At 23.2% G+C, this 57671-nt stretch carries 52 protein-coding genes, 2 tRNA genes, 1 other RNA gene, 1 pseudogene and 1 riboswitch (1 of these 57 running past the window's edge); of the genes and pseudogenes, 38 read left to right on the top strand and 18 right to left on the bottom strand.

Annotation, left to right across the window (positions count from 1 at the left end; all coding sequences use genetic code 4):
• Positions 1–209, bottom strand: the start of a protein-coding gene (dnaX, locus tag ACXX87_RS01175) for a DNA polymerase III subunit gamma/tau (RefSeq protein ID WP_436359016.1). The gene continues 2128 nt to the left of window position 1, outside the view; only the first 209 of its 2337 coding nucleotides appear in the window; its start codon is at positions 207–209; the stop codon falls past the left edge of the window.
• Positions 210–340: 131 nt separating this feature from the next.
• Between dnaX and trpS the strand changes: the two genes are divergently transcribed.
• From trpS to ACXX87_RS01160, 3 genes are read left to right on the top strand one after another with little or no spacing between them, the layout of a single operon-like run.
• Entirely contained in the window at positions 341–1327 is a 987-nt protein-coding gene (gene trpS / locus ACXX87_RS01170) for a tryptophan--tRNA ligase (RefSeq protein ID WP_436359017.1), read from the top strand.
• A 1-nt stretch (position 1328) separates the two neighbouring features.
• Positions 1329–3071: a threonine--tRNA ligase gene (gene thrS, locus ACXX87_RS01165; protein WP_458559555.1), complete on the top strand. Its 1743-nt coding sequence runs from the start codon at positions 1329–1331 to the stop codon at positions 3069–3071.
• The gene (locus tag ACXX87_RS01160; protein WP_458557312.1) at positions 3071–3469 is read left to right on the top strand and encodes an MAG3450 family membrane protein; all 399 of its coding nucleotides are present in this window, start codon (positions 3071–3073) and stop codon (positions 3467–3469) included. Before thrS ends, ACXX87_RS01160 begins: the two co-directional genes overlap by 1 nt.
• A 13-nt stretch (positions 3470–3482) precedes the next feature.
• On the opposite strand, the gene ACXX87_RS01155 is transcribed toward ACXX87_RS01160, so the two are convergent.
• From ACXX87_RS01155 to asnS, 10 genes are read right to left on the bottom strand one after another with little or no spacing between them, the layout of a single operon-like run.
• On the bottom strand, positions 3483–4349 hold the full coding sequence (locus ACXX87_RS01155) for a DegV family protein (RefSeq protein WP_436359021.1): 867 nt from the start codon (positions 4347–4349) through the stop codon (positions 3483–3485).
• 53 nt (positions 4350–4402) lie between these two features.
• Complete coding sequence (locus tag ACXX87_RS01150; RefSeq protein ID WP_458573118.1) at positions 4403–5158, bottom strand: sugar phosphate nucleotidyltransferase; 756 nt, start codon at positions 5156–5158, stop codon at positions 4403–4405.
• Complete coding sequence (locus ACXX87_RS01145) at positions 5142–5504, bottom strand: HAD hydrolase family protein (RefSeq protein WP_458573117.1); 363 nt, start codon at positions 5502–5504, stop codon at positions 5142–5144. The genes ACXX87_RS01150 and ACXX87_RS01145 overlap by 17 nt, the downstream gene beginning before the upstream one ends.
• Positions 5495–6487: a hypothetical protein gene (locus ACXX87_RS01140; RefSeq protein ID WP_458573116.1), complete on the bottom strand. Its 993-nt coding sequence runs from the start codon at positions 6485–6487 to the stop codon at positions 5495–5497. The genes ACXX87_RS01145 and ACXX87_RS01140 overlap by 10 nt, the downstream gene beginning before the upstream one ends.
• Positions 6468–7601: a WavE lipopolysaccharide synthesis family protein gene (locus tag ACXX87_RS01135; protein ID WP_458573115.1), complete on the bottom strand. Its 1134-nt coding sequence runs from the start codon at positions 7599–7601 to the stop codon at positions 6468–6470. The genes ACXX87_RS01140 and ACXX87_RS01135 overlap by 20 nt, the downstream gene beginning before the upstream one ends.
• A 1-nt stretch (position 7602) precedes the next feature.
• On the bottom strand, positions 7603–9168 hold the full coding sequence (locus ACXX87_RS01130; RefSeq protein WP_458573114.1) for an MHO_4530 family protein: 1566 nt from the start codon (positions 9166–9168) through the stop codon (positions 7603–7605).
• A 4-nt stretch (positions 9169–9172) separates the two neighbouring features.
• Positions 9173–11365, bottom strand: coding sequence for an ATP-dependent helicase (locus ACXX87_RS01125; protein ID WP_436359028.1), 2193 nt, complete (start codon positions 11363–11365; stop codon positions 9173–9175).
• Positions 11352–12053, bottom strand: coding sequence for a hypothetical protein (locus tag ACXX87_RS01120; RefSeq protein WP_436359029.1), 702 nt, complete (start codon positions 12051–12053; stop codon positions 11352–11354). Before ACXX87_RS01120 ends, ACXX87_RS01125 begins: the two co-directional genes overlap by 14 nt.
• Complete coding sequence (locus ACXX87_RS01115; RefSeq protein WP_436359030.1) at positions 12026–13021, bottom strand: glycosyltransferase family 2 protein; 996 nt, start codon at positions 13019–13021, stop codon at positions 12026–12028. Before ACXX87_RS01115 ends, ACXX87_RS01120 begins: the two co-directional genes overlap by 28 nt.
• Before the next feature lie 14 nt (positions 13022–13035).
• Positions 13036–14382 (bottom strand): asparagine--tRNA ligase, encoded by a 1347-nt coding sequence (gene asnS / locus ACXX87_RS01110; protein WP_458573113.1) that lies wholly within the window; start codon positions 14380–14382, stop codon positions 13036–13038.
• A 160-nt stretch (positions 14383–14542) separates the two neighbouring features.
• Between asnS and tpiA the strand changes: the two genes are divergently transcribed.
• The 13 genes from tpiA (at position 14543) to tsaD (ending at position 27001) form a co-directional block, all read left to right on the top strand.
• Positions 14543–15271 (top strand): triose-phosphate isomerase, encoded by a 729-nt coding sequence (gene tpiA / locus ACXX87_RS01105; protein WP_436359032.1) that lies wholly within the window; start codon positions 14543–14545, stop codon positions 15269–15271.
• 100 nt (positions 15272–15371) lie between these two features.
• Positions 15372–15638, top strand: coding sequence for a 30S ribosomal protein S15 (gene rpsO / locus ACXX87_RS01100; protein ID WP_436359033.1), 267 nt, complete (start codon positions 15372–15374; stop codon positions 15636–15638).
• A gap of 79 nt (positions 15639–15717) precedes the next feature.
• Positions 15718–16944, top strand: a complete 1227-nt coding sequence (locus ACXX87_RS01095; RefSeq protein ID WP_436359034.1) for a YbhB/YbcL family Raf kinase inhibitor-like protein — start codon at positions 15718–15720, stop codon at positions 16942–16944.
• Positions 16944–17315 carry an IMPACT family protein gene (locus ACXX87_RS01090; RefSeq protein WP_436359036.1) on the top strand — a complete coding sequence of 124 codons (372 nt, stop codon included), beginning with the start codon at positions 16944–16946 and terminating at the stop codon, positions 17313–17315. The genes ACXX87_RS01095 and ACXX87_RS01090 overlap by 1 nt, the downstream gene beginning before the upstream one ends.
• A gap of 14 nt (positions 17316–17329) precedes the next feature.
• The gene (locus ACXX87_RS01085) at positions 17330–18139 is read left to right on the top strand and encodes an energy-coupling factor transporter ATPase (protein ID WP_458573112.1); all 810 of its coding nucleotides are present in this window, start codon (positions 17330–17332) and stop codon (positions 18137–18139) included.
• Positions 18124–19029 (top strand): energy-coupling factor transporter ATPase, encoded by a 906-nt coding sequence (locus ACXX87_RS01080; RefSeq protein WP_458573111.1) that lies wholly within the window; start codon positions 18124–18126, stop codon positions 19027–19029. Before ACXX87_RS01085 ends, ACXX87_RS01080 begins: the two co-directional genes overlap by 16 nt.
• Before the next feature lies 1 nt (position 19030).
• Positions 19031–19954: an energy-coupling factor transporter transmembrane component T family protein gene (locus tag ACXX87_RS01075; RefSeq protein ID WP_436359041.1), complete on the top strand. Its 924-nt coding sequence runs from the start codon at positions 19031–19033 to the stop codon at positions 19952–19954.
• A gap of 12 nt (positions 19955–19966) precedes the next feature.
• On the top strand, positions 19967–22084 hold the full coding sequence (gene ligA / locus ACXX87_RS01070; RefSeq protein ID WP_458573110.1) for an NAD-dependent DNA ligase LigA: 2118 nt from the start codon (positions 19967–19969) through the stop codon (positions 22082–22084).
• Between the two features lie 56 nt (positions 22085–22140).
• A tRNA-Ser gene (locus ACXX87_RS01065) sits at positions 22141–22231 on the top strand.
• Between the two features lie 177 nt (positions 22232–22408).
• Positions 22409–23407 carry a hypothetical protein gene (locus tag ACXX87_RS01060; protein ID WP_458573109.1) on the top strand — a complete coding sequence of 333 codons (999 nt, stop codon included), beginning with the start codon at positions 22409–22411 and terminating at the stop codon, positions 23405–23407.
• Positions 23408–23487: 80 nt separating this feature from the next.
• Positions 23488–24861 (top strand): DUF2130 domain-containing protein, encoded by a 1374-nt coding sequence (locus ACXX87_RS01055; protein WP_436359047.1) that lies wholly within the window; start codon positions 23488–23490, stop codon positions 24859–24861.
• Positions 24854–26047 (top strand): replication-associated recombination protein A, encoded by a 1194-nt coding sequence (locus tag ACXX87_RS01050; protein WP_436359049.1) that lies wholly within the window; start codon positions 24854–24856, stop codon positions 26045–26047. The genes ACXX87_RS01055 and ACXX87_RS01050 overlap by 8 nt, the downstream gene beginning before the upstream one ends.
• A gap of 6 nt (positions 26048–26053) precedes the next feature.
• Entirely contained in the window at positions 26054–27001 is a 948-nt protein-coding gene (gene tsaD / locus ACXX87_RS01045) for a tRNA (adenosine(37)-N6)-threonylcarbamoyltransferase complex transferase subunit TsaD (RefSeq protein ID WP_436359051.1), read from the top strand.
• Positions 27002–27009: 8 nt separating this feature from the next.
• Here the strand turns inward: tsaD and ACXX87_RS01040 are convergent, their stop codons facing one another.
• The 5 genes from ACXX87_RS01040 to ACXX87_RS01020 form a co-directional block, all read right to left on the bottom strand.
• Positions 27010–27852 (bottom strand): deoxyribonuclease IV, encoded by an 843-nt coding sequence (locus tag ACXX87_RS01040; RefSeq protein ID WP_458559492.1) that lies wholly within the window; start codon positions 27850–27852, stop codon positions 27010–27012.
• Positions 27853–27877: 25 nt separating this feature from the next.
• The gene (locus ACXX87_RS01035; protein WP_436359054.1) at positions 27878–28654 is read right to left on the bottom strand and encodes a Nif3-like dinuclear metal center hexameric protein; all 777 of its coding nucleotides are present in this window, start codon (positions 28652–28654) and stop codon (positions 27878–27880) included.
• Positions 28647–29978 carry an RNA polymerase sigma factor gene (locus tag ACXX87_RS01030; protein WP_436359056.1) on the bottom strand — a complete coding sequence of 444 codons (1332 nt, stop codon included), beginning with the start codon at positions 29976–29978 and terminating at the stop codon, positions 28647–28649. The genes ACXX87_RS01035 and ACXX87_RS01030 overlap by 8 nt, the downstream gene beginning before the upstream one ends.
• A 77-nt stretch (positions 29979–30055) precedes the next feature.
• Positions 30056–31783 carry a DNA primase gene (dnaG, locus tag ACXX87_RS01025; protein ID WP_436359057.1) on the bottom strand — a complete coding sequence of 576 codons (1728 nt, stop codon included), beginning with the start codon at positions 31781–31783 and terminating at the stop codon, positions 30056–30058.
• 13 nt (positions 31784–31796) lie between these two features.
• Positions 31797–33161 carry a glycine--tRNA ligase gene (locus ACXX87_RS01020; protein ID WP_458573108.1) on the bottom strand — a complete coding sequence of 455 codons (1365 nt, stop codon included), beginning with the start codon at positions 33159–33161 and terminating at the stop codon, positions 31797–31799.
• A 57-nt stretch (positions 33162–33218) separates the two neighbouring features.
• Here ACXX87_RS01020 and ACXX87_RS01015 point away from each other — a divergent pair, with 57 nt between their 5' ends.
• Positions 33219–33872: a uracil-DNA glycosylase gene (locus ACXX87_RS01015; protein ID WP_436359061.1), complete on the top strand. Its 654-nt coding sequence runs from the start codon at positions 33219–33221 to the stop codon at positions 33870–33872.
• Positions 33873–33881: 9 nt separating this feature from the next.
• Positions 33882–34637 (top strand): hypothetical protein, encoded by a 756-nt coding sequence (locus ACXX87_RS01010; RefSeq protein ID WP_436359063.1) that lies wholly within the window; start codon positions 33882–33884, stop codon positions 34635–34637.
• A gap of 16 nt (positions 34638–34653) precedes the next feature.
• Here ACXX87_RS01010 and rnpB read toward each other — a convergent pair.
• Positions 34654–34935: RNase P RNA component class B (rnpB, locus tag ACXX87_RS01005), an RNA gene on the bottom strand.
• Between the two features lie 81 nt (positions 34936–35016).
• Between rnpB and ACXX87_RS01000 the strand changes: the two genes are divergently transcribed.
• The 10 genes from ACXX87_RS01000 to greA are packed head-to-tail and all read left to right on the top strand — an operon-like array spanning position 35017 to position 45022.
• Positions 35017–35517 carry an MAG0490 family ComEA-like DNA-binding protein gene (locus ACXX87_RS01000; protein WP_458557657.1) on the top strand — a complete coding sequence of 167 codons (501 nt, stop codon included), beginning with the start codon at positions 35017–35019 and terminating at the stop codon, positions 35515–35517.
• Positions 35442–36797, top strand: a complete 1356-nt coding sequence (locus ACXX87_RS00995) for an MAG0480 family ComEC-like protein (RefSeq protein WP_458559558.1) — start codon at positions 35442–35444, stop codon at positions 36795–36797. The genes ACXX87_RS01000 and ACXX87_RS00995 overlap by 76 nt, the downstream gene beginning before the upstream one ends.
• Before the next feature lie 2 nt (positions 36798–36799).
• Complete coding sequence (gene holA, locus ACXX87_RS00990; RefSeq protein ID WP_436359067.1) at positions 36800–37729, top strand: DNA polymerase III subunit delta; 930 nt, start codon at positions 36800–36802, stop codon at positions 37727–37729.
• Positions 37730–37763: 34 nt separating this feature from the next.
• The gene (locus ACXX87_RS00985; protein WP_436359068.1) at positions 37764–39302 is read left to right on the top strand and encodes an alpha-amylase family glycosyl hydrolase; all 1539 of its coding nucleotides are present in this window, start codon (positions 37764–37766) and stop codon (positions 39300–39302) included.
• Between the two features lie 60 nt (positions 39303–39362).
• Positions 39363–40478 carry a tRNA 2-thiouridine(34) synthase MnmA gene (gene mnmA / locus ACXX87_RS00980; RefSeq protein ID WP_436359215.1) on the top strand — a complete coding sequence of 372 codons (1116 nt, stop codon included), beginning with the start codon at positions 39363–39365 and terminating at the stop codon, positions 40476–40478.
• Positions 40479–40491: 13 nt separating this feature from the next.
• Positions 40492–43119: an alanine--tRNA ligase gene (gene alaS / locus ACXX87_RS00975; RefSeq protein ID WP_458573107.1), complete on the top strand. Its 2628-nt coding sequence runs from the start codon at positions 40492–40494 to the stop codon at positions 43117–43119.
• A complete protein-coding gene (ruvX, locus tag ACXX87_RS00970; protein WP_436359070.1) occupies positions 43120–43539 on the top strand; it encodes a Holliday junction resolvase RuvX in 420 nt (139 codons plus the stop codon). It abuts the gene before it with no gap.
• 1 nt (position 43540) lies between these two features.
• The gene (locus ACXX87_RS00965) at positions 43541–43870 is read left to right on the top strand and encodes a hypothetical protein (protein ID WP_436359071.1); all 330 of its coding nucleotides are present in this window, start codon (positions 43541–43543) and stop codon (positions 43868–43870) included.
• Position 43871: 1 nt separating this feature from the next.
• Positions 43872–44492, top strand: a complete 621-nt coding sequence (locus tag ACXX87_RS00960; RefSeq protein ID WP_436359072.1) for a BC85_0335 family putative methyltransferase — start codon at positions 43872–43874, stop codon at positions 44490–44492.
• A 32-nt stretch (positions 44493–44524) separates the two neighbouring features.
• Positions 44525–45022, top strand: coding sequence for a transcription elongation factor GreA (greA, locus tag ACXX87_RS00955; RefSeq protein ID WP_436359073.1), 498 nt, complete (start codon positions 44525–44527; stop codon positions 45020–45022).
• Positions 45023–45095: 73 nt separating this feature from the next.
• Here the strand turns inward: greA and ACXX87_RS00950 are convergent.
• Positions 45096–45181, bottom strand: a tRNA-Leu gene (locus tag ACXX87_RS00950).
• Between the two features lie 33 nt (positions 45182–45214).
• On the opposite strand from ACXX87_RS00950, the gene ACXX87_RS00945 reads away from it, so the two are divergent.
• The 10 genes and pseudogenes from ACXX87_RS00945 to ACXX87_RS00900 form a co-directional block, all read left to right on the top strand.
• Entirely contained in the window at positions 45215–47728 is a 2514-nt protein-coding gene (locus ACXX87_RS00945) for a DUF31 family putative serine protease (protein WP_436359074.1), read from the top strand.
• Positions 47729–47731: 3 nt separating this feature from the next.
• Positions 47732–48625 (top strand): RluA family pseudouridine synthase, encoded by an 894-nt coding sequence (locus ACXX87_RS00940; RefSeq protein WP_458573106.1) that lies wholly within the window; start codon positions 47732–47734, stop codon positions 48623–48625.
• Positions 48626–48682: 57 nt separating this feature from the next.
• Positions 48683–49495: a hypothetical protein gene (locus tag ACXX87_RS00935; protein ID WP_458573105.1), complete on the top strand. Its 813-nt coding sequence runs from the start codon at positions 48683–48685 to the stop codon at positions 49493–49495.
• 74 nt (positions 49496–49569) lie between these two features.
• Positions 49570–49660, top strand: a riboswitch (TPP riboswitch).
• Positions 49661–49672: 12 nt separating this feature from the next.
• Positions 49673–50248 carry a hypothetical protein gene (locus ACXX87_RS00930; protein ID WP_458560484.1) on the top strand — a complete coding sequence of 192 codons (576 nt, stop codon included), beginning with the start codon at positions 49673–49675 and terminating at the stop codon, positions 50246–50248.
• A 120-nt stretch (positions 50249–50368) separates the two neighbouring features.
• Positions 50369–51739 (top strand): YbhB/YbcL family Raf kinase inhibitor-like protein, encoded by a 1371-nt coding sequence (locus ACXX87_RS00925; protein ID WP_458560485.1) that lies wholly within the window; start codon positions 50369–50371, stop codon positions 51737–51739.
• A gap of 291 nt (positions 51740–52030) precedes the next feature.
• Positions 52031–53377 (top strand): ABC transporter ATP-binding protein, encoded by a 1347-nt coding sequence (locus tag ACXX87_RS00920; RefSeq protein ID WP_458573104.1) that lies wholly within the window; start codon positions 52031–52033, stop codon positions 53375–53377.
• A gap of 4 nt (positions 53378–53381) precedes the next feature.
• A complete protein-coding gene (locus ACXX87_RS00915) occupies positions 53382–54215 on the top strand; it encodes an ABC transporter permease (RefSeq protein ID WP_436359081.1) in 834 nt (277 codons plus the stop codon).
• Complete coding sequence (locus ACXX87_RS00910; RefSeq protein ID WP_436359082.1) at positions 54208–55044, top strand: ABC transporter permease; 837 nt, start codon at positions 54208–54210, stop codon at positions 55042–55044. The genes ACXX87_RS00915 and ACXX87_RS00910 overlap by 8 nt, the downstream gene beginning before the upstream one ends.
• The gene (locus tag ACXX87_RS00905) at positions 55028–56746 is read left to right on the top strand and encodes a hypothetical protein (protein WP_458573103.1); all 1719 of its coding nucleotides are present in this window, start codon (positions 55028–55030) and stop codon (positions 56744–56746) included. Before ACXX87_RS00910 ends, ACXX87_RS00905 begins: the two co-directional genes overlap by 17 nt.
• Before the next feature lie 294 nt (positions 56747–57040).
• Positions 57041–57671, top strand: a pseudogene (locus ACXX87_RS00900) (hypothetical protein); the annotation flags it as partial.

Genomic DNA, 57671 nt, shown 5'->3' with positions numbered 1-57671 from the left:
CTATGAGCACAATTAACAACAGTTGCAAAAATTTTTGCAACTGTGGTTTTTCCAGTTCCTCTTGGACCTGAAAAAAGATAAGCATGAGAGATTTTATTACTTATGATAATGTTTTCTAATGTTTTAATTATAAAATCTTGACCTTTTACATCACTGAATTTAGTTGGTCTATAAGTTCTATAAAGTGCTTGATAATCTTGTTTTTCCATATAACTATTATTTTAATATAAAATGGTTTAAAACCATAAAATATTATTACTCCTTTTTATTTTTTTATAATCATTCTTTAATTATAAATTTTAATAGAATATTTTAAATAGATTATTATATAATTTAATATATGAAAAAAAGATTAGTAACAGGCGTTCAAGCAACTGGTAAAATAACACTGGGTAATTATATTGGAGCAATTAAAAATACAGTAAAACTTCAAGAAGAATATGAATCTTTTATTTTTATCGCTGATTTACATAGTTTAACGTTGCCGATAGAAAGAAAAGATTTAAAACAATTTAGAGAAGATGTTTTTGCTTTATATTTAGCTTGTGGTTTAGATCCAGAAAAAAGCACAATTTTTTATCAATCTGATGTTGATGCTCATTCAGTTTTGAATTGATTTATTTTAGTAAACACCACTATGGGTGAACTATCAAGAATGACGCAATTTAAAGATAAAAGTAGTAAAATAAAAAATCAAAATGGAACATATTTAATTCCAACAGGGCTTTTTATTTATCCTACTTTAATGGCTTCAGACATCCTTCTTTATAATGCTGATATTGTGCCAGTAGGAATTGATCAAATTCAGCATTTAGAATTAACTAGAAACATTGCTGAAAGATTAAATAAAAGTTATAAAATGAATTTTAAATTACCAGAAGCTTATGTGCAAAAAACGGGTTCAAAAATTATGGGTTTACAGGATCCAACTAAGAAAATGTCCAAGTCTAATACTAATCAAAATGACTCCATTTTTTTATTGGATGATCCAGAAATTGCTTATAAAAAAATAATGAAAGCTGTTACTGATTCTGAAAACAAAGTTTATATTTCAAAAGACAAACCTGGGATATTGAATTTATTAACGATTTATAGTTCTTTGAAAGATATCACTTTAGAAGAAACTGAAACATTATTTAAAGAAAAAAATTATAAAGAATTTAAAGAATCAGTTGCTACTGTAGTTAAAGAATTTTTAACTAATTTACAGGAAAAATACAGAGATTGTAAAAAAGATATAAAAGAATTATCATTAAAAGGAAAAGAAAAAGCTAATTTAGTAGCTTTAAAAACAATTGAAAAATTTAAAGAAAGAATAGGATTATAAAATGAAATTTAATAAAGAATTAAACCATACAACAAGTCACTTATTAGCTGCTGCAGTTATTGAATTATATCCCAATGTTCAATTAGGATTTGGTCCTTCAACTGAAGAAGGTTTTTATTATGATTTTAAATTTGAAAAGCCAATAAGTGATGAAGATTTAAATAAAATTGAAAAGAAAATGAAAAGTTTAGCTTCTGGTGGTTACAAAATGGTAAAGACAAGTGGAGAAAATTATTCTTTTACAGATAAACCGTTTAAAAAAGAATTATATGATGAAATAATTTCTAAAAATCAAGAAGTAACATTTTATTCTTTAATAAATCCTTCTAACAATAAGATTCTTTTTGAAGACCTTTGTTCAGGTGGTCATGAAGATTCAACATCAAAAATTAAACATTTTAAATTACTATCAATAGCTGGTGCATATTGAAGAGGGAAATCAGAAAATGAACAGTTGACAAGAATTTACGGAACTTCTTGAGAAACTAAAGAAGAATTAGATCAATTTTTAGAAATTTTAAAAGAAAGAAAAGAAAGAGATCATAGAAAAATTGGGAAAGAATTAAATATTTTTACTTTTTCACATCTTTCAGGTCAAGGACTTCCTATTTGATTAGAAGATGGAATGAAAATTAGAAACGCAATTAGAGATAGAATTTTATTTTTTGACAAAAAATATGGATTTAAAGAAGTTTTAACTCCACATTTTGGTTCAGAAGAACTTTACAAAACTTCTGGTCATTTAGAACATTATAAAGATGATATGTTTAAACCTATAGAGGTAGAAAATGAAAGATTAATTGCACGTCCTATGACTTGTCCACATCATATTATTTTATTTGATAGACAAAAAAGAAGTTATAAAGAACTACCTATACGTTATTCTGAGCAGTCAAGACTATATAGATATGAAAAATCAGGAGCTTTAACAGGACTTGAAAGAGTAAGAGGTATGGATTTAACTGAAGGTCATATTTTTGCTAGAAAAAGTCAAATTGTAGATGAATTTAAACATTTATATAAAATGATTATTGAAACATTAAATATGTTTAACATTAAATTGGATTATGTTTCTTTTTCTAAAAGAGATCCTGAAAATAAAGAAAAGTTTTTCAATAATGATGAAATGTGAAACCAAGCAGAAAGTGATTTAGAAAAAGTTTTAAAAGAATTAAATATTGATTATGAAGAAAAAATAGGAGAAGCAGCATTTTACGGACCAAAAATTGATTTTCAAGTAAAAACAGTTTTAAATCATGAAATTACTATGTCTACATTACAATTAGATTTTCTACTTCCTGAAAAATTTAAAATAAGTTTTATAAATGAAAATAATGAAAAGGAAACTCCAGTTTTAATTCATAGAGGTTTAATAGGAACATATGAAAGATTTATTTCTATTGTTCTTGAACAAACAAAGGGGAATTTACCATTTTGAGTAAGTCCAAGACAATTTGTTGTAATTCCAATCCAAAATGATAAACACTTAAAATTTGCAGAAAAAATAAAAGAAAAATTACAATTATTAAACTTTAATGTTGATTTAGATGATAGAGACGAAAGAATTAATAAAAAAATAAGAGAAGCGCAATTAATGAAGACAAAATACCAAATTATTATTGGGGATAATGAAATTAAAAATAATTTGGTTACTTATAGAAAATACGGTGAAGAAAACTCAACCAGTGAAAATATTGATAATTTCATAATAAAAATGCTTCATAAATTACATTATAAAAAATAATGAGAATTACAAAAGTTCCAAGTTGATTATTTACTATTTTAATAGTTATAATTCCTATTTTAGTTATTTATTTTCTATTTTCTCCTGAAATTCAAAAAAAAGAAATCATAGAATATAAATATTTATGTTTAATAGGACTTTCTTATGTTATTTTATCTTTTATAATAATAACAATTTTTGTATATCTTAAAGTTTTAAAAATAAATTTTTTTAATTTTAATTTCCCATTAATTTTATCTTTATTTGTCATTTTAATTACTTATCAATTTACTGAATATTGAATTATTTTAAGAATATTTTTAATTATTTTGTGTTCTTTTTCTATAATTCCAATAATGTTAGTAACAGCAATTTTGAATAAAAAAAATACCCAAAAGGCAAATTTTTCTAAAAAATAATAAGGGTATTTTTTTATATTTTAATTTTTGATAATTTAGGTCAAATACCTAATGAAGAACAACCTACTCCAGTATGTATCATAACGGTAGCAGAAGCTATTTCGATATTTCCAAGTTCTAATTTTTCTTTATTAAATAAGTTAATAATTTCGTTTTTCATTTCTGAATCATTGGCATACATAAATTTAAATTCAAAATTTTCTAAATTATGTTTACCACCTATAAAATCGATTAATTTTTCTAAAACTTTTTCATAAGAACCTTTTAATGTTCTTTTTAATCCACCAAAATTAATTCCTTCTTCATCTACTTTGAGTAAAGGGATTAATTTAAGAGAATTAAGTAAGAGTTTTTTTACTCCCTTTAATCTTCCACCACGAATTAAAGAAGTTAGATCTTTAACAATTAAAAAATTCATACTTTTTTTAGCAACTCATTTTGATATTTCTAAAAGTTTATTTAGTTCAACGCCTTCATTAGATTTTTGAACTAAAAATTTACCCAGTTCTAGTGCTTCATCTGTAAAAAAGTGATTATCTATAATGTGAAATTTGTCTCCATATTGTTTAGATTCTACTAAAACTGTTTGATAAGTAGATGAAAGTTTTGAAGAAGTTAAAAAAACGATAACATTTTCATATTCGCTATTCATTTTTTTAAGTTTTTCTTGTATGGTTGCTAATGCAGGTAAAGAAGTGGAAGCACTGCTAGATTTTTTTACTAATTCTCAAATTTGTAAATTTGTTAATTCTTCTCCATTATCTATATAATCTTTTCCATCTATTGTAAATTGCAATGGAACCATTTCAAAACCATTATTTTCTATAGTTTGCTTAGAAATACCACCAAATGAGTCTAATAAAATACCTAATTTTTTCATAAGTATAATTATATAACTTTTTCCTTGATTTAGAAATATTTAGTTTTATTCCGTTAATTTTTAGGAGATTTGTTATTTAAATAATTTTCAAGTTGTTCAGGAGTTCCAAGTGAAATATAAACGTTTTCTTTTAAAGGCATTCATCCTATTTTTTCTTTATTTTCTAGCATTAAATTAAAAATATTAGACATATAAAATTCTTCTTTTATTTTTTTATTATAAATATGCATTTTTATACAATAATCAATAAATTTTTTTCCATTTTTGAAAAAATAAAGACCAGAAATTGCTTGATTAGAAATAACTTCTTTTTCTTTTGTTTCTAAAACTAAATTATTTTTGTATTTTATGAAAGAAAAACTATTAGATGTAGAATAAAAAGTTGAAACAGCAGCATCGAATTTGTTTTGTAGAGAATACTCTAAAAAATTTTGTGCTTCTTTTTCTAAATAAAAATTATCAACATCAGCGAAAATAACAGGTTTTTTATTATCAATAATTTTTCAAATAGAAAGAGCAGTGGAAGCAGCTCCAGTAGTTGTTTGATCCACAGTAAAAATTTTAATTTTATATTTTTTTTGTAAAGAACTAATTTCTTTTTTATAAATTGAAGTAAATTCTTTTTTCATTGCTAGAATAAATGTATTTTGCTTGTCAAAAGATTCAATTGCTAGTTCCAAGAATGTTTTATTTTCTACTTTAATAAAAGGTTTATCAGTTGTATAACTTTTCTCTTTAAATCTTTTTCCGTTTCCAGCCATTAATATTACAATCTGTGCTTTTTGTGTTTTTTTATCTTTCTTTTGCATATTTTCTTAAAAAATCTTCATCAATTTTATCTCATCCTTCAAAGTGGACGGAACGATCGCATATTGTAATATCACCATTAGGTTTTCCAAAAAAAATTTCATCATATTGAATGTTATGATTCTTTAATCATTCTAAAGTTACTAAGCCTATATTTTTCATAACTTTTCCTATATTATGATCTTGAGTTTGCATATTTCTTGCTGTATTAATAATAATTGTGTGACCTTTTTGTTTCATTTCATCTATAAATTCTTTTGCCCCTGGTAAAGGTTTTACTTCTGAATAAGATTGATTTTCTTTTTTTATTTCACAAATAGTACCATCTAAATCTATAACTATTCTCATTTACCCTCCGATTTTAATAAATCATTGAAAATTTCAATAGATTTTAAATAAAAGATTTTTTGATGAATTTTAGATTCTTTATGTAACGGAATCATAGTTAAAAACAATAAACCTTCAATTAATTTAATTTCATCAAAAGAAATTTGAAATATTTCGGTAATTTTTTTATTAAAATAAAGCAAAATTTCTTTATTTTCTTTGTCAGAAAAGGGGAAATTTTCTTTTAGAATAAAATTATTAGAATTTTCTTGGAAAGAAAAATTATTGTGTACAATTCAGTCGTATTTTCCAGAAATACTATGACTTAATTTTGCTAAATCGTATCTCAAATCTCCTATAACATCTCTGTAATAATCAAATCTACCTCTTGGATCTACTAATTTAATTTCTTTTGTTTTTTCATAAAATAAAATGTTACTAAAGAAAAAATCTCCATGAACAATTGAAAGTAACTCTCTATTTATTAATTTTTCTTCAATCAAATTAAAAACTTTTTCTTTAATTTGATTGAAAGGTTTTAATTCTTTATTATTGAAAATTATTTTTTTATTAATATCTACAAATTCTGATTCATTTATTTGATTTATTCTATTATTTGTTTTTTCGATATAAATAAAACGAGATAAAGAATCATCTTTATTTTCATAAGGGTTTAAAAAAGAAGTATCTTTAAATTGTTTTAACACATAAAATAATTTGTCAATTAATTCGTAAAAATTATTTATATAAACTTCTTTTTGTAAATAGTTATAAATATTAGGAAAATCTACAAAATCCATAACTATTGTACTAAAATCATTTAGTTCTTGATATAAATAAATGTTTGGGATGAATTGTTTCAAATTTTGAGGTAATTTTATAAATCAATAATATTCATCTAATATTTTGTTTTTATCAGCAGAACTTTTGTATATCAAATTATTTTTCTTTTCTATTGAATTAAAATATCTTGATAAAAATTCTTTATTTATTTTTTCTGTCATTTGTAGATTCCTTTAGATAATGTTCTTTATTTTGGGATTTTTCTTTCTTTAATTTTAAAATATTTTTCTTAGAAAAGATAAAAAATATTTTAATTAAATGTTGTTTGAATAATTCTTTAATGCAAAATTTTATTGCTAACTTAAAAAAAGTAAATTGAATTTTAGAGTTTTTTGTAGGTATTTTGTAAGGTATGCTAGGAAGTTGTTCTTTTCTTTCAAACTTATATTTATTTGCTATTTTTCAATTAGGTTCATATGTATCTATATAATATTTTAAAAAAGAAATATATTTTTTGTTAAAAGGTTGTGTACCGAGATTTAGCAAAAAAAGTTTGGTAACCGCTTTATATCTGGGTTTTAAATTATAAAAACCTATTTGTTTAGATTCTAAAGTTATAAAATTTTCATTTACATACTTGTCAAATTCTTCTTTTTTCTTTAAATCATCACCAACAACTTCTTCTAAATTTAAATTAGTATTTTCTTTAAAAACAAACTGAGGTAAATAATTTTCTGGATGCATTTTTACAGGAAGAAAGTCATTTTTCTTATTAAAATAAGCAAATTCATTTAAGTCTTTTATTAACTGAACTGGTTCTCAAAATTTTTTCACATCTGTTGTCAAACCAAAATTTAATCAGTCAGATATATGTAAATAAGCATAATCAATTTTACCATAACTTAAATTATTGTAATCACAACTAAAAAAAGTAGAAGAAATTAATCTTTTGTCAAATATCTTATATTTTTCATCTCTTTTGTGGAAAAAACTTGCAAAATCATTTAGAATATTATCATTTTTGAAATATAAATCATTTCTAATTCTTAAAACATATTTGGTTTTAACTTCTTTTAAACCATTTTGAGTTGCAACAATAATTCTATTAATATTAATACCATATTTAAATTTAGTTATATAAAAACCACCAGGATCCTTGTTTAAAATAAATTTACTAACTTTTGGATTTTCATCAATTTCATCATTTTCTCAACATGATACCAAAATTGGTGATTTAGGAAAACGTTTTTTTAATGAATTAATGCTTTTTTTAGTATATTTATCATATTTTCCGTTAATTAGAATTGTTACATCTTCTTGATTAATTTTTTGCATTTTAAATATTGAAATAATAGTTATAACCTATTTTTTCAAGAATCCTTTCGTTTTTAATTATATTATTTTTATTTTCATAAATTATTGTTATTTTGTTGGTAGAACAAATTTTATTTAATGTTTCTAAAGAAATTAAAAAGGAATCATCTTCTATGTTATTTAGTATTTCATAAGAAATGACTAAAAACTTAGGTTTTATTTCTTTTAAGATAGAAAATAATGATAAATTTATTTTTTGTACATAAATCCCTCATCTATCAAAAGTTAATTCTTTATGTTTTGATGCTTCCTTAAATTTTTTTAAAAACATAGAATAACTTTTAATTCTGATAATTAAATTAGAAGTATTTTTATCTAATTTATTTCAATAATTTAAAAATACATCAGTGTATGTATAAATAAAATTATGATTTTTTTCTTCACTTTTGAATTCAATATCTTTTTTGAGAATTTTTTCAGCTATTTTTATTTTTTCTCTAACAAAAAGAAATTTTTTAATTTCAGGGCGAAGGTTATCTATTTCTATCTCACCAATTTTTCTTTTGCCTTTTCTTAATTCTAATTTATTTGTTGTTATTATATCTCTTTTAAGAATTTCTTTAAATTCTTCAATAGCCTTATCGTATTTTTCTAATTCTTCTGTATATTCTAAAAAATAAGGATGTTCAAGTTCAATAGTTTTATTAATATTTTTAGATTTTCATAGTGAGAAGTTAATCATTTTTTTTATTTTGCTTGAACTTGAATTTTGTTGAGTTTTATTATCAATAATAACAACAGATTGTTCTGAAAAGAAAAAATTATTTTTTAATTTTGAAAATAATTTATATAGTTTATATTTTATTTTGTTTATTTTTCTTTTATTATTTGAATTAAAAGCTAGAATTAATATTCCTTCTTCTAAAAACAGTTGTTTTATTTTAAAATAAAGTAAAAAATTATTATATACAAGTTCTTCTAAAATGTTTTTGGAAATAGATTCATTTATAAATCATGTACTTAAAGAAAAATTGAAAAATAGGGAAAATCTTTTATTAGTTTTAAAATTTTTGATTTTCATAATTTTAATTTTTTTTACAATTTTTTGTAAAAATTTAATATTTATTTTGTTATATCTATTTCTATAGATAAATATAAACTTTCCACCTTCATTTGAAAAAATAAATTTATATTTTTTATTTACTTCTTTTTTGTTTTCTTTATCAATTATATTTAAATCTAACTCTTTGTTGGATCAAGTTTTTATATTTTCAATAAACTTGCTACGATCTTTCGCATCAATTAAAAGTATAAAATCGTTTAATTTAACTCAATTTCCTGTATAAATATTTAATTTATTTTTGAAAACTTCTAAAACACTATCTTTGAATTTAGAATCTATTACTCTTATTCTTTCGTTTTCTTCATCAAAACTTAAAGGAATGATAATAGAACTATTTTTTAAAATATGTTTTTCATTTTTGGAATAAACAAAAAATAAAATTCCTGATGCCGCTATACATAACAAAATAATAATAACTACTAAAATAATACCTAAATGATCTAATTGAAAATTATTTTTATTCATAATCTTAGATAGGTGTTATCCTTTCTAAAGATTTGTGCTGTTTCATTATTTTTTTGGTTGCATCTTTTTCAGGTAAGTTTTTGAATTTAACAATTATTGTATCACCTTCTTCAGTAAGAACTATTCCTTCTCCAAAAACAATGTGATTTACTAAATCACCAGCAACTAAATTGATTGTTTTATCATTTCTTTTATAGTTTAATTGTCCATCATTGGTTCTTTTTGTGAAATTTTGTAAAATTTCAGATTTTATTCCCATTTCTGAAATAAATCTCGAAGTTTGAGAATATGCTTGATTTTCAAAGTAGTTTCCACCAGAATCAGAAATAAATAATCTTTCTTTAGCTCTTGTGATAGCTACATAAGCAAGTCTTCTTTCTTCTTCTATATTTTCTTCATCTTTTAAAGTTCTTTTATTTGGACAAATACCCTCAGCCATTCCTACTAAAAATACATTTTGGAACTCCAAACCTTTGGAACTGTGTATTGTCATTAAAGTTACAGTATTTGGTTCATAGTTCGAGTCATCACTATCTGTTAATAAAGAAATTTCGTGTAAATAATCATTTAATGTTAAATTAGGATTTTTAGATTCTCAAGATTTAATCCCTTGCATTAAACTATGTAAATTATTTAGAGCATCTTGTTTATCTAAAATGTTTTTAATTGAACTTATGTATTTAATTTTTTCAATAAATTTCTCAAGAACAAAGGAGATACTTTTTTCACTTTTTAGCAGTTTTCTTGCGAAGTTAATAGAATTTAAAAAATCAACCAGTTCTTTTTGAAGAGAATGATTTAAAGGTAATTCTTCAAATCCTTCTTCTTTCATATAAGTTTTTCTATTAGTGAAATAATCAATTAAACAATCAAAAAGGGCAACATTTCTTTTGTTTGCATATTCAGTTAATTTTTGAATCGCTGAAGGACCAATTTTTCTAGAAGGAATGTTTATAATTCTTAGTAAACCAACAGTTGAACCATCATTTATGACTTTTAGATAAGCGATTAAATCTTTTATAACTTTTTTTTCAAAAAATTTAGTTCCACCTAAAAGTTGATAAGGGATATTTTCTTTAATTAAAGCTTCTTCAAAAGCTCTTGAATAAAAACCGGAACGATATAAAATTGCTATATTTTTAAGTTGAACCTTTTTTCTTTTTAAATCATTTATTTCTTCTGCAACTCATCTAGCTTCAACTTCTACGTTAAAAGAATGGTGAAATATAATTTCTTCATTTGAAATATTATCGGTGAATAAGTTTTTTTCTAAACGATTTTTATTATTTTTAATCAAAGAGTTAGCTGCATTTAGTATTTGATTGGTAGAACGGTAGTTTTGATCCAGGGTAATTGTTAAGGCACCTGGGAAAAATTTATCAAAATTTAAAATTAATTCTACATCAGCACCTCTTCAAGTATAAATTGTTTGATCAGGATCTCCAACAACTGTTAAAATATTTTTTTCTCCTGTTAAATGTTTAATAATTTCGAATTGCAATTCTGATGTATCTTGAAATTCATCAACGAGAATATGAGAAAATTTATTTCTTCATTTTTCCTTTATTTCTGGAAATTGTTGAAAGATTTTAACGGTAAAAATCATTAAATCATCAAAGTCTAATGCTTTTAATAATTTTAATTCTTTTGAGTATTCAGTATAAAGATCAACTATTATTTCATCATCTTCTTCTAATTTATCTATATCTATTTCTTCTGGCAAAATTTCTAAATTTTTTCATTTAGAAATTTTTTCTAAAACAGTTGAATAATTAATGTCTCTATTTGTTATTTTTAATTTTCTATATATGTTTTCTAAAATATTTTTTTGATCTGAAGAATCAAGAATATCGAAATTAGAATTATAATCTTTGAGATTGGTGATTTCTCTTCTTAAAATATAGTTACATAAAGAGTGAAAAGTACTTATAAAAACTTCATTTCCTTTTTCTTCAACTAAATTTATAACCCTTTCTTTCATTTCGTTTGAGGCTTTATTAGTAAAAGTAACTGCTAAAATTTTTTTAGCATCAGTAATTTGATTTTCAATTAAGTAAGCTATTTTTCTTGTTAATACTCCTGTTTTACCACTACCAGCTCCGGCAATTATTCGAAGATGACCTTGATTATAAACAACAGCACTTTTTTGTTTATCATTTAAATTTGAGAGAATTTTTACATTATTATCATTCTTCATAATAATCTCCTTTCGTGTCTCATTGCACTTTGGTTCAATTTAGGTTTTTAATTTCTAAAGGTTTTTGAGTTTCGATGAATTTGTTTTTGTATACTAATTTGCTTTTGGAAAAAATATTTATGATGTTCTTTTTTGGATTAAATATGTTGAAAAAAAATAAAATTAAAAGCAAAATAAAGTTAAAGTTAGAAAAAGCAATAAAAATATTTATTAAAACTTTTTCTAATGAAGTCAAATTACTAAATTGCTTATTTTTATCTTTTAGTAAACTGTTGCTAGAAACAATTTTCTGTGATAATTGAGGGTTAATTAAAAGAATAAAAAGAAAAATTAATATAACTCAATTTAAAGAAAAAAATAAATTTCTTTTTAATAAGCAAGAAAGTAATTCTTTTTTGTTTACTTTTTTTTCTGTTTGTAATTCTAATTTACAAATTATTTTTCCAATACTCTTGCCTTGATTTAACAAAGGAATGAGTAATTGGAAAGCCAAAATAAATATAATTTGAAAGAAAAGTCAAAAATAATAAGCTAAGTTATAATCGTTTTTAAATATTAAAAAGAATAAAAAACCTAAAGAAGAAAAAGCAAAAGAGAAATATAATAAAATATCAATTAAAGAAGAGAGAAACTTTATTGAAATACTCGCTTCTGCTTTAGTTAAATTTTTTTGGAAATTGAATGTCATTTTGATGGGGCTGTATTTTCTGTAATAAGTTTACTTTCGTTACTGTTTAATAGGATGTATTTATTTACTGATAAAAGTAAATTAAATTCATTTTTTCTTAATAATTTTAATTTTTCATAATATTTTAAAACAGTTATTGGAAATTCTTCTTGTCTTGTTAATAGTCTTGTTAATAGAGATTTTTTAGTTACTCCTAAAATTACAGGAATAAAAATTTGTAAAAAGTAAAGTTTGGCATATAAAATCTCTTCCATAAATTCAATTTTATTTTCTCTTGTGAAATTTTCAATATTTTTTCAGTCCCTAATAACTTGTGAAGGGTTAAAAATGCTTATTTCATTATTTCATTCATTAACGATGATTTCATCGATATAGACATAACTTTCTAAAAAGGGTAGTGTTTTGTATAGTATTTCAATCAAATATTTAGAACTAGCATCTTTAAAATTTGTGTTCGCTGTTATTTCTAAAAATTTATTTGTGCTAAAAAATTTGTTAAAAATAATTGGAAAAGTGTATGCAATTACCTTTTTATCTTCTTGAATTTTAAAAATTTTATTGTCTTGAATTCTTTTTTTAGGTTCTAATTGAAAAAAACCTTTAAATTTAGGCTTAAATTCAATAATGTCAACCTTGTATTTTTTTTCAATTTCAATAAATCTTTTGACAAAAAAGTTTTTTAAGTTAGTTTCAGGAAAAACAACAATAAAATATTCTCCAACTGCTTTTGTAAGCATATCAAAAATATCGCGAATAACACCTTGTCTTTTTGTATTAATTAAAATTTTTAATTTATCTTTGAAAAGTTCTTTATATTCATAAACTAAATTCAATTCATCATTTGTAGGTTTGTTAATTGTGACAATAACTTCAAAATCTTCATTTTTCTGTTGAACATAACAAGAGTCTAAAAGAGATTTAAGTTCATTTTTTTGTTTATATGATGGGATTAATATTGATAATTTCATTTTTACTCCTTTATTTACATTTTTAAGTTATTAACTGTTCTTGGGAAAGGAATAGTATCTCTAATATTGTCGATTCCTGTAACATACATAACAAGTCTTTCAAAACCAAGTCCAAATCCTGATGAACCAGCATCACCAAATCTTCTTAAATCTAAATATCATTTTAAATCGTCTTCTGGGATTGATAATTCACGAACTCTTTCTAGTAATTTTTCATAACGAACTTCTCTTTGGGAACCACCGATTAATTCACCAATACCTGGAACTAATAAATCAAAAGCAGCAACTGTTTTATTATCATCATTTTGATACATATAGAAAGCTTTGAATTCTTTTGGATAATTTATAACAGCAACAGGCCCGTTAAATAATTTTTCTGCTAAGTATTTTTCGTGTTCTGTAGCTAAATCTAAACCAAAATAAATATTTTTTTCTTCAAAAATATCTTTTACTTTTATTAATTCTGCTATAGCGTCTTTATAATCGATAATAGAAAGTGTTTTGTTTAAAAATAAATTTAGTTTTTCTCTCAAGTTTTTATCAACAATTTCTTCTAAAAAATCAAATTCTAATTTATGTTTTTCTAAAGTGTTTTTAATAACGGTTTTTAACATATGGTCAGATAATTTAATCACATCTTGCAATTCGTAAAAAGCGATTTCAGGTTCAACCATTCAAAATTCTGCTGCATGCTTTTTAGTGTGAGAATTTTCAGCTCTAAATGTTGGAGCAAAAGTATAAACCTTTTTCATTCCAATTGCATAAGATTCAGCGTGTAATTGACCAGTAACACTTAAAGTTGCTTTTTTTCCAAAAAACATTTTTTCATTTTCTGAATCCACAACAAAAGTTTCTCCTGCTCCTTCTCCGTCGTTAGAAGTTATGATAGGTGCTGAAACATAAAGGAAATCATGATTAGAGAAAAATTTATGAATTTCTATCGCCAAAGTAGAACGAATTAGCATTATAGCTTTTATTAATTTTGTTCTGTGTCTTAAATGAGGTATTTCTCTTAAAAATTCCATTGAAATTTCTTTTTTCTGAATTGGAAAATCTTCATCTGTATTTTTTAATAACTTAAATTCATCAGCTTGAAGTTCGATAGGTTGTTTTGAATTTGGAGTGTAATTTAAAACACCTTTAACATAAATAGCTGCTCCATCCCTTGCCTTATCGACTTCTTGTAAATTGATTTTTTCGTTTTTTAAAACTACCTGCAAATTAACTATTGTAGAACCATCATTTATTTCTAAAAATTTAATTTTTGTATTTCCTCTTAAGTTTGTTAGTCATCCTTGAATACTAAAAATTTTTTTATCATTTTCTTTAGCATTTAATATTACATTTTTTATACTTTTCATTGTTGCCTGCTTTCTAACATTTATTATTATATTAATATTATTTAAATTTTACTATAAACTGAAGATTTTGTTATTGAAATTTATAATAAAATAATTAATTTTTTTATTAATTCAAGAGTTTTAGTATAATTTGAATAATGATTATTTTTTAAGGAGAAAAATGAAAAAATTAACAATTATTGGTAATTGAAAAATGAATAAAAATGCTCAAGAAACAAAAGCATTTTTAGATGAATTTAGTAGATTATACAGTGAAAACAAAACAAAAATTTCAGATGAAGTTACTTTCGGAATTGCTGCACCTTTTACTAATTTATTTTTATTTGAAAAATCAAATTTAAAAATAGTAGCACAAAACTTTTCAAATTTTGATTCTGGTGCATATACAGGGGAAATTTCTGCATCTATGTTAAAGGATTTATCTGTATCTTTTGTAATTTTAGGACACTCTGAAAGAAGACAATATTTTGGTGAAACAGATGAATTAGTTAACTTAAAAGTTCATCAAGCATTAAAAGAAGGATTAACTCCTGTTGTTTGTGTTGGAGAAACATTAGAAGAATACGAAAATAATAAAACAAAAGATGTTATTTTACATCAATTAAAAAATTCTTTAAAAAATGTAGAAGATTTTTCTAAAATTGTAATTGCTTATGAACCTGTTTGAGCAATTGGTACAGGAAAAACAGCAACTGCACAAATAGCACAAGAAGTTTGTGAATTTATAAGAGAAAACACACATAAAGATGTTGTTATTCAATATGGAGGTTCAGTAAGTCCAACAAATATTGAAGAATTAATGAATCAAAAAGATATTGATGGAGCACTTGTAGGTGGAGCTTCATTAAAAGCAGATTCTTTCATAAAATTATTAACATTAAACAAATAATGTGATAAAATTTAAATATTAATAAAATTAATATAAAATATTTTTTCTCGGTTTTAACATTCGTTCAAGTTTTTGCTGGGATTAAATCAAAGGAGAAAATATGGTTTCAAAAGAACGTAAAAGAGAATTAACAATTGAATTCGGTGGAAACGAAAAAAACACAGGTATGATTGAAGTTCAAGTTGCAATTTTAACTGAAGATATTGAATCATTAAAAAAACATTTTGAAGTTAATAAAAAAGATAAACATTCAAAACGTGGATTTATGGCAAAGGTTAATAAACGTAAAAAACTTTTATTATATTTAAAAGAAAACAATTTTGATTCTTACAAAAAAACTATTGAAAAACTTAATATTAGAAAATAGTTTTTCAATTTATTTACAAAATACACAAGATTAAATTATTTAAGTTTAATTTTGTGTATTTTTTGTTAAAATTTAATTTATGAAAATAATTGTAAAAAATGTAAAAAATGGTGTTTTGGAAACTCAATTTGGTAATTCTAATTTAAAAGACAATTCTGTAAGTTTCCCAATAAAATGGTCAAAAGTAAAAAATGCTAAATCATATGCTATAACATTAATTGATAAGGAAGCTTCTAAATCTTTAGGAGTACCTTTTATTCATTGAATTGCTGCAAATATAAAGAAAAATAGGGTAGATTGGGATTTTTCATTTCAAAATAAAGATAGAATTATTCAATTTGAAAATTCTATGTCATCCTTTGCTAAAAAACATTTACTGGAACAAATTGTTTCAATTGAAAATAATGGTGTTTATGTAGGACCATTCCCTGTAGAAAGTGACCATAATTATGAATTAAGAATTTATGCTTTAAATACAGAAGACATTTTAAAAAATTCAAATTTCAATAAAGAAGATAAATTATTTTTTGACGATTTTCAAAATTTGATAAAAGGAAAAGTTATTGATTCAGGATTTTATACTTTTTTATATAGAACAAAATATGTTTTTATGAATGATAGATTTGTAGAAAATAACAAAGAAAGTCAGGAATTAAACAAAGGACTTGAAAAAGATAAAATTTTCTTTTATAAGAGTAATAAAAAGACAAATATTGAAATTAAATCTAGCGCTTTTTATAGAGAAAACAATGAAATATTTTTAAATAAATTTTATGTAGCACAAAAACATAATAATTTATTTCATGCAATATCACTACCTTTAGAATTTTCCAAAATAAATGAAGCTAAAAGTTATGTTGTGACACTTTTGGGAAACGCTGAAGTAAAAAACTATGCTACACCTTTAATATTTTGAATTAGGACTGAGTTAGAAAATGAAAATGTGAATTTAGAAACTGATAACTTCATAAAAATTCCTTCAAGAATAATTAATCAATTTAACATTGATAAAGAACAAAAATATCATTATATTAATACTTTTGGTACTCACCTTGCGCAAAGAATAGCTAGTGATTTTGGAGAAAGTAATGAGATATTTAGGTATATAGCAAACGATTATGGATTGGTAAAAATACCAAATATTTCAGATTCAAATGGAATTTATACATTAACAATTTATGCATTAGATGAAAAAATTAATTTTGTAAAAAGAGAAAATTTTGATGTTATTTCATTGGGAGATGTTTTAGAAAGTATAAAATTCCATGTTGTAGGAGAAGGAAATATTCAATTTAAAATAAAATAATGAATAACTTATTTGAAATTAAAAAATCTAAATTTTACTCCTTTTTATATGAAATTAAAGACAAAAACGAAGTAAAAACAATAATTGAAAATCTAAAAAAAGAACATAAAAAAGCTAGACACATTTGTTATGCTTTTTTATTCACTGATAATGATGGTATAACACATTATGGAATGAGCGATGATGGAGAACCACAAGGAACTGTAGGAAAACCACTTTTAAATTTGCTTCAAATAAAAAAAATAGAAAATAGTCTCATTGTTGTTGTTAGATATTTTGGTGGAATTAAACTTGGAGCAGGTGGTTTGATTAGATCTTATATAAATTCTGCTAATTTATTATTAAATAATAATAAAAAAAGCAATAAATAGTATAATTAAAAATTATGATAAAACTTAAAAACGTATCTTTTAGTTACAGCGATGAAGAAAATGCAAAATTAGCATTAGATGATATAAATTTAGAATTCAAAGCAGGAAAATATATTGCCATTTTAGGACACAATGGTTCGGGAAAATCAACTTTATCTAAAATTTTAACAGGAATTATAAAACCTAAAAAAGGTGGAGTGTGAATAAATGATATTTTATTATCCAAAAGCACTTTAAATGAAGCAAGAAAATATATTGGAATTATTTTTCAAAATCCAGATAATCAATTTGTTGGTGCAACAGTTGAAGATGATATTGCTTTTGGTTTAGAAAATAGATGTGTTAATCCAAAGGAAATGAAGGAAATAATTTTCAATTTAGCTCAAAAAGTTGATATGCTAGATCATCTTGAAAGAGAACCGCAAAATTTATCTGGTGGTCAAAAACAAAGAGTTGCAATTGCTTCCATTTTAGCTTTAAGTCCTAAAATTATAATCTTTGATGAGGTTACATCAATGCTAGATCCTAAAGGAAAACACGATGTTTTAAACATAATTAGAGAAATTCAATCTACAAGAACAAAAACTTTAATTTCCATAACTCATGATATGGATGAAGCTGTTTTAGCAGATGAAGTGATAGTTTTAGCAAAAGGTAAGGTAATAGCACAAGGATCTCCAAAAAACATTTTAAATGATAAAAAAGTATTAGAAGAAGCAAAATTAGATTCACCATTTATTTATAAAATTTCTTCTTTAATAAATAAAATAAAACCAACATATGATGAAAATGAATTAATAGAGGAAATATGCAAATTAAAATAAAAAATATATTTAAAATTTATGATAAAGATTTACCTTCAAGATTTAATGCCTTAGATGGTGTTTCAACTGAAATAAATAAAGGTGAATTCATTTCAATTATAGGACAAACAGGTAGTGGAAAAACCACATTCATCGAACATATGAATGGTTTAATTTATCCAGACGATGGAGAAGTGGAATTTATTTATGTTAATGACAACAAAAATAAAGAAAATATACAGAAAAATGTTATTTTAAAAAAGAAAAAACTTTTTGCAAAAAGAGTTAAAGGTAAAGAGTTAAAACAAATAAGAAAAAGGGTTGGTGTTGTGTTTCAATTTGCAGAATACCAGCTATTTGAGCAAACTATCGAAAAAGATATTATATTTGGTGCTGTTTCAATGGGAGAAGAAAAGAAAAAAGCTATTGAAAAAGCTAAAAATATAATTAAACTTGTTGGTTTAGATGAATCTTATTTACAAAAATCACCTTTTGATTTATCAGGTGGACAAAAAAGAAGGGTGGCAATTGCAGGAATTTTAGCAATGGATCCTGATATCATTTTTTTTGATGAACCAACAGCAGGTTTAGATCCGGTGGGGATTCAAGAAACTTTGGAAATTTTTGATAATTTACACAAAGCAGGAAAAACTATAGTAATTGTAACTCATGATTTAGATAACGCTTTAACTTGAACAAATAGAACAATTGTATTCAAGGAAGGTAAAATAATTAAAGATGGAGACACTTACGAAATACTTAGTGACACAGAGTTTTTAGAAGATAATAAAATGCAACCAACTAAATTGTTAAGTTTTGTTAATAAACTAAAACAAAAAGGAATAAATATTCCAAAAGTTAAAAATATTAATGAGTTAATTTCAGAAATAAATAAGTTAATAAAGGAGTAATATGAATATAGTAATTGGAAAATATGTACCTAAAAATACGTTTTTGCATAAGTTAGATCCAAGAATTAAATTAATATTTAATATTATTTTTATTACTTTGTTTTTTGTAACAACACATTTATTAACTCTTTCTTTTTTAATAATTCCTATGATAATTTTGTTTGCTGTTACCACTAAAAAACCTTTTCACTTAATAAAAGTAGCTAAGTTACCTATTTTTATATTTTTATTTATGTCTATAATTTATTCTTTTATATTAAATGATTTAAGTAATTTTAATAAACCAGAATTCATTATAAAAGGTTTAGATCACGATCAATCTTATAAATTTATAAGTCAAGAATGATTTTCATTGAACTTAAAATTTACAACTTTAAAATATACTAATTTATCTTTTATAAGGGCTTTTGTTCTTGGTTTAAGAATTTATTGTATGATTTTAATCACTACTCTTTTGATTTATACTACTAAACCTGTATTATTAACAAGAGCTATTGAAGATTTGATTTTCCCATTAAAACTTGTAAAAATTAATACCAATGTAATAGCGATGATTATTTCAATTGCAATTAGATTCATTCCTACTTTATTACTTGAAGCAAATAGAATTATTAAAGCACAAGCTTCAAGAGGAGTTGATTTTAAACACGGAAAAATTAATGATAAAGTTAAGGCAATGATTACCTTAACAATTCCACTATTTGTTTTATCATTTTCTAGAGCAGAAGATTTATCAAACGCAATGGAAGTAAGAGGTTATGATCCTTATGAAAAAAGAACAAAATATCGTCGTCTTTATTTAAAATGATTTGACTACTTATTTTTATTATTTTTAATTAGTTTTATAGTTTTTGTTATATTAGTAGAACAAAATGTAATAGGACCATTACCGCTATTTTGAATTTATACAGCTCAACAATTTTAATAAGGATGATTTATGAGAAAAAAAACAAAAGATAAAATAAAAGGAAAAACCGATTTAGAAATTAAAAAAATTATTGAAGATTTAAGACAAGAAATTTCATATCATGATAAATTGTATTTTGAAGAAAATACACAAGAAATTAGCGACTTAGAATATGAAGACAAAATGAAAGAGTTAAAAGAATTAGAAAATGTATATTTTTCTTTATTTTCTTGAGAAGAAAATTTAAATTCACCAACTCAAAAAATTCATTCTATAAGTTCTACTCAATTTGAAAAAGTTAAACATTCTTTTGCGATGTTATCTTTAAATAAAGCTTATTCATATGAAGAAATTCAAAAATTTTTGAATGATTCTCAAGAAGTTATAAAGGAAATTAAAGATTTTTATATTGAACCTAAAATTGATGGACTTTCTGTTGCTCTTCATTATAAAGATGGTAAATTAATAAAAGCATTAACTCGTGGTAATGGTATTGAAGGTGAAAATATCATTAATAATATATTAAAAACAAAAGATGAATTTTTTCCGAAAATAATAAAATATGATAAACCCATTGAAATTAGAGGAGAAATATATATTGATAAAGATGATTTTATTGATTTAAATTCACAAATTCAAGCAAAAATTGATGAATATAACCAACAAAAAATCGATGAAGAATCCTCGAACTCTAAAATTAAATCTTTAGAAAGAAAAAATTTGTTTTTAAATCCAAGAAATGCAGCTGCAGGAATAGTAAGAAAATTGAAAAACGTTTCCACTGATGAAATGCACAAAATTAAAGCATTTTTTTATCAAGTTGTAGAACCTATTAACCATAATATTAATTCTGTTTCGCAAACTATCAACTTTTTAAAAACAAATCATTTTCCTGTAAATACAATAGGAAAAACTGTACATAATTTACTTGAAATACAGGAAATTATAGAATATGTGGATAAAAATAGAGATGATTTGAAATATGAAATAGACGGAATGGTAATTAAGGTAAATGATGTTATTTTCTCCGAAGAATTGGGTTATACTTCTAAATTTCCTAAAGGAGCTATTGCATATAAATTTTATGATGAAATCGTAAAAACTAAATTACTTTCAGTTGATTACCAAACAGGAAGAACAGGAAAAATTGCTTATGTTGCCAATTTAGAACCAGTTTTTTTAAATGGAACTAAAGTTGAAAAAGCTTATTTACATAATTTTCAAAACATTTTAAATCTTAAAATTAGAATTGGAGAAGATGTTTATATTAAAAAATCTGGAGAAATTATTCCACAAGTAATTTCATCTGTAAAAAAATTCGAAAATACCAATATTGATATTTTAACTCACTGTCCAAGTTGTAATTTTCCTTTACATAATACAGAAAAAGAACAATTTTGTGAAAATGAAAATTGTTCAGACAAAATTGTTAGAAAAATTATCCACTTCTTTTCCAAAAATGCTTTCGATGTTTCAACACTTTCTAAAAAAACTATTAAACAATTTTATGACTTTGGCGTAATAAAAAATGTTATTGATGTATTTGAGTTAGAAAAAAATATTGCTTTAATTAGTGCTAATAATAAAAAATGAACTAAGAATTTTAAGATGCGTTCCACAACTGTATTATTAAAAGCCATAAATGATTCTAAAACCATAGAATTTAGTAAATTTATTTATGCACTTGGAATTAAAAATATAGGTGTTGAAGCATCTATTGAAATTAGTAAAAGGATCAATAATATTGATGAACTTTTAAATTATGATTATGAAAAATTTTTAGAAGTAAATAAATTTGGTGAAACCATTGTTAAAGAATTAAAAAATTATTTTAGTATTCAAGCAAATAAAGAATTTTTATTAAAATTAAAAGAGCAAAATTTGAATTTTATAAAGGAAAACAACAAGATTGAAAGCAAAAATTTAGAAAATATTTCTTTTGTTGTTACAGGAACTTTATCCATAACAAGAAATGAATTTAAAAAATTAGTAGTATCTAATTCTGGGGTACTTTCTAATACAATTACTTCTAAAACAAACTATTTAGTTGTTGGAGATTTACCAGGTGAATCTAAATTAAAATTAGCAGAAAAACACAAAACTCCAATAATTAATGAAAAGGAATTTTATAAACTTATTGAAAAATAAAAAAAATGCTTATTAATTTAAGCAAATTATTATATAATTATATAGTAAAAACTTGGGGGGCAATACTCAAGAGGCTGAAGAGGACGCATTGCTAACGCGTTAGGGGCTTAACCGCCCGCGCAGGTTCAAATCCTGTTTGCCCCGCCATTTTTTTATTACTTTTATTACATTTATAGGTATTTTAAAATGGGTTTTATTTGATTAACAATAACAGTTTTTTATATAATTGCTTTTTTATACGTTATTTTAAGTGAAAAAGAAAAAAATAAAATTTTTAAAGTAAAAAAATTTATTGAATTTTCAGATTTATCAGAAATAATAAAAATGAAAATAAAAAATAAATTTTTGAATCCTACCATTTATATAGAAATAGCAGTTCTAATATTAACTACTATTTTTTCATTTGTTAATGTTTTTCATTTAATATCTAACAATTTAATTGAGCAATTTCAAAATATTTTACAAGAAAAAAAACCAGATATTTTTATAAAAAATTGATTTTGAAATATTAAATTTTTTGAATTTATATCTTCATTAATAATTAACACTTTATTTAAATCAACTTTAATTTTTATCTATTATATAATTTGAAAAAAAATAAATGAATGATTATTTGATAGGAAAAAACATATTGAATATAAAAAAAATAGACAAAAATTTAATAGTTTCTTTTACCATAAAGATATTGTTGTTTATATTGTAAAAAAAATAATAATAATTTTATTTTATGTATTGATTTTATTTTTATTTTCTTTATTTATTTTAATTTTTTCTTCTGGTTTAGAGTGATTACTTATACTATTTTTAATGCTTTTAATTTTTATTCCTACTATAATAGGAATAATTATAATTTTTTATTCTAAATTTAATAGACACAAACATACTAAACATGAATATTTTAATTTTTTACAGGAAAATAAATCATTTTTAGAAGAAGAATATCAATTTATTTTTGTATATAAATATGTTGAATCTATTAATGATTTTTTGATTTTTAAAAATGAAAATAAAAACCAGTGAAAAAAATTCAAGCTCCAATATAAAAAAAGAAAAATTGATAAGAAAGACTTTTGAAAATTAAAATGAAGTCTAAAAATTTTTAATGAATTTAATAAAAATGTAAATAGAATTATTGCAAAAAAAGAAATAATAAATGAATGAAAATATATTTTACCAAGTGAATTGCAATTATGTCCAGAACATGGAAATACTATCATTTTTCATTCTAAATATAATTTATATTATTGTTCTTATGGAGAATATTTTTCTTTAATTTATTTAGAAAATATGGGGAAATGTAAATATTTTATTTTAAAAGAGTAAATGTGAAAATAAAATTCGAAATTTTACTGTTTAAATGTAAAAATTAATATAATATTATTTATATATAGAAAGGCAAAAAAATGGGAAATAAAATAAAAGTTAGAATTATAGAACATGAGCCAAGAATCAAATTTGAAATCTTGGAAGATGCAAAAAAAGGAGATTTTTTCTTTATAGATGAATATAAGGATGAAGGTGTAGAAAATTATTTAAATGAAGTGCGTTTAAAAATAGACGATGATTTATTTAATACAGCTAAAAACCAAGCACTTTTAGAGTATAAAACTAGTGAAGAATTCATTAATTTAAAAAATGATTTAAACGAAAAAAATAATATAATCAAAAATCACAAACAAGAATTAGAAAACGCTTCTTTAAGAGCTATAGAAGATTTTAGAAATAATGAAGAATTTACAGAAAAAATAAAGAAAATCGATAATTTAGTTGCTGAAAAAGAGAATTTAATCAAAGAAAAAACACAATTACAACATGAATTAGTTAATGCTGAAATTAAGACTATAAATGAATATAAAAAATCTCTTGAATATCTTGAATTAATTGATTCATTGCAAAACATAAGAAAAGAAAATGCAACTTTAGTAGAAAGAATGAAAAATATTAAACTTAATATGCAAAGTGAATCACAAGTAGAAATGACTAAAAAAGAAATTCAACATTCTAATGAAATACAAAAATGAATTAAGGAAAACACTGAACTAAAAACTACTATAAATGATTTACAAAGGAAAAAAAATGTAAATATAAAACTTATCGGTGAAGATTTAGAAAATTGAATAATTTCTCAAGCTTCTGAAAATCTTTCGTTTGATAACAACTGTTCTTTTTATAAAGATAATGAAGTTAAAGATCATACTAAAGCAGATTTTTTATATGATATTTATAGTAGAAATAATAATAAAAAATTATTAGGAAAAATAATAATAGAAGCAAAAAGTCAAGGTGAAACAGGTAATAAAAAGAATTCTGATTATTATGATAAATTAAAAAGAGACCAAACTAAAAAACAAGCTGATTTCGCTATTCTGGTTAGCGAATTAGAACCAGAAAAGGATTTTTTAATTTCTAAGGTATTTGATTATGAAAATATGTATGTTATAAGACCTGCATATTTAATTCCCTTTTTATCATTACTTAAACATTTTATAATGGAAAGAGAAAAAATAGCAGATGCTGAAATAACTTTCCAAGAAAAAAAGGATATTTTAGAACAATTTGATAAAATGAAAAATGAAATTTTAGATAATTCTCTTAAACACATAAGAACACAAACTGAAAAAATCTTAAAAAACGCAGAAACAATAGAAAAAAACGCAAAAGAAATAAAAGAATCTATTAGTTTAGTGGTTGATATTCACCTAAACACAGTAAAAAATAAAATAGAAAATTTTGCTATTCAAAAAATAACAAAAAAAATAGATAAAATTTATGAATAAAAAATTAGATTTGAAAAAATTTAAACCAGAAACACTGGATGAAATTATAGGTCAAGAGCATATTAAATTTCTTTTAAATAGAGTAATTGAATTAAAAAACAGAACATCTTTTATTTTTTATGGAGAAAGCGGAATTGGAAAAACATCAGTTGCAAATGTTTTAGCTTTAAAGCTTAATTTAAAATACACTACATTTAATGCAACTATAGAAAATAAAGATTCGCTTTTAGAGAAAATTAAAAATAATGACATTTTGATTATTGATGAAATTCATCGTTTAAATAAAGATAAACAAGATTTACTTTTAAGTTATTTGGAAAAAGACCAAATTATAATTTATGCAACAACAACAGAAAACCCATATTTTAAAATCAATCCAGCAATTAGAAGCAGAATGCAAATTTTAAAATTCAACAAGCCTTCTTTGGAAGAAATAATAAATTTTTTTCATTCAAAAAGCTTCATTTTAGCAAAAGAAATTATAGAAAAAATAATATTTTTATCAAATTTTGATATAAGAACTATTTTTAGAAATTTAGATTTTGTTTTAACTTTAAGTAAAAATGAACCTTTAAGTGAAGAAATTGTTGAAAAATTATTACCAAATGTTAATTTTTATAGTGACAAAAACGCTGATTCACATTATAATAATTTAAGTGCTTTTCATAAATCATTAAGAGGAAGCGATCCTAATGCAGCTTTATATTATGGTATGTTAATTATAAAAAGCGGAGATTTTGATGGTTTATATAGAAGAATGCTTTGTGTTGCATATGAAGATATAGGTCTTGCTCATCCTAATATTTCTTTGAAAGTTATGGCAGCAATTAATTCAGCAGAAAGACTCGGAATGCCTGAAGCTAGATTACCACTTTCTACTATCATTATTGAATTGGCATTAAGTCCAAAAAGCAATTCAACTTATCAAGCGATGCAAAAAGTTTCTGAATTAATTGATACTGGCAAAATATATGAAATTCCAGATCATTTAAAAGATTCTCATTATAAAAGTGCTAAAAAATTTAATCACGGGGTAAATTATTTATATCCACATGATTTTTTAAATAATTATGTTGATCAACAATATTTACCTTCAGAAATAAAAAACAATAAATTTTTTGAATTTGGTAATAATAAAAATGAACAAAAATTAAAAGAATATTTGAATAAAATAAAGGAAAAATAAAGAAAAATGACAATATTAGGTATAGAAACTTCACACGATGACACATCTGTAGCTATTTTAAAAAACGGTAAAATACTTTCTAATATTACATTTAGTCAAATCAAAATTCATGCTAAATATGGAGGTACAATTCCGGAAATCGCTTCAAGAGAACATGTTAATAATATAGCTATTATTTTAGAAGAAATAAAAAAGATAATAGACTTAAATAAAATAGATTATATAGCATTTACAAAAGAACCTGGTTTAATTGGTTCTTTGCAAATAGGGAAATTATTTGCAGAAGCAATTTCATTAATTTTAAATAAACCTTTATTTCCGATAAATCATTTAAATGGTCATTTTTTTTCAGGTGCAATAGATAATGAAATAATTTATCCAGCTATTTCACTTTTAGTCTCTGGGGGACATACTCAAATTTTATATGCTAAAAATCCTAAGCAAATAGAAATAATTGGCGAAACTTTAGATGATGCAGTTGGTGAGGCATATGATAAAATAGCTAGAAAATTAAATTTATCCTTTCCTGGCGGACCAATTATTGATAAAATATATTTTGATAATATAGGCAAACAAAGTCAATTTGTTAATAATATAAAAATTTCAAAACCAAAAACGGAAGGAAAATACGATTTTTCTTTAAGTGGTATAAAAACACAAGTTATAAATATTATAAATAACTTTGAAAATAGAAGATTAAGTGTTCCTGTTGAAGAAATAGCTTATTCTTTTCAAAAAACTATTGTTGATTATTTAATAGAAAAGACAAAAATGGCAATTGAAGAATTTCAACCTAATTCTATAGTTCTTGCAGGTGGAGTTTCTGCTAATAAACATTTAAGAAATGAATTTGTTAAACTACATTCAAATTCTATAATTCCTAAATTGGAATATTGCACTGATAATGCTGCTATGATCTGTAAGGCAGCAGAAATTTTGATAAAAGAAAACTAGGGTAAAACCTAGTTATTTTTATTTTCTTTATCTAGCAGAAAAGCAATTTCTTTATCATAAATTGGTCCTTCTTCTTTTCAAGGAGTCTCTAATATAATAGGTATATTATCAAATAAAGGATCGTGTACAATTTTTTTAAGAATTTCTTTAGGAATAAAACCTTCTCCAATGTTTGCGTGTCTATCTTTGTGCGAATTTAAAGGATTTTTCGAATCATTGAGATGAATAACTTTTAAATGTTTTAAAATATTTTTTTGTTTTAATTCATTTATAAATTCGTCATAATTTTCCAAATTATAACCTGCATCTCAAATATGACAGGTATCAATGCAAATTCCTGTTCTGGGATTATTCACTTCATTCAAAACAAAAAGTAATTCTTCAAAGTTAATTCCTACTTCAGAACCTTTTCCAGACATAGTTTCAAGTATAATTTCTACATTTTTTGTATTATTTAAAATAAAAGTTAGGGATTTAATTAACTGTTTAAGTGATTCTTCTCTAGAAAATGTAGTATGGGAACCAGGGTGTAAAACTAAATATTTAGCACCTATATAATTCATTCTTTCTATTTCTTCTATTAAAAATTTATTAGCAAAATCAGCTTTTTCAGGATTTGCTGGATTAGTTATATATGGTGCATGTACCACTATGTCTTCTGGTTTTATTATTTCTTTATAGTCTTTTAAATATTCAAATAGTTTGTAGTTAGAAACATTTGTTCTTAAAGTTGTTTGTGGTGCTCCTAAATAAATCATTGTGCAATTTGCACCATTTTTTATAGATTCTTCAATTGCTCCATATAAGTAATTGGGTTTTTTGAATGAAACGTGTGATCCTAATTTAATCATATTTTTCCTTTTAATTTTTAAATTATTATATATTTATTATAAATTCATTTTCCAAATATTTTTCTACTTTTAAATTGGTTAAAGATTTTTTTATTATTTTATACATAAAATCAATATTTGCTTTTTCAATTGAGTGCGGAACTACCAATAAATCAATTTTTAGATTATTGATTGTTAACAATTCATTTCATTTTAAGTCTGAAGTGATGTAAAGAGCTTTATTTTTAATTACTTTATAAGTTTCTAATATATTTTCAATACCAGCAGCTCCTGGCAAAATTACAATTTTTTTAATTTTTTTATTTTTTTGCAAATTTGTTTGCAAATTATTTAAATTTAGCATATTTTTAATTTTGTTTATCAATTCAAAAAAAGAGATTTCGCTTTTTAAATTAACAATAGAATTAAATTTATTTACAGGAGTTAAATCACCTTCTAAATTGATTTTTTCAAGTATAGATTTAACACCGCTATTTGGTAAAAAATCCAAATTGGTATGAATTGAAAAAACATTAATTTTATATTTCTTTATTAATTTATGCATTGATTTTTTGTAAGGTTCTTTTTCAAAAGTGTTTTTTAAATATCCTTTATAAAAAAGAAAAGTGTGATAAGTTAAAATAAAATTAAAATTGTTTTTTATCGCATAATCTAATGCTTTTTTAGTTAAATCTAAACAAATGAGAACTTTAGAAATTTGATTATCAAAAAAGTATGAAAACCCTACCTTATCTCAATCTTCTTTAGAGTTTTGAGGGAAAATTGAATCAAGAAATAAAGAAAATTCTTTTGAATTATTCACCTTGGTAATAATCTTTTAATTTTCTTTTTTTCTGAGTTATTTTTAATTTTCTTAAAATTTTTGATTCAATTTGTCTTATTCTTTCTTTTGAAACACCTTTTTCATTAGCTAATTCTTCTAAACTATGTATTCTATATCTTTCTCCGTGTTCGTTTTCACCAACACCAAATCTTTTCATTATTAAGATTCTTTCATCTTCATCTAGATTTTTATGAAGCATTTCTTTTAAAATTTGTTCCAATTCTTTTCCTGAAGCAAAATCAACAGGAGAAATTACAGTTTCATCTTTTATGAAGTCAGAAAAGAATGAATCATCTTCCTTACCAATTGGTTTATCTAATGAAATTGGATCAATATTAATTTTTCTAATATATTGAACTTTTTCAGCTGTAAAATCATCTTCCATTTTTTCAGCAATCTCTTCATCTGTTGGTATTCTTCCTAAATTTTGATGTAATTCTCTTTCAATTTTAGTCAATTTATTAATTGTTTCTACCATATGAACAGGAACTCTTATGATTCTTGCTTGATCAGCAACTGCCCTTGTTATTGCTTGTCTAATTCATCAAGTTGCATAGGTTGAGAATTTATATCCTTTTTCAAATTCATATTTTTGAACGGCTTTTAAAATCCCTGAATTACCTTCAGAAATTAAATCTATAAAGGATAAACCCCTATTTTTGTATTTTTTGGCATTATTTATAACCAGTCTTAAATTTCTATTAATTAATGTGTGACGAGCTTTTCTACCTTTTCTACCACCTTCTTTAATTTGCTTAGCAAGAGCAATTTCTTCATCTTGGCTTAATAATTTTCCATATTTACCAATTCAACGCATATATCATTTTATAATATCATTAGTTTCGGTTAGTTTATTTCTGTATTGAGAATCGTTTAAGTTAAAATCTTCTTCAAAAATTTCATCATCTTCCATAGATAAAACATCATCAGAATCATAATCTTTTAATTCTAAATCATCAATTTCATCGATATCATCAAAATCAACATCTTCATCAGATATCTTTTTATTTTTAGTTCTTTTTTTAGATTTAGATATTTCTTTTTCTATCTCTTTTTCATTTATTTCGTCAAAATCACCTTTATCACTTTCGTCATTTAAGATTTTTTCAGAAATTAAAACTGGAAGCAAGTCCATTGCTTCATCTTCATCTATAGAAAGTTTTTTTGCATATAAAAATTTAAAAACTTCATCTTGAGTAAGAAAAGTTTTATCTTTTTTCTTCTTTTTTTGTCTTGCTAACTCTTTTTGTAATGCATTTATAATTGTTGTGTATGAATTTGATAAGTTTTTATCTTTAGCCATTTGTCACCTTAAGTTTTTTAGATTTTAATTAAATTTATCAATTAAAAAGTATAAAAAATTATACCATAAAAATGATTTTATTTATTCAATAATGAAATAAATGATAAAATTTTTTCATCAATTTTTTCTTTTTCATCTATATCGGAACAATTTTCTTTTTCTTTTTCTAATTCTTTTATTATATTCTGTATCTTGAATACTTTTATTTTTTCATTGATTTTTTTGTAATTGTTAATTAAAACATTTAAATCATTAAGATCTTTTGCATAAGTTTCTATAAATAATTGACTTTCATTTAGAGCTTGTGTTTTTTCTTGAACCGTTTTATATTTAAGAATTTTATTAATATTTTTTTTATCAGAAACAAGAAGATTGAATTTTTCAGAATTTTGCATAAAATTTTTTTCAATCTCTTCTATAAGACAAATGGAAGTTATTATTTGTTTTCTTATTTTTTCTACATTACTCTCTAAATTTAATACTTTTTTTTGTTTATTTGGGTTTTGATTATAATTTGAAAAACTTTTGTATTTTATTTCATTGTTTTGGAGATTAAAAATTTTAGGATTTATGTTTAATTCTCTTTCAATTTTTTCTAAAATAAAGGATTTTTCTTTATAATCAGCTAAAACTAAAAAATCTTTAAAGTCTTTTATAAAATTATCAACTGATATAAAATCATTTTTATCTACATTAATAATCATTTCTTTATATAAAAAAGAAAGGGGTGATATTCTATTATTAAGCATTTCCTTGAGTTTTTCTTGTCCAAAAATGTTTAAATATTCATCTGGATCATAGTTTGTATCATTTTTAATGATTTCTACTTTTATATTATTTTTTAATAAAATTTTTAGAGATTTTTTAGTAGCTTCTACACCAGCTTTATCGCCGTCTAAAAGTAGAATTACATGTTTGTTTAGCAACAATTTAATATGTTCTTCAGTTAAAGCAGTACCCATTAATGCAACGGCATTTTTTATGTTTGCTTTATAAAGAGCGATAACATCCATGAATCCTTCACAAATTATTAATTCATTTTTTGTTCCTAAAAAATCAATCGCATTTTTATAATTAAAGAGTATTTTTGATTTTGAAAAAATTTTATTTTGAGCTGAATTTAAATATTTAACTTGATTACTTTTATCAGAAATAACTCTTCCTGAAAATCCTACAATGTTTCCAAATTGATTTTTTATAGGAAACATAATTCTGTTTTTAAAAAAAGAGTTTTCGTTTTCAGTTATAAGTGATGCATTAATTAATATGTCTTTTTGGTTATTTTTTAAAGATAAAAGTTCAATAATTTTATTATCATTTGGAGCGAAACCTAATTCAAAAACCTTTATTATTTCGTCATTTATAAAGCGATTTTGAATAAAACTGGAAATTTCAAAATTACTTTTTTGTTGATTTAATAAGAACAATTTAAATAACATATTGGCATCTTCATTTGCTTTAATTAATTTTTGTTCAAACTCATTATATAGGGGTTTATTTTCAAAAGAAGACATTTCATCCAAATTCAAATTTAAGTTAAAATTTTCGTTTAAGTATTTTAGTGCGTTGGTAAAAGAAAAATTATTAAATTTTATTACAAAATCTAGAACATTTCCTGATTCTTGACAACTAAAACATTTAAAAATTTTTTTAGAAGGAGAAATAGTTAATGATGGTTTGCTATCTTGGTGAAATGGACATATGGCCAAATAGTTATTTCCTCTTTTTTCTAAAGGTAAAAAACTGGAAATAACTGAAATTATATCCAATTCAGTTATTATTTTATTTACTAATTCTTTATTCATTTACCTTCCTAATTTATTTAATATATTTTTTAATATCTGCAATGAAAATTCTCTCTTGCTGCATTGTATCTCTGTTTCTAATAGTTACTTTATTATCGTTTAAAGAATCATAGTCAAAAGTTATACAATAAAAAGTTCCTATTGAATCTTGACGACGATATCTTTTACCAATAGTTCCACTTTCATCGAATGAAGCACTTATATTATCTTCTATTAATGAATTAAAAATTTCCATTGCTTCTTTTGATAATTTTTTAACAAGAGGAAGAACTGCTACTTTATATGGGGCGATATCTTTATTTAATTTTAAAACTATTCTTGTATCATTATTTTCTATATTTTCTTCTTCATAGGCATCTACAATTAAAGCTAAAAGTAATCTATCCATCCCAATAGAAGGTTCGATAATATGCGGAATGTATTTTTTATTAGTTACTGGATCTAAATATTCTAATTTTTCTTCTGAAAAATTACTGTGTGATGTTAAATCAAAATCACCTCTATGTGCAACTCCGAGTAATTCACCTCAACCAAAAGGGAATAAAAATTCTACATCACTTGTTGCTTGAGAATAATGAGCTAACTCTTCTTTAGAGTGTTCCCTAAATTTAATAGATTCTTTCTTAATTCCTATATTTAAAAGGAAAGCTCACACTTTTTCTAAATAATTTTTGTATATTGCTAGTGAATCTTCTGGAGAACTAAAAATTTCAAGTTCCATTTGCTCAAATTCCCTAGTTCTAAAAATAAAATTTCCTGGAGTTACTTCATTTCTAAAGGATTTACCAATTTGTCCTACTCCAAAAGGAATTTTCGCTCTCATTGTTCTTTGTATATTTTTAAAATTAACAAAAATTCCTTGTGCTGTTTCAGGTCTTAAATAAATTTTATCTTTTTTATCTACTACAACTCCTTGATGAGTTTCAAACATAAGGTGAAATTGTTTAATTTCTCCTCAATCTGTTTCACTATTATCATAGTTTTTAACGTTATTTCTTAAGTGTTTTGTAATTTCTTCATTTGATAATTTATTGACATTTATTTCTGGAAAAAGTTCTTCCATAATGTGATCAGCTCTATATCTTTTGTTATTTTTTTTATTTTCTATTAATGGATCGGAAAAATTTGAAACATGACCTGATGCTTCTCAAACTTTTGGATTCATTAAAATTTTAGAATCTAATCCATAATTTTCTGGTATTTTAGTTATAAATTCTCTTCATCAAAAGTCCTTAATATTTTTAGAAAGTAGAACACCTAAAGGACCATAATCTCAAGTATTTGCTAAACCTCCATAAATTTCAGAACCTTGAAAAACAAAACCTGAATTTTTTAAATGATTTATTATATTTTGAATATTCTTTTCTTTATTACTCATAGTTATTAAATTATAATAAAAAAAGTGTTATTTTTATTTTTTATTTATAATTTTAATATGTTGAATCAAGAAGAAGTTTTTAATTTTTTAAAAAAAGAAAAAAGTAAAAAATATTTTTTGAATATTTGTGAAAAAATTGAAAAAGAATATGAAAAAGCAACTATTTTTCCTGATTATAAAGATATTTTCAAAGCTTTTGAAATTACAAATTTTAATGACTTAAAAGTTATAATTTTAGGACAAGATCCTTATCATACAGAAGGTTTTGCGGATGGTTTGGCTTTTTCAAGCAAATCTAAAAGAATTCCCTCATCGTTAAATAATTTATATAAAGAAATAAAAAATAGTTATCCTGATTTTCAAAGTGAAAATGGAAATTTAGAAAGATGATCTAAACAAGGTGTTTTATTACTAAATACTATTTTAACAGTAGAAAAAGGAAAACCTCTTTCTCATAAACATATTGGTTGAGAAACTTTTACTTTTAATTTTTTAAACTTTATTTCAAATAAACAAAAAAATCTAATTTTTTTATTTATGGGTAAAAAGGCTGAAGAAGTTATCCCATTAATTAATTTAGAAGATCAAATAATTTTAATAACATCCCATCCTTCGCCATTTAGTTACTCAAAAAGTTTAAAAAATTCACAAATTTTCAAAAAAATTAATGATATGTTAATAAATCTTCATAAAAATTCAATAAAATGATAAAATTTAATTATGGTAGTAAAACATAAAGTTGAAGTTAGATTATCAAAAACTGAGCATGAAATGGAAGATTGAATTGAAAATAACACTGAGTTATTTTGTAAATTAACTCAAATGGAATTTGCTGAACAATTTTTCATGAATACAGCATGTACGATAAGTCATTATGTAAAGAAAATCGGTTATGAAAATTATAAAGAATTTAGAAAAACAGTAACTGAAAACTATATAAAACAAAAGGAAAAAGATAAAAATCCTTTTGGAGATGCTTTATTTAAGACTGTAATTGGGTATGATTTAGATTTTTTAATTGAAGGATTAATGACTAATTATAAAAATTTACAAAAAATATTTTTAGTTTTAGAAAAATATTCAAGATTTCACCTTTTTAAATTAGGAGAAGATAACTATAATGTAAATGAATTTATAAAATTTTATTCTGAAATTAAAAGAAAAGAAATTATATTGAATTCTAATACAAATGTAATAATTGAAAATAATGTTATAAATGATGATATTTATATCATTTTTGATAATTTTTATGATGATTTTGCACTAAAGGGTTTTGTATCCAATTTACTTGAAAGAGATAAAAATATAATACTCTTTTCTTATAAAAAAGCATTTGTGAATAATGAAACATTAATTTTAGTAGATTTACAAGAAATATATGGAATAAGAAAAATAAGTCCTTATTTATTAAAAAATTCTTTTAATTTTATAAGCGACTTATTAGTGAATATTCAAAAAGAAAAACCAGTTAAATAAAAACTGGTTTTTTTGCATCTATAAGCCGCGTTCTGTACTTTATAAAAGTGTCAATTATTTATCTAGATTTAAAACCTCTTTATTTTTTTTCATTTCAAAAAATAAAGTTCCCCTACCTTAATTTGGGTTTCTAGCTCATGGAGTTTACCGCGTTTCACCTTAATTTAATAAGCTCGTCTCTGTGGCACTTGTCGTCTAAGCTTGGATTTATTAGATCCAACATGAACACTACTATCATCTCAGATAGTGCTAGCGCGGACTTTCCTCTACAATATATTTGCAGCAATTGACCAATGCTATATTATTTTAGCAAAATAAAAGCATTTTTCCTATTTTTTTCCTTTTTTTGACTTTTATCTCAAAAAAAGAAATATTTAATATGGTTAAGAAAAGAAAAAAATTTTTTATATCTTCCTTGTTGCTTTTTTCCTTGGTTTTGGTTGGTGGAGTTTCTTTCTTTATTTATAAGCAACAAAACAAGAAAAATTTCTTAAAAAAAGAAAAAGTTCTTTTAGAAATTTCAGGAGCTGTTTCATATCAAGGCGGATTATTTTTCGATAAAGGGGTTAAGTTAAGAGATGTTTTATTTAAATTTAATTTAAAACCTAATGCAGATATTAAAAAAATAAATCTTGAAGAAAAAATTATTGAAAATAAAAAAATTTTTATTCCTTTTATTGATTATAAAACAAAGAAAAAAATTAATAAAGTTACAGAAGAAGAGTTTAAAAAAGTTGGTATAAGAATGAATATAATAAAAAAAATAATACTTTTTTTAAAAGATAAAGATACAGAAAAACTAAAATGGGAAGATTTTTTAAAAATAAATGGATTAGGTGAAAAAACTCTAAAAATTCTGCAAGAAGAGTTTGAGATTTAATTTTATTAATTATATTTATTATTTTTCTTCAAATAAGTTTCACTTTTTTAAATTATTTATTTTTATTTTTTAATTTAATCATTTTTATATATTTTTTAAACATAAAATCAAAACTTTACATAACCTTTTTAATTTTATTTACCATTTACTTTTTTATTTTATTTTTTAGTCAAAATAGTGAAAAAAAGACTTTTGTAATTGAAAAAAATAATATTCAATTTTATAAATTATCGAAAAAAAGTTTCTTTTTTGATTTTGAATCTAGAAAAGTGCTTATTAATTATCCTGATATACAGGAAAATGCTTTATATAATGCAAAATTAGAAATAGCAAAAATTGAAAATAATAACGAAAAATTAAGTTGAAATTTATTCTTAAAATCTAAAAACATTTTATACAAAGTTCAAAAAGTGTTGTATTTAAATTTTCAAGAAAAACATTTTTCTTTTTTAGATAATATAAAACAATATATACTAAGTGGTAAAGAAAATTATGCAAAAATTGTTCCAATGCTTTTGATTGGAGAAAAAACAAATGAATCTAATGAAATAGTTAAAATTATTAAAGATTTATCTATTTATCATCTATTTGTTATTTCGGGATTTCATATTGGTTTAATAAATCTTTTCATTAAGAAAATTTTTAATTTTTTGAAAATTAAAGAAATCTGATTTTTTATTTTTTTCTTTTTCTTTTGTTTTGTCTATTTAATGATTTTAGATTTTTCAATTTCAAGTGTACGTGCTTTTGTTTTTATAATTTTTAATTATATAAATTTAAAATTATTGAAAAATAAATTTAATAGAATTGAAATTTTAATATTCATAGCTTTAATTTTTATAATTATAAATATTAATGTTATTTTTTCTGTCTCATTTATATTAACTTTTTTAATAACTTTAAATATTCTTTTTATTTTAGAGTTTAAAATAAAAAATAAATTTCTTAATATTTTATTAATTTCAATTAGCAGCAACATTATTGGTTTTTTAATTATAAACATCGTAGATTTAACACATTACAATATTTTATCTATATTAAATTCAGTAGTTTTCAGTCCTATTATTTCAATTCTTTATATTTTTTCCTTTATATTTATTTGAAATAAGGAGATATTGGACTTTATTTCGTTGGTATTTATTTATATAATTAAATGATTTTATCCTTATCAATATTATATAAATTTGAATTTTTCTTTTATAATATCATTAATTGTTATTTGTAATTATTTTTTAATTTTAAATATTATCAATTTTAAAAAAAATAAAGAAAAGGGGTAAAAATGTATTTTTTTTATGGTAATGAACAGTTTTTAATAAATAGAGAAATAAAAAAAATTATTTCCAAATTACCAAACCACAAAATCACAATTTGTTCTGGAATTTCTTTTGATCAATTGCTTGAAAAAATAGATTCTAAAGACATTTTTATTAATGAAGAAGTTTTAGTAATAAAAGATACTGATTTATTTTTAAATCCAGAAGTAAATAAATTAATAGATTTATTAAATTCCATAAAAATAAATAAAGAAAAAGTAATTATTTTTAGTTGTTTTTTTGAAAAAAAAGAGAGAAAAATAATAAATTCATCACTCTTTAAATTTTTATTGTCAAATTCTTTCCATAAAGAATTAAATAAAATAGATATTAAAGAAAAAAATGAATATATCAAAAAAATAATAAAAGCTAAAAAGGGAGAAATTTCAGAATTAGATTTAATATATTTAGCATCACTTTTACCAAATGACTTAATGTTTATTTCAAAAGAAATTGATAAATTGCTAATTTATAATACAGTAATTACTAAAACAAGTATTCAAAAATTGGTTTTTTTAACTGATCTAGACAATGATTTTGCATTAATAAATTCCTTATCAAATTTAAATATAGAGGAAATTTGAAAGGTTTATAAAGAAAAAACACTTGAAGGTTTTTCAATAAATAATTTAATTGGTCAAATATTTTCTTTTTTTAATGTTTTATTTCAAGTTATTCATTTTGACAATAAAAAAATTAGTGAAAAAGAACTTGCTGAGAAAATAAAAATTCATCCTTTTAGAATTAAAAAAGCAAAAGAATTTTTAAAAAATAATAGAAAAGATGAAAAGTATGTTTTTAACATAATTAAAAAATTATCTGAATTAGATTTTTTAATAAAATCAGGAAAAATGCAAGAAAAGGAAGGTTTTGAAACATTTTTAATTTATTTATAATTTTTAAACAAATTAAAATATAATTATTATTATAATGAGAAGCGAAATAAGAAAAAATTATTATGAAATATTAAATACAAAATTTTATGATTCAACATCTTCAGGTGTTGGGGATTATAAAGGGATATCTTCTAAAGTATCCTATTTTTCAGAATTAGGAATCGATGAAATAATCATTCCTTCTATTTTAGATAACTATGAAGAAATTAAAGATCCAAAATTTATTAAAATCCATTATGGAGATATTTTAGATTTTAAAGAAATGATAAGCATTTTTAAATCTAGAGATATAAAAGTAAATATGGTTTTTGATTTTAAAAAATCTGATAAATATTTTGAAAATTTTAGCAATTATAAAACAATTTATAGTAGCAAAAATAAAGAAGATTTACAGGAAATTAGTAAAACTTCTGAGTTTATAATGAAAAAAGATGTAACTAAAGTTATTGACTTAGAATGATTAAGAACTGAAAAAAAAGAAAAATTTAAAGAAATTATTAATTTTTATAATCAATTAGGAATTGATGGCATAGTTTTTAAAAATATTTTATATATAAATAAACCAGAAATTAATTATAATGAAAATTCTCATATTATAATTAACGACTTAATTGAAAATATAAAACTAATTAATAATAAAATTAAAATTTTTGCTTCTTTAGATTTTTCCTTTTATAAACATAATTTAGAGACGAATATATTATCAAATTTTAAATTTGATGAATTATTTTTAGATTATTATTCAGAATACTGACTTCACAAAAAATATCCAAATGATTATTTAACTAAGTATAATTGATTAAAAAACTTTCTTTTTTTTAGAAAAATATTGAAAACTAATATAAAAACTTCTTTTGTAATGAATAATGAATTTTATGGGAGAATAGCATCTAGACTTTGTGCTTGCAAAGACAAAGAAGAAATGCTTGCTTTTAAGAAAATGATTTTTTCTGTTTTTATTTTAAATAATCATAATAATTATTTTTTTCAAGGAGATGAAATCGGTCAGGAAAATATTATCTTCAAAAGCGAAGATGAACTAAATGAAAAAGATTTTAGTTATAGAAAAAGATTTTTAGAATACAAAGGAGTTACACCGGAATCTTATTTTAATGTTAGATCAAAGTTAAGTGCTAAAAATAATAATACATCTTTTGCTTGATTTGGAAATAAAGGGCTTGGATTTAATAAAAATGAAATAAATTATTTCAAAAAACCTGAAAATTATAAAAGCAATAATTTATATGATAATTTTACTAATGAAGAGTCTTTATGAAATTGAATTATTAAATTACTAAAATTTAAAAAATTATTTTTTAGCGATTTTGATAGTTCTAAAAATTTAAAAATTTCTTTAAATTTTCCAAGCATTTCAATTTTAAAATATAAAATTAATTTTATTAGAACTGAAATATTAATTCTTATTAATTTAACAAATAAAAACAAGTGATCAATCTTAAATTTAGAAAAATATAAATTAAAATATTCAAGTTCAAACTTGAAAGTAAATAATAAAAATAATATTAAGTTATCAAAATATCAAGTTTTAATTTTTGAAAGGGAAAAATATTAAAAATATAAAAATTTAAGCAAAATAGGCTTAAATTTAATATTTTTTATTATAATAGTGTTTATTATGGCAAGAGTTATTGTAGGATTATCTGGTGGAGTAGATTCATCGGTAGCAGCTCACTTATTAAAGGAGCAAGGTCATGAAGTTATTGGTGTATTTATGAGAAATTGAGATTCATTAATAAATAATGATATTTTAGGCAATGATTATAATCAAGAACAATGTCCACAAGAAAATGATTGAGCTGATGCTCAAGAAGTTGCAAAAAAATTGAATATACCAATATATAGAAAAGACTTTATTGAAGAATATTGAGAATATGTTTTTCAAGACTTTATTGAACAATATAAAAAAGGGAGAACTCCAAATCCTGATATTTTATGCAATAAATATATAAAATTTGACAAATTTTTAAATTTTGTTTTACAAGAATTTGAAGGCGATTTTATTGCTACAGGTCATTATGCAAAATCAGAAAATGGTTTTTTATTTAGATCAAAGGATAAAGAAAAAGATCAAACTTATTTTTTAGCTCAATTAAATAATTTTCAAATTTCTAAAACATTATTTCCACTTGCAAATTTAGAGAAAAAAGAAGTTCGAAGTATTGCTGAAAAATTAGGTTTAATTACTGCCAAAAAGAAAGATTCTACAGGAATTTGCTTTATCGGAGAAAGGAATTTTCAAGATTTCTTGCAAAATTACATCCCTTCTCAACCAGGGCAAATTGTTGATATAAGAAATAATAAGGTTGTTGGTGAACATATAGGTGCTATGTATTATACTTTAGGACAAAGAAAAGGGCTACATCTTGGTGGTATGAAAGAGCCTTTCTTTGTTGTGGGTCATAATATAGAGAAAAAGATTATTTATGTAGCCCCAGCATCGGAAAAAGAATGATTAATATCAGATAAATTAAAAGCAACAAATTTAAATTTAAATAATTGAGATTTTAATACAAATAACATCACAGCTAAATTCAGATATAGACAAGAAGATATTCCGGTTACAATAGAAATATCTGAAAATAAAGAAAATATAACTGTTTTTTATCCGCAAGGTTCTGAAGCGGTAACTCCTGGGCAACAAGTGGTATTTTACGATGGTGAAAAATGTCTTGGAGGAGCAATCATAGACAAAATATACAGAAAAAACAAGGAAATTGATTATTTATAATAAAGGAGATAAAATGTTAACATCAAAAGAAATAAGAGAAAAATGATTAAGATTTTTTGAATCAAAAAATCATTTAATTGTAGAAACAAAATCATTAGTTCCAGTTAATGATCCTTCTTTGTTGTGAATAAATTCAGGTGTAGCAACTTTAAAAGATTATTTTTCAGGAAAGAAAATACCACCAAAAAATCGTTTAACTAACTCTCAAAAATCACTAAGAACTAATGATATAGAAAATGTGGGTTATACTACAAGACATCATACAATGTTTGAAATGTTGGGTAATTTTTCAATCGGTGATTATTTTAAAGAAGAAGCAATCGAATATGCTTATGAATTTTTAACTAAATGCTTAAATTTTGATTTAAAAAAATTATATTTTACATACTTTGAAGAGGATGAAATTACTAAAAATAAATGAATATCTTTAGGAATTGATGAATCTCATATTATCAAAGGAACAAGAAAGACTAATTTTTGAGATATTGGTTCTGGTCCTTGTGGTCCATGTACTGAGATTTTTTTCGATAGAGGTGAAAAATTTGATTCAAGAGGAATTGAATTATTAAAAGAAGATATCGAAAATGATAGATATATAGAAATTTGAAATATCGTTTTTTCTCAATTTAATAATGATGGTGAAAATAACTATACAGAGTTAGCACAAAAAAATATTGATACAGGAGCTGGTTTTGAAAGATTGGTATCAATTTTACAAGATGCTCCAACTAATTTTGATACAGACTTATTTTTACCAATTATTAAAGAAGTTGAAAAAATGACTTCTTATAAATATGATCCAAATAACTATTTTATTAAAAATAAAGAAGTAGAATTTTTTAATATTAAATTTAAAATTATTGCAGATCATATAAGAGCTGTTGTTAATGCTATAAATGATGGAGTAAAACCATCAAACGTTTCTCGTGGTTATATAATTAGAAGGTTAATTAGAAGATCTTATAGAGCTGGTTTACAACTTGGAATCAAAGAAAAAACCTTTTTATATAAATTAACTCAAATTGTTAAAGATACTTTACCATATGAAATTGATGTTAAAAAAGTAGAAACAATTATAAAAAATGAAGAAATATTATTCTCTCAAACCATCGAACAAGGACAAAAACTTTTAGATCAAGAATTAGAAAAAAATAAAGGAAATTTTGATTTTTCAGTAGCTTTTAAATTATTTGAAACATATGGATTTCCGATTGAATTAACTCAAGAAATCCTTCAAGAAAAAGGCGTATCACTTGATATTTCTCAATTTGATAAATATAAAAAGGAACATGCTGATATTTCTCGTGGAGAGAAAAAACAAGGGATGAAAAAAGTTATAAATTCTTTAAATTTAATTAAAGGCAAAATATCTGAATTTGTCGGTTATGAAAATAGTAAATTAAAAGCAAAAATTAAGTTTTTAGCTTCTTCTGAAAAAGAAATTGATTTTACTTCTGATGAAGATTTAAGTTATGTTATTTTTGATAAAACTGTTTTCTATGCAACTGGCGGTGGTCAAAAACATGATCAAGGATTTATAAAACAAGATAACAACATAGTTAAAGTAATAGAAGTTTTTAAAGATAAGTTTCAAAATAATGTCCATGTTATAAAAGGAAAATTGAACAAAAAATCAGAGGTAGAATTATTTATTGATAAAGATAATAGAGTAAATTTAGAAAGAAATCATTCAAGTACTCACTTATTATTCAAGTCATTAAGAGAACAATATGGAATGTTTATTAAGCAGTTAGGTTCAGATAATAATGAAAATAGATTAACATTTGATTTCCCATTAGATAAAAAACCATCAGAAAAAGAAATTGATGAAATCGAGAATAGAGTTATTTCTTACATTAAAAGTTCAGTTGATAGAAGATATTTAGAAACTTCTATAAAAGAAGCAGAAAAAATGAATGCTATAATGACGCTTGAAGAAGCTGAATATATGGATAAAAATAATGTTAGACTTGTTGAATTCAAAAACATTACTACCGATTTATGTGGTGGAACCCATATTTGTAATACAAGTTTAATAGAAGATTTTAAAATTGTATCAGTAGAAAATAAAGGAACTGGGATTTTTAGAATTAAAGCTATAACATCAAATAAAATGATTTCTAAATATTTTGAGCAAGAAATTGATAAGAATCAAGAAATTTATAATAATTTATGTCATAAAATTCAAAAAATAGAACCAAATTATAAAATAACTGATTTTGAAAATAACGGAGATAGAGAAACACTTAAAAAAGTAAATGAATTAATTGAAAAAGCAAGAGAAGATTTTAAAAATATATCTAAAACTTCACAAAATATTGACATAAATTTAGATATAAACCCAATAGAAATTAATAATAAAAAATATTATATAAATTTAAATTTAGAAGCAAGCACAATAAAAAATTTAGCAGCTAGTTTAAGAGAAAACAATCCAGAAATAACATTTATTTTAGGTTCTGCAAAAAATGAAAAATTACTATTAACTATAAGTTCAAAAATAGAAGATTGTAAAGAATTATTTAATAAAATTTTAAAATTTGTAAAAGGTTCTGGTGGTGGAAGTTCAATTTTAGCTCAAGGAAATATAGAAAATAATTTAGATTCAGAGAAAAATATAATTTCTATATTGAAAAATTAAATGAACAAGAGAAAATTAGCATTAGACTTAGGAACTAAAACATGTGGTTTTGCAATAAGTGATCCATTTAACATTTTAGCAACTGGACTTGAAAATTTTAGGTTTGAAGAAAATGATTTTGATAAAGTAGTTAAAAGAATAAGTGAATATTTAAATGAATATGAAATTGATACATTTGTATTAGGTTATCCACTCAAAATGACAGGAAACAAAAGTGAAAGAACTATTATGGTTGAGAATTTTAAAGTCATATTAGAAAAAACTTTTCTTTTACCTGTGATTTTAATTGACGAAAGAGAAACAACAAAAAAAGCTGAAGAAATAATGATTTCAGCAGGCATATCAAGAAAAAAAAGAAAAAAAAGTAAAGATAAATTAGCAGCACAACTAATTTTAGAAGATTATTTGATAAGGTTATAATATGAAAATAGATTTAAATGATAAAAGTAGAAAAACAGAATTAATGTTTACTGATGAAACAGGGAAAGAAATTTCCCAAAAAATAACAATGTTGTTTTCTAATGATGTTGTTGGGGAAAATTTAATATTTTTCTTAGATGAAGAAAACTCTATAAATGTTTTGAAATTTGACGAAGATAAAGGAATTTATAGCAATTTAGAAGAAGATGAATATGATATTGCTAATTATATTTTTGATGATTTCATTGAAGAAAATAAAGAAAATTTCTATTTAAATGATACTAAAATAGACATATTTAAATTTCTTTCATATGAACTAGAAGAGGAATAATATGGAAATTTGAAAAATTATTCTAATTACTTCTATGTTTGTTGTTTTATTTATAGGATTTTTAATTTATTTTATTTTAAAAATTTATACAAATAAAGAAATTCAAAAATATAAAGAAGAAAATAAAAAGTTCGAAGTAGAAAATAAACATTTTCTTAAAGAAGAAATTCAAGAAGAAATAAAAGATGCTACAGAGTGAATGGTAGAAGAATTTGAATTTTTTATGAATACTATTGATGCAAATAATTACAAAAATTTACTTTTTGTTGAAGAAAAAGGTTTTTTATTTTATGTAGTTAATAAACAACTTCAAAATTTAAATTCCTTTTTAAGCAGTTCCAAAATAAATGACTTGCAAAAGAGATTTAATATGAATATTAATAATTTTAATATTGATTCTTTAGATTCTTGCTCATTAGATTTTGTTTTCATAGATACAGCAAATATTAATGATAAAATTGAATGAGATAAAATGCTTTCTTTATTAAAAGAAAACAGAATGCTTGTTTTGAAAACAAATAAAAAAAGTTTCACAAAAGAAATCAAAGAATTTGTTAAAAATAAAAATTTAAAACATAACTATATAAAAATTTCTAATACTTTTTTATTAATAGTTATTTAATTTGGTAAAATTGAATATAAATTGGAGGCAAAATGAAGAAAAAAAACGATAATGAAATTTTACTAACACAAGAGCGTTTAAACCAATTTAAAGAAGAATTACACAATCTTATTAATGTTGAAAGACCTAAAGTAATTGAAGATATTAAAGATGCTAGAAATCAAGGTGACCTTTCTGAAAACGCTGAATATGATGCAGCAAGAGAAAAGCAAGGATTACTTGAAGCAAGAATAACAGAATTAGAACATATTATTTCAAAAGCTAAAGTAATTGTTGAAGTTGAAAAAAATAATGTAGTTTCTGTTGGTTCAAAAGTTAAATTAAGAATTTTTGAAGCAAAAAATAAAGAAAATGAAGGAAATATTATTGAAGTACAAATCGTAGGTTCTTTGGATGCTAATCCTGAAGAATTAAAAATTTCCAATATAACACCATTAGCTTTAGCTGTTTTAAATCATTCAGTTGGTGAAAAAGTTGATGTGGATGCTCCTGATAAATATTCAGTTGAAATTTTAGAAATTTCAAAATAAAAGTTAGTTAGAAATAAAAGAGAAATTTTACTCTAACTAACTTTTTTATTCAAAAAGGCGTTTTAAAAACAAATGGTGGCTCATATCGGACTTGAACCGATATGCAATCTCTTGCGGGAGGTTTTGAATCTCCTGTGTCTACCATTTCACCAATGAGCCAATAATAAAAATTATACATAAAAAGAGTGAAAAATGGAAAAAAATAAAAAGAAAAATAAAAAAGGACTTTTTTGGTTGGGAATATCTTCTATAATAGCAATCCCGGTTATTTCAATAGTTGTTGGTTCCTATTTCATTATAAAAAATAGTTATGATGATTTCATAAACAACAACGATGGAAACAACACTAAAATTCAAAATAATGGTGTTGATAATTTTATAGCCATTGAAGCAAAAAGTGGTTTAGATGAAATATTACCAAGTGAAATTTCAAAACCAGATAATATTTCATATTTAAGAAGTTATTTAAGTTATAGAATAAAACCGAATATAGAAACCACAGATATTTTAGAAAAATTTGATATTGATTTAGAAGAAGTACCAAATAGTGCAGATGACTTTAATGGAACAATTAAAGTTAAAATGACAAGCAAGTATAAAAGAACAGAAACTATCGCAGGAGAAAAAGAATTTATAGTTTCTGGTTTTAAATCTACAAAAGTAGGAGACATCAGATTTAAAACAAGAATTAATAATGCTTTACAAAATTTATCTTTAACAAGATTACAAGAGTTATCTTCAATAAATCATAATTCCCTTACATCTGAAAACTTTTTAGATTATTTTACTTTAGATGATGCCAAATTTAATATTCAAACAAACTCATCAACAAAAACTAAAGAAATAATTTTAAAAGAAAATGAAAATTATAAAGCAAAAATAGAGGTTCTCAATAACACTTATAATCCTATTACAAAGAAAATTAGCATAATTTTCACTCTTACTCACTCTTCATTTCCTGATTATTCCTACGGAAAAGTTATAACTATTAATAATGTTTCTTTTAAAGATGAACAAGAAATATTGAATAAAAAAACGATTTTATTTAATGAAAATGTAACTGATTATTTTAAATTAAATAAAAATGCTAATGATATTTTTCCATCTGTAATTTCTGCTGCAAAAATTTCTAATTTTAACCAAATTTTTAATTTGAATAACAATGTAAATTTTAACGAATTTGATTTTAAAATATTAACTCAAACACTCGATGATCAAGATGGTAATATAGATATCCTGATAACTGAAAAAAATTCAAAAATCCAAAAAGTATTTAATTTTAAAGTATTTAATTTTAATACAATAAGTTCCAAAATTTTTGAATTTACAAAAATTAATAAAAATTATATAAATAAATCATACAATATAGAAACTAAACAAGATTTAGTAGTAAGTAGTTTAAATTCTAGTGATAAAACCTTAAGATATGAAACCATAGGTGACAAAATTCAGAATTTTTTTGAAAGCAATGAATTTAAAAACAGATTTTCTCCTTTTGGAGTAGATTATGCTAAATTCTTTTATTCAACTTCTTCAAAATTTGAAATTTTTAATAAAAGTTTAAATTTTGTCATTAAAAATTGAAATGGCGATGAAAATAGACTATATATTCCTTTTGAAGGAAATCCTTCTGACAAAAATAATATTGCTGTTGATTTTCCAGAAAATGGACAAATTAAAAGCAAAGAAGAAATTTTAGATGATTTAAAATCTAGAACATTATCCATTCATTATATTGTTAATGACAATGCTAAAACTTCAAGAGTTATAAGTGGGACAGCTTGAATTTTTGATAAAGAAAAAAATACAAATACATATTATTTAGCTACTAATATACATGTGGTTTCTGATTTATTAAAATATAAAGATAAAGTTTCTTCATTTGCTTATAGTTATAATTCAAAATATAGAAGTTTACCTCATATAAATACCCCTATTACTCCTAGTGGAGTGTCATATTCGCAAGTATTTAGAAGATTTGATCGTAAAATAAATGAACCTTATGCTTACAACATTAACAAATCACCTTATATAACAAAAGAAGCTGAAGAATTTTGAAAACATTTAGAAGTTATTCCATTAGGAGAAAATTCTCCAGAAAAAGGCAAATATACAGATTTTGCCCTTATAAAAGTAACTTTCCCAGAAGATAAGATTGTAAGAAATATATTCAATAAACCTACTTATGTAGAACAATTTAAACCAGATCAAGCTAAATATTATGATGAACACAAATTAAATTTTTTAATAACAGACAGAATTGACTTTCCTAAATCAGTTAATAGTGAAAATAACTTATTACCTTTACCAATGGAATTAACATTCGCCGGTTATTTAGGTGGTGATGAATATGTAGAAGTTAGTCAATCACCATATTTAAAATATGATAATGATAGTTACAGAATTCAAGAAATTGATAATAAACAATATACTTCTCTTAAAGAAAATATCCATTTACCTGGTATATATAGTGGTCACGGAATGAGTGGTTCTCTTGTATTAAATCAATTTGGACAAGTTGTAGGAATTTTCTGAGGTGGATATTTTGGAGATGAAAATGAAAAAGGACTATCCTTTGGAACAGGAATTATAGATACAATTTCTATAAAAAGAAATAATCAAAAAACAGTTTTAAGAAAATGATTAGATCAAACTAAAAATATAGTAACAGATTTAGATGATATAGATGCAAAGGTAAAATATTAAAGTATGGAAGAATTAGTATTAGAAGTTAAATATAAAGAAAGAATCGATAAATATATTAGTGATAATTCTGATATTTCTAGAAATGATGCAAAAGAATTAATTTTAGGCAAAAACGTCTATATAAATGATGAAATATTAGTTTTAAAACCTAATTTTATCGTTTTTGAAAATCAAAAAATTTATATAAAGGAAATTCCTGTAAAAGAGATTAATGTTGAACCAGAAAAAATGGACTTAAACATTATTTATGAAGACGATGATTTAATTGTTATTAACAAACCAACAGGTATGGTTGTTCATCCTGCTCCTGGGAATTTAAAAGGAACTTTAGTAAATGGATTATTATATTATTTTAATAATAATTTATCAAACATTAATGGACAAATGCGTCCAGGAATTTTGCACAGAATAGATAAAGACACATCAGGTTTATTGATTGTGGCTAAAAATAACAAAAGTCATTCCTTTTTAGCAGAGCAGTTAAAAAATCACTTAATCAAAAGGAAATATAAAGCAATTGTAGAAGGATTCATTTCAAATGAAATTATGCATATAAACTTACCCATTGGTAGAGATCCGATGCATCGTCAGAAAATGGCTGTAATTAAGCAAAATTCAAAAGAAGCAATTACACATGTGTTTTTAGAAAAACTTTTTACTTATAATCAAAAAAACTTTTCTTTAATAAGATGTGAACTTGAAACCGGAAGAACTCACCAAATTAGAGTACATATGGCATATATTAAAAACCCAGTATATGGAGATCCGCTATATGGAAAAAAAGTTGATGAATTTAATCAAAGATTACATGCTTATGAAATAGAATTCACCCATCCTAACGGCAAAAAAATGATTTTTAATGCACCACTACCAAAAGAATTTGAAATTAGCAATTAAAGATAATGATTGCCAAATTTTAAATAAAATGGTATAATATTCACAAAAGGAGACTAAATGATTTTAAAACCAGAAAAAACACTTCAAGAACTATGAGATGAAAAAGATAAATATAAAAAGAGTTTATGACTTTTTAGTGCTATATTAATCTTGATGATTATTCTTTCATCTGCTTTATTTGTAGTGACAGCTATTTTTTATAGCAATTATTCACAAGAAGAAAATACAACTTTCGCTAGCTTTCTACAAACAATTTTAATTTTTTCAGTAACTTCTACTTTTTTAATTTCTATAGTTACTTTTTTATTTTTCAATTCATTTACAAAAATAAACAAGAATAAAAACTTTTCTTTTCTTGGTGGATTAAACCTTTTATCTTTTTATTTAATTTGAATTTTAATTTGATTTGTAAGTTTATTGATAAGAGAACCAATAATAAGAAATGCAGCAAATACTAAAAGTTTTATTTTTATAACACCAATAATTTTATTTACAATATTAGCAGTATTTTCACTAATTATGTGATATCCATGAAAACTTTTAAGATCAATTCAAAGATCTTTCGTTTTAGCTTATCAATATGAACAATTTCAAAAATTTACACAAAATTTTGATTTAAATTCCATTTTAAAAGATTTTCAAAAACAAAATATTTATCCTAATGAAAATATAAAAGAACCTTTAAATAAAGAAGGACAAACTGTTGAAGTCTCAAAAGAAGAACAAGATCCAAAAAAAGAAGAATTAAAACAAAAATTATCTAAATTAGATAAAGCACAATTAGTCAAAATAGCAGAAAAATTGCAAATTTCAGGTGTTGATTCTTTAAGTAAAGAAGAACTAATTAAGATAATAGTTAGATTAAGTTAAACAGAAAAAATTCCATCAAAGTGGAATTTTTTTGCATAATTATTACTAATAAGAAAATAAAATAGTATAATTTTTATGATGCACAGGGGTGCTTTTTAGCTGAGATTATACCCTTTTAACTTGATTCGGTTAATGCCGGCGTAAGGAGTTGCTATTTTCTTGCATCAGAAAGGAAAGATGTCTAGAACAAAAGAAATTATTTTTTCTGCATTTGTTTTGGCTTTAATTGTTATTTCTAAATTTATTGAAAAAATTATTCCAGATTTACCAAATGGGCTGGGAAATATAGCAAAAATTCATGAAATAGTTATTTTAATAAGTTCAATTGCTTTTGGAGTCTTAATAACTATTATTCCTGTTCTTATTTATCTTGTTATTATTTCACCTATTTTTAGTGCTTTTTTTATATCAGGAATTTTTTATGTTGAAAATATACAAGATAAAATAGGAGTTTATTTTTTAGATTATTTTTTACCTTTAATTTTAATTGCTTTAATAGGGATATTTAAAAAAATAAAAAATTTAAAATTGATTTTGTTTAGTTATGCAATAACAATATTAATTTTATTATCACACTCGACTAGTGGTTATATATATTTTAAAGAGTATTTAAAACCTATAAAAGAATTAGAAATACTTTATTTTCTTTTATCTTTTGGTTTAAATCTGCTTTCATATGTTTTATTTTTTGTTTCCTTACCACTTTTAGTTATAAGTTCTAAAATATTAAGAAAACACTTTATGAAGCATTAAAAATAGTCAAAAAGTCAAATACAAGTTCACTAATTTTCAATTTAAAAAGAATTTTATTTTTATTTTTTGATGTAAAAATAATATAATTTATAGAAAATAAATTAACAATAATGAGGCAAAATGAATAAAAAAAATAAAAGAACAATATTATTTTCATCAGCAATGTTGCTACCTTTTTCTTATGCTGCTTTTGTAGCTTGTTCACAAACAAAAATCGAAAAAGAAGGTAACACAACTGAAAAAGAACCAACAAACCCTGGAAATACAAATGGCGGAAATGTAAATAAAGAACCTGGTTCATCTAATGAGGTTCAAGAAAGTGCAATGGGAAAAATCACTGTCACAAGTTCAGGGATTACAAATGGATTTTTAAACGAAGAATATGCTGCAAAGCAAGATCCAAACTCTTATTCAACAACTTCATATGGTAAAAGTTTACCTTTAAGTTGAAACAAAGTAGAGAATGCTAAATCTTATGCTGTTGTTTTAGTTGATAAAACAGCAACAGAAGTAATGGGAAGAATTTTCACACATTGAGGTGTTTTTGATATACCTGCAACCACTACTTCTTTAGAAGAAAATTATTCAGTAACACAACAAAATAACAGTGAAATCAAACAAATAATAAATTCAAATGATCAAATGATGGAACATAACGCAAGTATATATTTTGGACCACTTCCTCCAACAGAACATATTTATGAAGTTAGAGTTTTTGCTTTAAGTGAAGCAAAATTAAATGTAAAATCAAATCTTGATAAATATTATTTAGGTGATTTCTATGATGCAATTAAAGATAAAACTATTGCTGAAGGTGTTTTAACATTTGTATATGAACAACACCCTTCTGTAAAATCAAATGGAAATTTATATGCTTCAAATGAAGTCAAAAAACTTGAAATAAAATCAAATGCAATTCAAAATAATATGTTAAATACTGGTTATTTTTCAACAAGTACTTCAAATGATTTAAGTCAATTAAAAACTTTTGGTTTAAGTTGAAATAAAATAAAAGAAGCACAGTCATACATGTATTGAATTGAAGATTATAGTCCAGTAAAAACCAAAAACGAAGCAGAATACAGAAATAAAGTTAAAATTTTAGGTGGTAAAATCAATATTGAAAACCCTGCAGTTGCTGATAAAATGTTTGTTTCTGTTGGTGAACAATACTACAACGATCAAGAAACTTCCAAAAACATTTTAAACTCAACTTTTGAACTTAATTTTGATGTTCATAATGAAAATGCAAATCGTGATGCTCAAAAAATATTATTACCTAAAAAAGATGGTGATGGATCTCAAAATCTTTACATCATTAGAGTAGTTGCTTTAAATAAAAAATTAATAAAATATAATAAAGCCAATAATAACGATCCACATCCAACTCATATGGATGAACACTTAATAAAAGATTCTCTTGGTTCATATTTACTTCAAGCTAAAGGTTCAATAATTGCTGAAGGATCATTAATATTTAAATTAGTATAAATTTTCAATCCTTTTGAGGATTGTTTTTTTCTTAATTTTTAGTGCATTTTTTGAATTTTGGTATAATTGCAATATGAAATTTTTAAACTTAGGAAATTTGAGAATAAAACTTTATAAATTTATCAGTTTAGTTTATTCTGATTTAAAGTTTTTACCTACAGAAACTTCTCAAAATATTTTTGATAATTATCCCATTTTTCTTCATTAGAGAAGGATTTTTTTCCTTTAGATAATGAGGTTTTTGATATTTTATAAAAAAATTTTAATTATTAAAGAAGGGTTTATTTATTTATGATTCAAAAAGAAAAACAAAAGACTCTCATTGAATTAAAAAATGTTGATAAAGAATTTGGTGAGAAAAAAGTTTTAAATAATGTAAATTTAAAAATTGAAAAAGGTGATTTTGTTACCTTACTTGGACCTTCAGGTTCAGGAAAAACTACAATTCTTAGATTAATTGGTGGTTTTGAGTGAACCACTCGTGGTGAAATTAAATTTGATGGTGTAGATATTAAAGATTTACCAGCAAACAAAAGAGATGTATCCACTATTTTCCAAGATTATGCTTTATTTTCTCACTTAACTGTTTCTGGAAATATTAAATACGGACTTAAACTAAAACGTTATCCAAAAACAAATATAAGTGAAAATATACTTAAAAAATTAGAAGAAAATAAAGAAAAATGAACAAAACACGCAAATGAAAAAATGGCTGAAATTGATAAGCAACAAGCCATTTATAAAGAAGAATTAAACGATTCTAAACTTTCTAAACTTAAAAAAGCAAAAATCCAAAGATGATTGGATGATTCTGATTTTAAATATTCTTATTGAGAAAATTATGTTAATACAAAAACAGAACATTTTCAAAAAAGATATTTAACTAGAAAAATTACTAAACAAGAAATGGAACAAGAAGTTTCAGATATTATTAAAATAGTTGGTCTTGAAGGAAACGAAAATAAAAATATTAGTGAACTTTCAGGTGGTATGAAACAAAGGGTAGCATTAGCTCGTTCATTAGTTATTGAACCAGAAATCCTTTTATTAGACGAACCATTATCAGCACTTGATGCAAAAATTAGACAAAAAATGCAACAATTATTAAGATCAGTTCAACAAAAATTAGGAATTACCTTTATTTTTGTTACTCACGATCAAGATGAAGCTTTAGAACTTTCAGATAAAATTGCAGTAATTAGAGATGGTGAGATTGAACAATATGATTCACCAAAAAACATTTATGATTATCCTGTAAATAAATGAGTAGCAAACTTTATTGGTGATGCTAACTTCTTTGATGCACAATTTGTGGAACCAGGAAAAGTAATGATTTTAAATCACTTAGTTGAAACAATCCACACAGATTTTGCAAAAGATGAAAAACTAGATGGTTTAATTAGACCTGAAGACATAGTTTTATCAAGAAAAGTGAGAAGTCACTATTTTGGTGTTGTGGAAAAAAGTACTTATAAAGGGTCATATTACTTTATAAATGTAAAAGTAGGAAACAAAATAATTCAAGCTGAAACAATTGAAAATTTTGAAATAGGTGAAAATGTTTATGTTCATTGAACTAAAGAAGCATTACACTTAATGAAAAAAGATCGTAAAGGCTTTTTAGCAAATGATAACTAATATTTTGAAAAAAATAAAGTCAGGATTTAATCCAAGACTTTCTTTATCAATTCCTTATATTTTATTTTCAATTATTTTCATATTGTTGCCGTTACTTTTACTTTTTATTAAAGCAGTAGCACCTATTTCCACCGACGATGGTGAAACTTTTAATAATCATTTATTAATTCAACAAAAAGAAACATGAGTAATTATAGGAAGATCTGTATTTGTAGGTATTGCAACAGCGATTATTTGTTTAATAATTGCTTTACCTTACGCTTTTTATGTTTCAACAGCAAAATCAAAGGTGTTTAAAATTTATTCAATTTCTCTTATTGTTTCGCCTTTGATTATATTCACAATAGCAAAAACATTCTCTTTAAGAGCTCTTTTTGTAACAATGTTTGATGAAGCAGATTTAAATACTATTTGATTTATGATTTTAGGTTTAGTATTTTTAAATCTTCCATTTATGATTATTCCTTTATATACAGTTTTTAGAGATATGCCTAAAAATATTTTAGAAGCTTCTGCAGATTTAGGATACAATAAAACTCAAACACTTTTTAAAATAGTTTTACCTTATGGATTAAAAGCTATTTTTTCAGGTATTGGATTAGTATTTTTACTTGCAGCAACTTCAATCATTATTTCTGATAAATTGCTACCAAACGGTGGTCAAAATCAACTAATTGGAAACTTAATTAATATTAACGCTAATCCATCTAACCCATTTGATCTTGCAAGATCATCATCTTTAGTTTTAATTACTATTGTAGTTATGATGGGAATTTATGCAATAATTTATTTCTTTCCAATTGTATTATTAAAATTGAAAGGAATTAAAAATGACTAGATTATTAGATTTTTTTAAAAAGTATGAAATTTTAAGAAAAAGTTACATTTGAATAATTTTAATTCTTTTTTATACACCAATATTTTTTGGTTTAATCTATTCTTTTAACAAACCATCTGATAAAGAACTTATTTCTACTACTTGAAATACATTTAGTTGAAAAGGTTATGAAGACTTAGCATCTCAAGAAAAATTACTTGCACTTGCAAACTCATTTATCATAGCTATTGCAACAGCTATAATTGTTATATTTATTTCGTTAATTACCGTTTTTGCTTTATGAAAGCAAAAAAATAAAAGTGTAAAAACTTATATTAATACAAGTTCTAACATCCCTTTAATTAACCCAGATATTATTACAGCTATTTCACTAGCAATCTTGCTTTCACTTGTTTTAGGAGTTTTAAAAGCTACTGAAGAAGGAATGATAAGAGCAATTGTTAGTCATGTAACTATGACTCTTCCTTACGGGATTATGCTTTTATATCCAAGAAGTGAAAAATTTTCTAAAAACCTTTTTGAAGCTTCTTTAGACTTGGGATACGGAAGAATAAAAACTTGATTTAAAATTTATTTAACATATATGCTTCCTGCTATTTCTTTTGTGTTCATTATTGTAGCTTTTCTTTCTTTTGATGATTTTATTATCACAAGAATTACATCTAATGTTTCCACAATAGGAGTTGAATTATATCAAGGAACTTTTAAAACCTGAGCACTTGCTTTAGGTGCAATTATGTTACTTTTTACCGTTGTGGGAAATGTTGTTTATATAGTTTATAAAACTAAAAATTCCAAAAAAGGAGTAAAAAATGGCATTATCAAATAAAGCAAAATGAACAATCGCAGCTTCTTCATTAGTTTTAGTTCCAACAGTTATTGGAGTAACTTATATTAAAACAACTGCTAATTTTAAACCAATTATTATGAACTATCAAAACTATCTTTCTAAAAGCACAGTTGATGGTTTAAATAAACATTTTAATTATAAAGAATTTGGTGATGTTTCTGAATTTTCTAAAGCTATAGAAGATAATAGGGTTATTGGTGGAGTTGGTTCAGATTTCCAAATTGTTAGAATGATTCAAAAACAATTAATTAGAAAAATTGATTTTGAAAGATTATTTAGAAAAAATAAAGCACTTGCAAATAAACTAAAACATAATCCTAATTTAAGTTCACAAGAAAACATTAATAATAAAAGGAAAGTTATAGAATCACTTTTAAGAAAAGAAACTTTAGAACATTTAGATAATTATAATCAATTTCTTTATGTTGAAGGTGATAAAAGCAAAGGGATTATCGACATTGATGGTGATGGAATTCAAGATCAATTATGAGAATTTTTAATCCCTTATTATATTCAAGATAAAGTTTTCACTTATACAGTTGGTGATTACGATAAAGATGGTAAAAAAGTACCATTAAAAGAAGCAGTAGCTTCTTGAGACGATGCTAAAAAACAAGAAATTAGAGAAAAAGGTATTCGTTTTGATAAACAAGATTCTATATCCATTGCTCAAACTTTAATTCAAAATGGTTACAAATATTTTGAATGAACTGAAGCAATGAGAGATAATCTACTTTTAGGTAGTGAGCTAGTAAATGATCCAAAACTTAAAAATAATGGTTATACAGGAGTTGTTGATAAAGAAAACTATCAAGAGCAAATTAATAAATTTCTTGAAATTGTTCAAAAATCAACAAATCATCCTTTATCTGATACAAAAATTAACAGTGTTAAAAGTTCAGGTTTAGAATTATTAACAGCTTTAATTGACTCTGGAGTAAAACAAGAAGTAGGTTTTATTTATAATGGTGATGCTTTAGATGCACTCAACGGTAATGACAATTTTAGCAACGTTGAAGATGGAACTACAGTAAGAGCAATAAGACCAAAAAACAATATGACATTATTAGATGCCTGAATTATTACAAAAGATATCGATGATAACTTGGCAAATCAATTATTAGATGACCTTTATGATAATCTTTATAAAGGTGATGATTATTCAGTTGATGAGTTAATTTTTGAATCAGCTGAAAATGTTAGATATAATTATGTGCAAAAAGACGATAACTTTGTGGAAGAGTCAGGACGTGGTTATAAATTAAACTTTGAAGCACTTCCAAATTTAAGAAACTTTGACTATGTTAACTATACACCTGCTTTTAAATCTACTTATGAATATTTTGAAAAATTCTATTTTAATGATGCAACTACAACAGTAAAAGAAACAAATGATGAAGATGCTGAAGAAATTTCCATCTTACAAAGTTTAGATGGAGAAATTCTTAAAAATGATCCAAAACTTTCGTCTATTAAAGTAGAAACTACTGAAAACAGTTCTAAATTAGCAAAAAACCTTTATAAATCACAACAAAAAACACAAACCGTTTATGGTTTAGAACCTGATGAAAATACACCTCCAGAAGACATTTATAATGTAGAATATAAATTCCTTGCTCCTGTAGGTGAAAGTTTAAATTCAGAAATAAAAACAGCATACATTATTGCAACTAAAAAATAACTTAATAAGCTTAGAGAATTTTCTCTAAGTTTTTCTTTATAAGATTATTGAAAGTATAAGAAAGTAGATAATTATTTTAAAAGTTGGAAGTTTAAGTTAAAATGTTAAATTATTCATAAAAATTCACATTTTTAATAAAAACTATTCTAAAAAATTAAATTTTCCTGTGTTTCCCAGTTAACCCCGTCTTTCCCAGTTGACGGGATTTTTTTCTTTTTTTCATATATTTAATACTACGTATTAAAAAAATATTTTTTTTCTTTGAAAATCTTTCTATTATGGTATAATTACAATATGAAAAATCATTTTATACTTGAATGTAGTAATGGGAATGCTAAATATGCAACCGTTGTAAAATATTGAGAAAATAAAAAAGGTTATAAAAAAATTGCAAGTTTAGGAAATATTGAAAAATTAGAAAAAATAAATCCAAAATATTTAGAGATAATGAGAAAGAAATTGAGAGAAATTGATCCTAAAAACTCAGCAGAAGAAATAAAAAATATTTTATTAAGTGAAATTAAAAAAGATAATATTGAAAAATTTCTTAAAATGACTGAGATAAATCTAATTTACAATGTTGTCAAAAAATTAAATATTTTTGGTTCATTAAAAGAAAGTAAACATAAAGATTTAGAAGGGATTTTGGAATATCAAATAGCTTCTAAAATTCTTTATGAACAAAGCATTTTCCAAAGATTCAAAAACAAAGAAAAATTTGATAATAAAATAACAACTTCTAAAAATTCTTTTTATAGATTTCTTGATGTTTTAGTTGATAATGAAAAAGAAATTTTTTCTAATTTAAACAACATTATCACAAATGAAACAGGAAGAGATATCGAATTAGTTTTTTATGATTCTTCAACTGTTTATTTTGAATCTTTTCAAAGAAATGGACTAAGAATTCCGGGTTATTCTAAAG

It is taken from the genome of Mycoplasma sp. 613B, assembly GCF_054343485.1.
This window is presented reverse-complemented; position numbering and strand designations above follow the sequence as displayed.